A 56785-nucleotide genomic window follows, 5' to 3' on the forward strand; every position below is an offset into this window, starting at 1 on the left:
CCGAAACCCGCCAGGTCCTCATCCGCTCCCTGGACATGCTCCGCAACAAGCACGCCGACCTGCCCGCCCGCAAACACGGCAACCCACCCCAGTAAGGAGCCCGTTGTGCCCGTTCCCGACCCCGGCGCGTCCCTCTTCCGCATCGTCCGCGGTACGGCCGACGCCACCGAACTCGCCGCACTGACCGCGGTACTGATGGCCCGCGCCGCCCACCGCGACTCCCCGCAACCAGCCACCGCCGAACCGGCCCCCGTCTGGCGCCGCCCCGCCTACCACCCACCCGGCAGTTGGCGACGCGCCGCCTGACCCCCGGGCCCACGGCTCACCCTACGCGGTGGCGGCGCCGGATATCGCCGCAACGCCCACACCGCACCTAATGCGCACGCACAAAACCTCAGCTCAGGAACCCTTAGCAGCCTTCTCAAGAATCATCACGCACTCCACATGATGCGTAACCGGAAACAGATCGAGCGCCCGCATCCTTCGCGGCGCGTAGCCCGCCTCTGCGAAGTACTTCAGGTCGCGGGCCAGGGCTGCCGGGTCGCAGGCTACGTAGGCGATGCGGCGGGCGTTCAGGGAGGCGAGGTGGGCGACGGTTTCGCGGCCGGCGCCTGCGCGCGGGGGGTCCAGGACGATCAGGTCGACGTCCGAGATGCCGGTGCGGGGGAGGATTTGTTCGACCTTGCCGTGTTCGATGCGGACGCGGTCGAGGTCCTGGAGGTTGTGGCGGGCGTCTTCCGCGGCGCGCTTGCTGCTTTCGATGCCGAGGACGGCGCCCTTTTCGCCGACGCGGTCGGCCAGTGCGCCGGCGAAGAGGCCGACGCCGCAGTAGAGGTCGAGGGCCATGTCGCCCTTCTTCGGCATCAGGCCCTGCATGACGGCCTCGACCAGGAGGTCGGCCGCCTTGGGGTGGACCTGCCAGAAGCCGCCGTTGCCGACGCGCCAGGTGCGGTCGGCGGCGCGTTCGCGGACGAAGGGGCGGCCGTGGACGCGGTGGACGCCGCCGTCCTTCTCGTGCACGCGGAGGACCGAGACGGGCTTGTCGAGTTCGACGATGGGCAGGCGGCCGCCGGGGCGGGGGGTCAGGACGACCTGGCGGTCGTTCGAGCCGGTGGCGGCGATGGCCTCGACGGTGGCGATCTGGGGCCAGTCGCGCTTTTCGATGCCGAGTTCGGAGACGCCGGGGGCGGCGATCAGGCAGTGGTCGACGGGCTGGACGTCGTGGGAGCGGTGCTTGCGGAGGCCCACCCGGCCTTCGGCGTCGATGGCGTACTGGACGCGGGTGCGCCAGGCCGGGACCTCGCCCTTGGGGACCTTGTCGCCGGGGGCCGGTTCGACCGTGCCGTCCCAGCGGGCCTCCTCGGGGGTCAGGCCGGCCAGGCGGGACAGCTGCTCGGTGATCACGTCGGCCTTGAGGCGGCGCTGCGCGCCGGGGGCGGCGTGCTGCCAGTCGCAGCCGCCGCACTTGCCGGGTCCCGAGAAGGGGCAGGGGGCCTCGACGCGGTCCTTGGAGGGGGTGAGGATCTCGATGGCGTCGGTGCGGAGGAAGCGGGCGCCTTCTTCGCCGTCGGTGACGCGGGCGATGACGCGTTCGCCGGGGAGGGCGTGCCGTACGAAGAGGACCTGGCCCTCGTCCGTTCGGGCGACGCAGTGGCCGCCGTGTGCGACGGGGCCGACCTCGACCTCGTACTCCTCGCCTACCAGCGACTTCTTCGGTTCGGTCTGCATGGTGGGAGGACTCCTGGGGTGGGACGGGAGAAGAGGGCTGAGCGGCGGATGCCGACCTGCAAGTCTACGGGGCGGGCGGACGGAGTCCGAACCGGGAGCGGGGGCGGAGGGGCGGGGCGGCAGCACACGGGCCCGGGCCTCCCTGGGGGAGGTCCGGGCCCGTGCAGCAGGCAGACGTTACTTGCGCGCCGCCGCCTTCTCCTTCTTCGGCTGGGCGACCGGGCCCCGGCGCACCGCGCCCGGCGCGTTCCACTCGGCGCGCTTGCGGGCGCGCTTCTTGGCGGCCTCGGAGGAGTCGAGCTGCCAGGGGACGGAGGTGACCATGACGCCGGGGGTGAACAGGAGGCGGCCCTTGAGGCGCAGGGCGCTCTGGTTGTGGAGGAGGTGTTCGTACCAGTGGCCGACGACGTACTCCGGGATGTAGACGGAGACGGCGTCGCGCGGGCTCTCGCGGCGCAGGGATTTGACGTAGTCGATGATGGGGCGGGTGATCTCGCGGTAGGGGGAGGCGAGGACCTTCAGGGGGACGTCGATGTTGCGGCGTTCCCACTCCGTCTTGAGGGCCTTGGTCTCGGCCGGGTCGACGTCGACGCTGACCGCTTCGAGGGTGCCGGAGCGCATCAGCTTGGCGTAGCTGAGGGCGCGCAGGGTGGGCTTGTGGACCTTGGAGACCAGGACGATCGAGTGGACGCGGGAGGGGCGTACCGCCTCGTCGCCGGGGACGTCCTCGGCGGCGATCTCCTCGGCGACCCGGTCGTAGTGGCGGCGGATCGCGGTCATGGTGGCGTAGAAGATGACCATGCCGAGGACCGCGACCCAGGCGCCGTGGCTGAACTTGGTCAGCAGGACGACGACGAGCACCAGGCCGGTGAGGGTGGCGCCGAAGGCGTTGATCGCCCGCGAGCGGTGCATCCGGCGGCGCTTGGCCGGCTCCTTCTCGGTCAGCAGGTGGCGGTTCCAGTGGCGGACCATGCCGATCTGGCTGAGCGTGAAGGAGACGAAGACGCCGACGATGTAGAGCTGGATCAGGCGGGTGGAGTCCGCGCCGTAGATGTAGACGAGGACGATGGCCGCGCCGGCGAGCAGCACGATGCCGTTGGAGAAGGCCAGCCGGTCGCCGCGGGTGTGCAGCTGGCGCGGCAGGTAGCGGTCCTGGGCGAGGATCGAGCCGAGCAGCGGGAAGCCGTTGTACGCGGTGTTCGCGGCGAGGAAGAGGACCAGGGCGGTGGCGGCGGCGAGCACGACGAAGAAGAACGTGCCGTCGCCGAAGACCGCGGCGGCGACCTGCGAGATGACGGGGTTCTGGGTGTAGCCGGAGCCGACCGGGACGCCGTTGTGCAGCAGGTCCGTGGCGGGCGTCTCCGCCATCTTCACGTCGGTGGCCATGGCCAGGCCGATGATGCCGCAGAACATGGTGACGGCCAGGCCGCCCATCAGGGCCAGGGTGGTGGCGGCGTTCTTGGACTTGGGCTTGCGGAAGGCGGGGACGCCGTTGGAGATCGCCTCGACGCCGGTGAGCGCGGCGCAGCCGGAGGAGAAGGCGCGCAGCAGGAGGAAGACGAGAGCGAAGCCGGCGAGGCCGCCCTGTTCGGCGTGGATGGTGAAGTCGGCGGTGGGCGCCTTCATGGTGTCACCCATGATCGCGCCGCGCACCACGCCCCAGATGATCATGATGAAGACGCCGGCGACGAAGATGTACGTCGGGATCGCGAAGAGCTTGCCGGACTCCTTGACGCCGCGCAGGTTCATCAGCGTCAGCAGCACGATCATGACGATGGCGCAGAGCGTCTTGTGCTCGGTGACGAACGGGATCGCCGAGCCCAGGTTCTCCACGCCGGAGGAGATGGAGACGGCGACGGTCAGGACGTAGTCGACCAGCAGGGCGCTGGCGACGGTCAGCCCGGCCTTGGGCCCGAGGTTGGTGTTGGCGACCTCGTAGTCGCCGCCGCCGCTCGGGTAGGCGTGCACATTCTGCCGGTAGGACGCCACGACCGTGAACATCAGCACCACGACCGCGAGCGCGATCCAGGGGCTGAAGTGGTACGCCGACACACCCGCGACGGACAGGACGAGCAGTACCTCGCCCGGGGCGTAGGCCACGGAGGACAGCGGGTCGGAGGCGAACACGGGGAGTGCGATGCGCTTGGGGAGAAGGGTCTCGCCGAGCTTGTCGCTGCGCAGTGCGCGCCCGATAAGGATCCGTTTGGGCACGTCGGTCAGTTTGGACACGCAGAGGATGCTAAGCCTTCGTCAAGGCACGCGCCCACCCGCCACCCGTGCGGGCGTGGGCGTTGTGCCCGTATGCCGAGGCCGCATTTCCCGGCCACAGCGGCCACCAGCGGATTCATCGTCCCTGCACAGACCGGACCTGCGGCCCGGCGGCGCCTCTTCTTCTCTACGACTTCTTAACGCCCCGGCATTTCTACGCCTTCTTAACGCCCGCCGGCGAGGCGCGCCCCGGCGGAGCGCCGACATCCTCACCCCCGTCGAGGATGTCGGCGGCCTGCCGCCGGCCGGCGCCGGCGGCGGCGTTCCCGCCGGTTCCTCGATGGTGGCAGGGCGGCGGGGCCCCGCACATTGCCGGATCCCGGCAATCTTTATGCATCCCTGATGGCCTGTTAACGGGCCACGGCCTTGCGGTGCGGCGCGACCGGGCAGGGGAACCGAAGGCCGGATTCCGCCCCTGGGGCAGCCGTCAGAGCGGCTTGTCCGGCCAGCCCAGCAGGCGGGCGCCCATCGCCGCCGTCTCCAGCGTGAACCGCTGGAGGCCGTCGGCCGGGTCGTAGCCCGTCAGGAACCTGATGCGCTCCAGGCGGTACGACAGGGTGCGCACGCTGATCTTCAGGCGGCGGGCCGCCTCGGCGTTCACATAGCCGGCCGCCGCGCACGCACCGATCGTCTCCAGGAGCGGTCCCGCGCCGCCGCGTGACTGCGTCAGCGGCCCCAGCACGGTCCGTACGAGGTCGGCCATGGCCGCGCGGTCCCGCAGCAGCACGGGGAAGACCAGCAGGTCGGCGGCGCGCAGCACGGGCCCGTCGAGGTCCAGCTGCTCGGCCAGCTCCAGCGCGCCGAGGGCTTCCTCGTACGAGCGCACCACGCCGCCCGCGCCGGAGTGCGCCCGGCCGATGGCCACCCGCCGCGCGCCCTGCCTGCCCACGTCGGGGCAGCGCGCGTAGGTGGCGAAGGCGTCCAGGACCGCGCGCTCGCTGCTCGCGCCGACGCAGACCAGCCGGCCTTCCTTGGTGGTGATCAGGACGTCGCGGTCGCCGAACCGGCCGAGGAGTTCGCGTTCGACCCGGCGGGCGACCGGGTGGATGTCGTCGAAGGGCTCGTCGCCCTCGGCGACGGCGACCGCGTGCTCGTAGGCGAGCCGCAGTCCGAACCGTTCGGCGCGCTCGGCCAGCCGCCCCAGGTCGCTGCGCCCGTACAGCAGGTCGTCGACGAACTCTCGGCGCTCGGCCTCCATCTGCCGTACGGCGAGCCGCTGCGCCCGTTCGTGTCCCTCGCCGAACGCGGCGATGGCGGCGTCCACGGCGCCGAGCAGGGCGTCGCCGGTACGGGCCCGCTCGGTCGCGCCCGCGGCCCGTGCGACGCCCGGCAGCGTGCCCCACACCCGCCGCGTCTCGCCCAGGAAGAGGCCGACCAGTTCGCGCAGCCCGTGGCCCGACTCGGCGGCCCGCTCCCCCAGCTCGCGCAGCGCGTCCAGTTCCGCGCGCCGCGGCAGCCGCCCGGTCTCGGACACCTCGCCGAGGAGCGTGGCGTACCCCTCCAGATACTCCGGGGACATCCCGCCTCGCTTCACCGTCCGCGCTCCCTGCCGCCGCACCGTTCACCGCTCCGGCTTTCGGAGCACCGTCCATCCTGCCGGACGGCGCGTGGTGCGCCGGAGCAGGCCCGTCCGGGCCCTCGGCGGTGCCCGGACGGCCCTCGCCTGCTACGGGGCGGGGCGTCCTGAGCGGGCGTGCCGGGAGATCAGTTCGCCGAGGCCCTGGCGGGTGGCGACCAGGAGGACGTGGTCCTGCGGCCGCAGTTCGTAGCCGTCGCCGAGTTCCCCTGCGAGGCGGGCGCGCGGGCGCTCCTGTGGTTCCTCGTACGCGGGCTCCGGCGGGCCGTCGTCGGGGGCCGAGGTGTCCACGGCCAGGACGCGGAGCAGGCCGGGCCGGAAGACGTCGGCGATCTTGCGGCCCTCCAGGGCGGCGTGGCCCCGTACCCCGACCCGGGCGACGAGCAGCACCCGCCGCTCGACGGGGATGGCGCCGAGGATCTGACGTCCCATCATCGCGCCGGCGAAGGCGGGGGCGGCCAGGAAGCTGACGCTGCGGCTGCGGGTGCGCGCCTGGGGGTGGGCGGCGCGCAGTGTGCGGTAGACGGCGGTGGCGAAGCGGTCGTCGAACAGGCGCAGCGTCACGCGCAGCTGCGGCTTTACCGAGCGGGCGTAGAGCGCTGCCTCCAAATTGGTGGTGTCGTCGCTGGTGAGGGCGAGCAGGGCATGCGCGCGTTGGATCTTCGCGGCTTCCAGTACGCCTTCGTGCGTGACGTCTCCCACCACCGTCGGCACGCGCAGCCGGCGCGCCAGCGCGATGCCGCGCGCGTCGGGGTCCGCCTCCACACACACCACGGGGGTGCCCAGCTCGTGCAGCCGGGCCAGCACTCGCGTGCCGACCTTTCCGAGGCCGAGCAGCACCACGTGCCCGGACAGGCCGCGCGGCGGGCGGCGCAGCGCGGAGGCGTTGCGGAAGGTGCCCAGTCCTTCCAGCGCGGCGGCGACCAGGACCGGCAGCAGCAGCAAGCCGGTGAGGCCGGACAACAGTTGCAGCACCTTGCGGGAGACCGGTTCGCCGATGGCCGGTTCGTTGATGGCGAAGAGGTCGAGGAGAGAGAGGTACGCGGCGTGCAGCGGGGAATCGCCGGTCGCCAAGGAGGAGGCGACGGCCAGCGCGAGTACGGCCCCGACGACGCCGGCCAGCGACCAGCGCAGCCGGCGGGAGAAGAAGGAGCGCAGCGGCGCGCCCCTGCCACGGAGGCCGCCCAGGCGGCGCAGTGCGGCCGGTCCGCCCCGCCGCGCCTGGCTGAGCGATTCCCCCCGTCCGCCAGGTCGCGACTGCCTGCCCTGGTAGGAGACGGTTTCCAGGACGACGGTGCCGCGCCCGTCGGCGGCCGCTGCGGTGGCTTCGTCCGGAAGGAGTTCCGGGCCCTCGTCGGCGGGCCCTTCCGTCCCGGCCGCCCGGCCGGCGTCGCCCCCTGCCGTATCGGCGACGTCGGCCGCCGCGGTCAGGACGGCGAGCGGGCACAGTCCGGAGGTGGCGGCCGGGCCCGGCCCTGCGGGGCCGCGCTCCACGGCGCGCAGCAGCAGGCCGTCGGCCTCGATGACCTTGCTGGTGCCGGCCACGGCGGTGGCGGCCAGCGCGGGGGCCACGGTGTCGGCGTCGGACAGGACCGTGGTCGACGCGTCGGCGCCCTCGCCGTCGAGGGCGCCGACGGCCGCGGCCTGGTCGAGCAACTGCTCCAGGTACTGACCGAGTTTGCGGTTGTAGAGCCGGATCACCAGCCGCAGGCGCGGGTTGAGCCGCCGGGCGCGCAGCGCGGCGTGGATGTTGGTCTCGTCGTCGTCGTAGACGAGCGCGAGGGCGCCCGCCGTGCCGATGCCGGCCTCGGCGAGGGTGTCGTCGTCGGCCTCCGCCGCCTCCAGGACCCGTATGGGCTCGTCGGGCTCCCCCGCGTCCCCCGCCTCGTCGCCCGGCGCTCCGGGCGGGCCAGCCGGCGTACGGACCATGGCCGCCGACACCCGCCCCAGCAGTGCCTGGGCCCGCCCCAGCGCCCCGGCGGGCGGCGGGATGCGGGGCCGGTGCGGCTCTCTCGCGGAGGGGACGACGAGGGTCACCCGCTCGCGGTAGACGTCCTTGAGTTCGGCGGCGAGGCGGCGCGCGAGGGCGTCGTCGCCGCAGACGACCATATGCGGGGTGGCTGGCACCTGTCGGGACTGCTGGGGCTCGGTGGACACGAGGCTCAGCGTGCCCTACGGAGCGGCCGGGGCGCACGCGGTCACGGCCTGCCGCGGGGCTCGCGCTCGGGCGGACGGGCCCGGTCCCGGACCGGCCGGGCGCCGGCGGGCGCGCCCCGGGGCGTACGCTCCCGCTTCCTTGATCGACGACCAGAATTCCGGCCGGACCGCAAGGAAACTTACTCTTCACTTATGTTCTCTTGGCACTTTCTTAACACTTTGGACGGCCAGGTGAGCGAACTGCGTGGCTGCAGCGGCCTCCATGGGAGGTAGCGTGGTCGCCGAACACGCCAGGTCGAAGCAGCCGGCGTCACAGCACAGTGAAAGGTGCGAGGTAGGGGCCGATGCACATCGTCATCATGGGGTGCGGGCGGGTGGGTTCCGCGCTCGCACAGACCTTGGAGAGCCAGGGTCATACGATCGCGGTGGTCGACCAGGACCCCACCGCCTTCCGCCGCCTGGGCGCCGGATTCGGCGGCCGCCGGGTGACCGGAGTCGGCTTCGACCAGGACACGCTGCGCGAGGCCGGGATCGAGGAGGCGGGCGCCTTCGCCGCCGTCAGCAGCGGCGACAACTCCAACATCATCGCGGCCCGGGTGGCCCGCGAGATGTTCGGCGTGGAGAACGTCGCGGCCCGTATCTACGACCCGCGCCGCGCCGAGGTCTACCAGCGGCTGGGCATCCCGACCGTCGCCACCGTGCGCTGGACGGCGGACCAGATGCTGCGCCGGCTGCTGCCCTCCGGGGCCGAGCCGCTGTGGCGCGACCCGAGCGGCGGCGTCCAGCTCGCCGAGGTGCACACCTCGCCGTCCTGGGTGGGCCACAAGATCAGCCAGCTGCAGGAGGAGACCGGCGTACGCGTCGCCTTCCTCACCCGGCTGGGCGAGGCGATGCTGCCGACCTCGCAGACCGTGTTGCAAGAAGGCGACCTGGTGCACGTGATGATGCGCACCGACGAGGTCGAGAAGGTGGAAGCGGTGTTCGCCGAAGGGCCCGAGGAGGCGCACGCATGAGGGTCGCTATCGCGGGCGCGGGCGCGGTGGGCCGGTCCATCGCGGGCGAGCTGCTGGAGAACGGGCACGAGATCCTGCTCATCGACAAGGCGCCGACGGCGATCTCGGTCGAGCGGGTGCCGCTGGCGGAGTGGCTGCTGGCCGACGCCTGCGAGATCACCTCGCTGGACGAGGCCGCGCTGCAGCGCTGCAACGTCGTCATCGCGGCGACCGGCGACGACAAGGTCAACCTCGTCGTCTCGCTGCTCGCCAAGACCGAGTACGGCGTGCCGCGGGTGGTGGCCCGCGTGAACAACCCCAAGAACGAGTGGCTGTTCAACGAGGCGTGGGGCGTGGACGTCGCGGTCTCCACCCCGCGGCTGATGTCGGCGCTGGTCGAGGAGGCGGTGAGCGTCGGCGATCTCGTACGGCTGCTGCGCTTCAGCCACGGCGACGCCAACCTTGTCGAGCTGACGCTGCCCCCGGAGGCGGCGCTGGCCGGCACCCGGGTCGGCGACGTCCAGTGGCCGGAGGACACCTCGCTGGTCACGATCATCCGCGGCAACCGGGTGCTCACTCCGAACAAGGAGGACGCGCTGGAGGCCGGCGACGAGCTGCTGTTCGTCGCGGCCCAGTCGCGCGAGGAGCAGTTGGAGGACCTGCTGTCGGTCCGCCGCGAGGTGTGACCGCGGCCGGAACGTAGTACGTGACGGCGAAGGGCCGGGAACCTCGGAGGTTCCCGGCCCTTCGGCGTTCGTACCGCCCGGCGTCAGCCCCGGTGCTGCGGGGTGCGGGGCTGCTCGGCGGCCATCGCCTGCGGCGTGACGTCCTTGGCGAGGTCGGTGGCCACCGCGTCCAGGACACCGTTCTCCAGCGTCGCGCGCTCGCGCCGCGCCTTCGCCTCCTCCTCGGCCTTCTCCTTGGCCTCCGTCTCCGCGAAGACGTCGATGGGCGCCGGCGCCTTGGCCAGGAACAGCCAGGTCAGCCAGACCGCCAGCAGGAACGGCGGGATTTTCAGCGCGATCAGCACCCAGCCCAGGTGCGCGGTGTCCGCCCACCAGTACAGCGGGAAGAGGACCGCGCACTTGGCGAGCAGGATCGCGCCCCAGGCGTAGCTGGCCTTGGCGTACGCCTTCTTGCGGCCCGGGTTGCGGGTGCGCCAGGAGAGGTTCTCCTTGAACACCGGCCCGAGGATCAGGCCGATCAGCGGGGCGCCGGCCAGCGTGGTGACGATGTAGGCGACGCCCAGGCCCAGCGTGTAGAGCATGCCGGGCAGGTAGAAGTCCTTGGCGTTGCCGGTCATCATCGCGAAGACCACGCCGAAGGCCACCCCGAAGACGCCGCTGAACGCGTGCTTGACGGTGTCCTTGCGGACCAGGCGCGCGACGCCCAGCACCAGCGAGACCACCAGGGCGGCGATCGCGGAGACGTGCAGGTCCTTGTTGACCGTGTAGATCGTGACGAACAGCAGGCCGGGCAGCACGGTCTCCACCATGCCGCGCACGCCGCCGAAGGCCTCGAACAGGGCGGCTTCGGTGACGGCTCTGCCGTCGGGCGCTGCGTCCTGCTCCTGGGCCGGCTCGCCGGCCGGTCCGGTGGTTCGGGTCGGTCGGTCGTCAGACGTCACCGGCTACTCCTGTCCGAGTGGTCGGAGTTCGTATTTCGGATTGAACAGCACCCGGCGTCCGTGACTCAGCGAGATCCGGCCCGAGGCGATGAGCTTGCGTCCCGGCTCTATGCCGACGATGGAACGGCGGCCGAGCCACACCACGTCCAGCGCGGCGGAGCCGTCGAACAGCTCCGCCTCCAGCGCGGGCACACCGGCGCGCGGCCGCAGCGTCACGTGGCGCAGGGTACCGGTGACCTTGACTATCTGCCGGTCGTCGCAGTCGCATATACGGGTGCAGCCCGTGTCGTGCGCGTCCTGCTGCAGCTCGGCGGACTCCAGCTCCTCCTCGGAGGAGGACAGCCTGTCGAGCATCCGGCGGAAACGGCCTGCCGGCTTCTCGGATCGGGTCCCAGCACTCATGAACCCAGCGTACCGGTGCCCGGCACCCCGGATCACTGCGCCGGACGGCGCCGGACGGCCCGGGTGCCCGGCCCGCGCCCTACTGCTCGAAGCGGTAGCCCATGCCCGGCTCGGTGACGAAGTGCCGGGGGTGCGAGGGGTCGCTCTCCAGCTTCCGGCGCAGCTGCGCCATGTAGACCCGCAGGTAGTTGGTCTCGGTGCCGTACGAGGGCCCCCAGACCTCCTGGAGGAGCTGCTTCTGACTGACGAGACGTCCCGTATTGCGGACCAGGACTTCCAGCAGATGCCACTCGGTCGGCGTAAGGCGTACGTCCCGGCCCTCGCGGTTGACCTTCTTCGCGGCCAGGTCGACGGTGAACCCGTCGGTCTCCACGATCACCGCGTCCTCGGCGGGCCCGGTCGGCTCGGCCCTGCGCACCGCGGCGCGCAGCCGTGCCAGCAGCTCGTCCATCCCGAAGGGCTTGGTGACGTAGTCGTCAGCGCCCGCGTCCAGCGCCTCGACCTTCTCGTCCGAGGTCTGCCGGGCGGAGAGCACCAGGATCGGCACCCGGGTCCAGCCGCGCAGCCCCTTGATCACCTCCACGCCGTCCATGTCGGGCAGGCCGAGGTCCAGGACGATGACGTCGGGGTGGCGGGCGGCGGCCAGCTTCAGGGCGGTGGCCCCGTCGGGGGCGGCGTCCACCTCGTACTTGCGCGCCTTCAGGTTGATCACGAGGGCACGTACGATCTGCGGCTCGTCGTCGACCACAAGCACCCGGTTCACTGTCGTTCTCCTCGTGGTGGGGAAACCCGCCGGGCCCTGCCCGCGCGGTGTCGGCTGGATGGCGGCCCGGGGAACCCCCGGCGGCCCGCGGTCACGTCGTCGCCTGGGCCGGCAGGTCGGGCCGCACCGGCGGCCGCCCTGCCGCGGCCCGCAGGGTGAGGACCATGGTCATGCCGCCGCCGGGGGTGTCCTCGGCGGCGAGGGTGCCGCCCATCGACTCGGCGAAGCCGCGGGCGACGGCGAGGCCCAGGCCCACGCCCGCGCCGCGCGGGGCGTCCCCGTACCGCTGGAACGGCTCGAAGATGCGGTCCTTGGAGCTGTCGGGCACGCCGGGGCCCCGGTCGGCGATGCGCAGTTCGACGCGGTCGCCGAGGGCGCTGGCGGAGACCAGCACGCGCTCGCCCTCCGGGCTGTACTTGACGGCGTTCTCGACCAGGTTGGCCACGGAGCGCTCCAGCAGGCCGGGGTCGACGGCGACGATCGGCAGTTCCTCGGGGATGTCGAGGGTGACGCTGCCCTCGGGGACGCCGCCGAGCGCCATCGGCACCACCTCGTCCAGGTCGATCTCGCGGATCAGCGGGGTGACCGTACCCGTCTGGAGGCGGGACATGTCCAGCAGGTTGCCCACCAGGTGGTCCAGCCGGTCGGCGCCCGCCTCGATGCCCTCCAGCAGCTCCGCCTCGTCCTCCTCGGACCAGGCGACGTCGTCGGAGCGCAGCGAGGTCACCGACGCCTTGATGCTCGCGAGCGGCGTGCGCAGGTCGTGGCTGACGGCGGCCAGCAGCGCCGTACGGATGCGGTTGCCCTCGGCCAGCTCGCGGGCCCGCTCCGCCTCGCCGACCAGCCGCTGCCGGTCCAGTACGACGGCGGCCTGCGCGGCGAAGGCGGCCAGCACGCGGCGGTCCTCGGCGGGCAGCACCCGGCCGGTCAGCGCCAGCGCCATGTGGTCGCCGACCGGCATGTCCACGTCCGCGTCCTCGGGCCGCAGCAGGGGCTCGGCCTCCGGCCCTTCGCCGGCACTGCCGACCCGGCCCGCGCAGGTCCACGGCTCGACGTCGCCGGCGCGCTCCAGCAGCGCCACCGAGTCCATGCCGAACGTCTCCCGTACCCGTTCCAGCAGCGCGTCCAGCGTCGTCTCGCCGCGCAGCACGCTGCCCGCCAGGAAGGAGAGGATCTCCGACTCGGCGCGCAGCCGCGCCGCCTGGTGGGTGCGGCGGGCGGCCAGGTCGACGACGGAGGCGACCGAGACGGCGACCGCGAAGAAGATCAGGATCGCGACGATGTTCTTCGGGTCGTAGATGGTGATCGAGTGGGTGGGCGGCGTGAAGTAGAAGTTCAGGAGCACCGAGCCGACGGCGGCCGCGGCGAGCGCCGGCAGCAGCCCGCCGACCAGCGCGGCGGCGACGGTCAGGAACAGGAAGAGCAGGACGTCGTTGGCCAGCCCCGGGCCGTTGTCGATGGCGGTGAGCAGCACCGACAGCAGGACGGGGGCCACCACGCCGAGCAGCCAGCCGGCGACGATCCTGGCCCGGCCGAGGCGGGCGCCGCGCGCCACGGGCAGGCCGCGGCCCTTGGCGACCTCGTCGTGCGTGACGATGTGGACGTCCAGGTCGGGTCCCGAGTCGCGGGCGACGGTGGCGCCGACGCCCGGCCCGAAGACGTACTGCCACGTCTTGCGGCGGCTGGAGCCCAGCACGATCTGCGTGGCGTTGACGCCGCGCGCGAACTCCAGCAGCGCGCTCGGTATGTCGTCGCCTATGACGTGGTGGAACGTCCCGCCGAGGTCCTCCACGAGCGTGCGCTGTACGGCGAGTTCCTTGGGCGAGGCCGAGGTCAGCCCGTCGCTGCGCGCGATGTAGACGGCGAGCACCTCGCTGCCCGAGCCCTTGGCCGCCATCCGGGACGCGCGGCGGATGAGCGTACGCCCCTCGGGGCCGCCGGTCAGGCCGACGACGATACGCTCGCGTCCCGCCCAGATCGTCGAGACGCTGTGCTCGGTGCGGTACTGCTGGAGGTACTCGTCGACGCGGTCGGCGACCCACAGCAGGGCCAGCTCGCGCAGCGCGGTCAGGTTGCCCGGCCGGAAGTAGTTGGACAGGGCGGCGTCCACCTTGTCGGGCTTGTAGATGTTGCCGTGCGCCATGCGCCGCCGGATGGCCTGTGGCGACATGTCGACCAGCTCGATCTGGTCGGCACGGCGGACGATCTCGTCGGGCACGGTCTCGCGCTGCCGTACGCCCGTTATCGACTCGACGACGTCACCCAGCGATTCGAGGTGCTGGATGTTGACCGTCGAGATCACGTCGATACCGGCCTCCAGCAGCTCCTCCACGTCCTGCCAGCGCTTGGTGTTGCGGGAGCCGGGCACGTTCGTGTGCGCGAGCTCGTCGACGAGCGCGACGGCGGGGCGGCGTTCCAGCACCGCGTCCACGTCCATCTCGGTGAACGTCGACCCGCGGTACTCCAGCTCCGCGCGCTGGATCTGCTCCAGGCCGTGCAGCATGACCTCGGTACGGGGCCGGTCGTGGTGCTCGACGAACGCCACCACGGCGTCCGTGCCGCGCTCCACCCGCCGGTGCGCCTCGGACAGCATCGAGTACGTCTTGCCGACGCCCGGTGCAGCGCCGAGGTAGATCCGTAGCTTGCCGCGTGCCATGGCCCCATTGTCTTACGTGAAGGCCGCCCCCACCGGGCTGAACCTGATGCGACCCTACCGACCGCACACCGCCACAAAAGCCGCAGGTAGCGGCTTCGGCCCAGGTCTTGACGCGACTCTGATACAGGGCGCAGGCCCACCGCGCCCCGGGTTTCCCGGCCCGCACCGCCGCGGCGGAAACCGTTCGCCCTCCCGCCCCGGCGCGACGACGATGGCAGCCATGACCGACGTACACACCCGTATCGCGCACACCGCCGACCTGGATGCCGCCACCCGCGCCATGGCACGGACGCTCCTGTACGACGTCTTCGAGGACGACATGACCGAGGAGGACTGGGACCACGCCCTCGGCGGCGTGCACGCACTGGTCTGGGAGGGCGACGAACTGATCGGTCACGCCTCGGTCGTACAGCGGCAGCTGCTGCACGCCGGCCGGGCCCTGCGGTGCGGCTACGTGGAAGGCGTCGGCGTCCGCGCCGACCGGCGCGGCAGGGGCCACGGCGCGGCCGCGATGACGGCCCTGGAACGGGTGATCCGCGACGCCTACGACCTGGGCGCCCTGTGCGCGTCCGACGGCGCCGCGGCCTTCTACGTCGCCCGCGGCTGGCGCCTGTGGCAGGGCCCGTCCGCCGTCCTCGCCCCTTCCGGTATCCGCCCCACCAAGGAGGAGGACGGCACCATCCACGTCCTCCCGGGAGCCGCGCCCTTGGACCTCACGGGACAACTGGCGTGCGACTGGAGGAGCGGGGACGTGTGGTGACGGCGGCGCGCCCGCGGAGGCGCGGGAACGGCGCCAGGCCCGCCCGTGGTGTACGGGCGGGCCTGGCGCCGGGGACGCGGGCCGGTGGTTCGCACCGGCACCTGTCTACTTGAGCAGCTCCTTGAGTCCCATGTTCAGCTTCAGGACGTTGACCCGGGGCTCGCCCATGAAGCCGAGGATTCGGCCCTCGGTGGTGGCCTCCACCAGGTGCTCGACCTTGGCGGGGTCCAGGCGGTTTTCCTTGGCCACTCGGTTGACCTGGAGTTTTGCGTACTCCGGGGAGATGTCCGGGTCGAGGCCCGAGCCGGAGGAGGTGACGGCGTCGGCCGGGACCTGCGACTGGGGGACGCCGTACGTCTTGGAGACCCACTCCTTGCGTTCCTTGACCGCGGCGATCAGGTCGGTGTTGGTGGCGCCCTGGTTGGTGGCGCCGGAGACCTGGAGGTCGTACTGGGTGTTGACGTCGTTGGTCTTGTTGCTGCCCAGGCCGGCGGACGGGCGGGGCTGGAAGTAGCGGAGGTCGGGAATCGGGTTGCCCTTGGCGTCGGTGCCCTTGTCGTAGCGCTGGCCGAGGAGTTCGGAGCCGACGACCTTGCCGTCCTGTGTCACCTCCGAGCCGTTGGCCTTGCCGTGGAAGGCGGCCTGGGCGACGCCGGTGACGACGAGGGGGTAGAGCACGCCGCAGACCACGGTTAGGACGAGCAGGGCGCGCAGGCCGGCGCCGAGGAGCCGGCCGCTGGAGCGTACCGCGTTGTTCATGTCAGTCACCCGATCCCGGGGATCGCAGAGATGAGCAGGTCGATGAGTTTGATGCCGACGAACGGAGCGATCAGGCCGCCGAGTCCGTAGATGCCGAGGTTGCGGCGGAGCATCCGGTCCGCGCTGACCGGGCGGTAGCGCACGCCCTTGAGGGCGAGCGGTACGAGCGCGACGATGATGAGCGCGTTGAAGACGATCGCGGACAGGATCGCGGACTGCGAGCTGTGCAGCCGCATGATGTTGAGCGTGTCCAGGCCCGGGTAGGCCACCGCGAACATCGCCGGGATGATCGCGAAGTACTTCGCGACGTCGTTGGCGATCGAGAAGGTGGTCAGGGCGCCCCGGGTGATCAGGAGCTGTTTGCCGATCTCGACGATCTCGATGAGCTTGGTGGGGTTGGAGTCCAGGTCCACCATGTTCCCGGCCTCCTTGGCGGCCGAGGTGCCGGTGTTCATGGCGACGCCCACGTCCGCCTGGGCGAGGGCCGGCGCGTCGTTGGTGCCGTCGCCGGTCATGGCGACCAGCTTGCCGCCGGCCTGCTCGCGCTTGATGAGCGCCATCTTGTCCTCGGGCGTGGCCTCCGCGAGGAAGTCGTCCACGCCCGCCTCGTCGGCGATGGCCTTGGCCGTCAGCGGGTTGTCGCCCGTGATCATGACGGTCTTGATGCCCATCTTGCGCAGTTCGACGAAGCGTTCGCGCATGCCGTCCTTGACGACGTCCTTGAGGTGGATGACGCCGAGGACGCGGGCGCCCCGCCCGTCCTCCAGGGCGACCAGCAGCGGCGTGCCGCCGGCCTCGGAGATGCCGTTGGCCAGCAGATCGGCGTCGTCGGGGACGGTGCCGCCCTGCTCCTTGACCCAGGCGATCACCGAACCGGACGCGCCCTTGCGCACCTTGCGTACGGTGCCGTCCTCGGTCACGTCCACGCCCGACATGCGGGTCTGGGCGGTGAAGGGCACCCACTCGGCGTCGGCCAGTTCGCCCTGGTGGCGCTCGCGCAGGCCGTACTTCTCCTTGGCCAGGACGACGATCGAGCGGCCCTCGGGCGTCTCGTCGGCGAGCGAGGACAGCTGGGCGGCGTCGGCGACCTCGGCCTCGGTCACGCCCTTGACCGGGACGAACTCGGCGGCCTGCCGGTTGCCGAGGGTGATGGTGCCGGTCTTGTCGAGCAGCAGGGTGGAGACGTCGCCGGCGGCTTCGACCGCGCGCCCCGACATGGCCAGCACGTTGCGCTGGACCAGGCGGTCCATGCCCGCGATGCCGATGGCCGACAGCAGCGCGCCGATCGTCGTCGGGATCAGGCAGACCAGCAGCGCCAGCAGGACGATCATGGGCTGCTCGGCGCCCGCGTAGATCGCGAACGGCTGGAGGGTCACCACGGCCAGCAGGAAGACGACGGTCAGCGAGGCGAGCAGGATGTTCAGCGCGATCTCGTTCGGCGTCTTCTGCCGGGCGGCACCCTCGACGAGGTTGATCATCCGGTCGATGAAGGTCTCGCCGGGCTTCGTCGTGATCTTGATGACGATCCGGTCGGACAGCACCTTCGTACCGCCGGTCACCGCCGACCGGTCACCGCCGGACTCCCGGATGACCGGCGCCGACTCGCCCGTGATGGCGGACTCGTCGACCGACGCGACACCCTCGACGACGTCGCCGTCACCGGGGATGATGTCGCCCGCCTCGCAGACGACGAGGTCGCCGATGCGCAGCTCCGTGCCGGGCACCTGCTCCTCCGCCGAGCCGTTCAGCCGCCGCGCCACCGTGTCGGTCTTGGCCTTGCGCAGCGTGTCCGCCTGCGCCTTGCCGCGCCCCTCGGCCACCGCCTCCGCCAGGTTGGCGAAGATCACGGTGAGCCAGAGCCAGACGGCGATGGCCCAGCCGAACCAGTCCGAGGGGGACGCCACGGCGAAGCACGTGGTCAGTACGGAACCGACCTCGACCACGAACATCACGGGGGACTTGACCATCACCCGCGGGTCCAGCTTGCGCACCGCGTCCGGCAGCGACCTGACCAGCTGCGCCGGGTCGAAGAGCCCCCCGCCGACACGGCCGTCGCCGTCCGGCTTGTGCCCGCTGGGTACGTCCTGGTGCGGCGCGCGGGTCGGTGTTGCGGTGGACATGGAGCGGCGCTCCTCTTGCTGTACGTCGTTTACGTCGGTCGTCATGACAGCCCTTCCGCGATCGGGCCGAGGGCCAGCGCCGGGAAGTAGGTCAGACCGGTGATGATCAGGATCGTGCCGACCAGCAGTCCCGCGAAGAGCGGCTTCTCGGTACGGAGCGTGCCCGCCGTCTCCGGGACCGGCTGCTGCTCGGCGAGCGAGCCCGCCAGGGCCAGGACGAACACCATCGGCAGGAAGCGGCCGAGCAGCATCGCCAGCCCGATCGCGGTGTTGTACCAGGGCGTGTTGGCGTTCAGGCCGCCGAAGGCCGAGCCGTTGTTGTTGGCGCCGGAGGTGAACGCGTACAGCACCTCGGAGAAGCCGTGCGAACCGGCGCCCAGCGACTTGGTGTTGAGCATCGAGCCCAGCGCGTCCGGCATCACCATCGACGCGGCGGTGAAGCCGAGCACGAGGGTCGGGGTGATGAGGATGTAGCAGGCCGCGAGCTTGATCTCGCGGGTGCCGATCTTCTTGCCCAGGTACTCGGGCGTACGGCCCACCATCAGGCCCGCGATGAACACCGCGATCACGGCCATCACGAGCATGCCGTACAGGCCGGAGCCGACACCGCCGGGGGCGATCTCGCCCAGCATCATGCCCAGCAGCTGGATGCCGCCGCCGAAGGCCGTGAAGGAGTCGTGGAAACCGTCCACGGCGCCGGTCGAGGTGAGGGTGGTGGCGACGGAGAAGATCGACGAGCCGCCGACGCCGAAGCGGTTCTCCTTGCCCTCCATCGCCGCGCCGGCCGCCTGGAGCGCCGGGCCGCCGTGCGCGAACTCGGTCCACATCATCAGCGCGGTGAAGCCGAGCCAGATGACGCCCATCGTGGCCAGGATCGCGTAGCCCTGCCGTACGTTGCCGACGAGGCGGCCGAAGGTACGGGTCAGCGCGAACGGGATGACCAGGATGAGGAAGACCTGGAAGAGGTTGGTGAAACCGTTCGGGTTCTCGAAGGGGTGGGCCGAGTTGGCGTTGAAGTAGCCGCCGCCGTTGGTGCCCAGCAGCTTGACGACCTCCTGCGACGCGACCGCGCCGCCGTTGGTCTGCCGGGTGCCGCCCATGAACTGCCCGACCTCGTGGATGCCGGAGAAGTTCTGGATCGCGCCGCACGCGACCAGCACGAGCGCCCCGATGACGGCGATCGGCACCAGCACGCGCACGGTGCCGCGCACCAGGTCCGCCCAGAAGTTGCCCAGGTCGCCGGTACGGGTCCGGGAGAAGCCGCGTACCAGGGCGATCGCGACGGCCATGCCGGTCGCCGCTGAGACGAAGTTCTGCACCGCCAGGCCCGCCGTCTGCACGACGTGGCCCATGGCCTGCTCACCGCTGTAGGACTGCCAGTTGGTGTTCGCGACGAAGGACGCGGCGGTGTTGAACGCCTGGTCCGGGCTGATCGACGCGAAGCCGAGCGACAGCGGCAGGCTGCCCTGCAGGCGCTGTAGCAGGTAGAGGAAGAGCACGCCGGCCACGGAGAAGGCGAGGACGCCGCGCAGATACGCGGGCCAGCGCATCTGCGTGTCCGGGTTGGCGCCGATGCAGCGGTAGATCACCTTCTCTACGCGCAGGTGTTTGCGCGAGCTGTACATGGCGGCCATGTAGTCGCCGAGGGGGCGGTACGCCAGGGCGAGCGCCGCGACGAGCGCGGTGAGCTGGAGCACGCCGGCCAGGATGGGGCTCATCGGGACGCTCAGAACCTCTCCGGGAAGACGAGGGCGAGGACCAAGTAGCCGAGCAGGGCGACGGCGACGATCAGGCCGACGACGTTCTCGATGGTCACAGCTTCGTCACCCCCTTGGCGACGAGAGCCACCAGCGCGAAGACCGCGAGCGTGGTGACGACGAAGGCCACGTCGGCCATCGTGTGCTCCTAATGGGATCGGTTGAACGGACCCCTAGAGCAAACCCCCAACCTGACCGTTTCCGACCGCCGTTGACGTCTCCCTTACGGCCATTAGCGCCCCATTGACGATTCCCATACGCTCCGCGCCCTGACCTGCAAAAACACCCATGGGCCGCACCCCTCGAAAGAGAGTGCGACCCATGGGCAGCGCATAAAACCGGCCGCGGGAGCGCCGAAAACGGCGCCCGGCGTCAGCGGATTTCCGTGATCTCCGGGCCCCGCTCCAGGCGTTCCACGCCGCCGCCGAAGCGGGAGGTCTCGGCGGCCTCCTGTTGGACGCCGTCGGGGACCATCTGGGCGTCCTCGGGGAGCTTGAGGACGATGGGGTCGCGGGGGGCCATGGGGGCCTCGCCGCGGACGACCACGGTGTCCTTGAAGATGTGCTCCAGGATGCCGGCGGCCTGCGGCTGGACCGCGCCCTGGCCGGAGATGACACCGCGCAGGAACCAGCGCGGGCCGTCGACGCCGACGAAGCGCACGACCTGGACGCCGTTGGTGCCGTCCGGGAGCTGTACGGGGACCTGCGCGCGCAGCTCCCAGCCCAGCGGGCCCTCGACCTCGTCGATGACGCCGCCCTGCTGGGTGATGCCGACGCCGATCTCCTCGCGGACCTCGCCCCAGATGCCCTCCTTCTTCGGAGCGGCGAACGCCTGGAGCTGCACGGCGCTGTCCTGGAGCACCACGGTCGCCGCGACGATCGCGTCGCCCGCGACCTCCACGCGCAGTTCCATGCCCTCGACGCCGGGCACGAACATGCCGCCCAGGTCGACGCGCCCCTCGGCGGCGTCGGTGACCTCGGAGAGGTCCCAGGGGCCGTCGGGCCGGGGGGCCGGGGGCAGGTTCACCCGCCGCTCCTCCCCGCCGGGCTCGGCAGCCCCGTCCGCGGAAGTCTCGTCCGAGACCGGCCCGTCGGCGGCTTCCGCTGCCCGGGCCGACTCTTCGGGAGCCTCGTTCTTCTTGCGACGTCCGAACACGTCACTGTCCTTCCCGGTCGGCACCGACCGATGCGTATCCATTCCCACCCGTGGAGCCGTCCACCGCCGCATGACCGCCGGTGGAACCGAATCCCCCCTCGGCCCGCGCCGAGCCGGGAAGTTCCGCCACCTCGTGGAAGCGCACCTTCTCGACCTGCTGGACGACCAGTTGGGCAATCCGGTCGAACCTCTCGAACCGCACGCTCTCGCGCGGGTCCAGATTGACCACGATCACCTTGATTTCCCCACGGTACCCGGCATCCACCGTCCCGGGGGCATTCACGAGCGCCACTCCGCAGCGGGCGGCCAGGCCCGAGCGGGGGTGCACGAACGCCGCGTACCCGTCGGGCAGCGCGATGGACACTCCGGTCGGCAGCACCGCCCGCTCCCCCGGAGCGAGTTCCGCCGCCTCGGTGGTCACCAGGTCGGCGCCCGCGTCACCGGGGTGCCCGTAGGCGGGCAGCGGAACCTCGGGGTCCAGACGCCTGATGAGCACGTCCACCGGATTGCGTACCTGACTCACGGGTTCACCTCAAAAGCACGAGCTCGTCTGACCTGGTCCGGGTCGGCCATCGCGGCCCGGATCTCGGCCGGCCTTCCGTTGTCGACGAAGTGGTCGACCTTCACCTCGATGAAGACGGCGTCGGCGCGCACCGCGACCGGGCCCTGCGGCCCGCCGATGCGCCCCACCGCCGTCGAGTAGATCTTGCGGCCGTGGACGGCGGTTATCTCCGCGTCCAGGTGCAGCACCGTGCCGAGCGGTACGGGCCGCAGGAAGTCGGTCTCCAGCCTGCCGGTCACCGCGATCACCCGCAGCAGCCAGTTGAGCGAGCCCAGCGTCTCGTCCAGCGCGGTGGCCAGCACCCCGCCGTGCGCGAGCCCCGGCGCGCCCTGGTGGGCCTCCTTGACGGTGAACTCGGCGGTGACCCGCACGCCGTCCCCGGCGCGGGCCTGCAGCTGGAGCCCGTGGGACTGCGCCGCGCCGCACCCGAAGCACTGGTCGTAGTGCGCGCCGAGAAGTTCCCCCGGCGCGGGGGCGTCCGGATGCCGCACCGGGGCGACGGCGTCGGCCGGCGGGGTCAGCCGCGTCGGGGCCTTGTCGGTTCCACTCACGAGTGCAGACCCTACCCGCGCGCGTAACCGGCCTGCGCCGCCGTGCCAAGCTGGAGCCATGCAGTCGTACGAAGAACGCCTCACCGCGCCCCGCTCCTGGTGGGTGATCGCCGGGCTGATCGGCATCGCCTGTGCCCTGATGCTGCTCCCGCTGGGGACGCTGCCGATGCTCGGCGGGCTGATCGGCGGCGCGGCGCTGGCCGCGGTGGCGGTCAGCTCGTACGGCTCGGTGCGCATCCGCGTGGTGGGCGACTCGCTGATCGCCGGTGACGCCCGGATCCCGGTGGCGGCGCTGGGCGAGGCGCGGGTGCTGGACGCCGAGGAGGCGCTGGCGTGGCGTACGCACAAGGCCGACACCCGGGCGTTCATGCTGCTGCGCAGCTATGTCCGCACGGCCGTACGGGTGGAGATCACGGACCCGGCGGACCCGACGCCGTACGCGTACCTCTCGACGCGCGAGCCGGAGCGCCTGGTGGCCGCGCTGGCGGCCGTACGGCCCTGAGCCGTCTCCGTGGGGCCCGGCGGGGCGGCGGGGGCGCCGACGGGCGGCACAGCGGCCTTCCCGGGGGTACGGAGCGGGATTCCGGCAGGCCGGTGAGCCGCGGCCGGGAGGCCGGGAAGCCCTCGGCCGGTGCGAGGGGCGGTCCGAAAGAGGCCGTCAGCCGGCCTCGGGTGCCGGGAGGGCCGTCGTGTCGGCCTCCGGCAGGGCGTCCCACGGCACCTGGTTGGCGCGCAGGTCCTTGCGGATCTTGTCCGCGAGCTTCTTGGTGTCCCGCCGGTTCATGAACGCGCCGACCGCGGCGCCGACCATGAACGGCGTCAGGTTCGGCAGGTTGCGCAGCGTGCGCTTCATGATCTGCTGGCGCAGCTCGCGCTTCATCTGCCCGCCGAGCGCCGCGTTGAGCGTCGTCGGCTTGGTGACGTCGATGCCGCGTTCCTCGGTCCAGGACGTCAGATAGGCCATGGAGCGCGGCTTGAGGCCGCCCGGGGGACGCAGTCCGTAGACCTCGTGGAGCTCGGCGATGAGCTTGATCTCCACGGATGCCACCCCGACGACCTCGGCGGCCAGCTCGGCCGGCATGGCGGGCGGTACGGGCAGCATCGCCGCCGCGCCGACCCCCGCTCCCACGGTGGCGGTGCCGTTCATGGCACCCGAGACGAGCTTGTCGGCCAGTTCCTCGGGGGTCAGGCCGGGAAACTGCCTGCGCAACGCCGCCAGGTCGCGGACCGGGATCCGCGGGGCGTTGTCGATGATGCGGTCGGCGACGGCCGCCAGGGCCTTGCGGGCGCCCGCCCGGCCTCTTCTGCCGCCGCGGCCCACAGCCGCTGCGAGCGAGGCCGCGCGGCCTCGCTCCCTTGGTGCACCGGTCGTCCGCTTTGCGGGCAGGGCGGTCGGGTCGGCGGGCACGGGCGCGGTTTCGTCGCGTGATCGTGCGCCTGCCGCCGGGCCTTTCTCGCCCTTGTGGCCCTTGCGGAACGGGTTCACGCCCGCCACGGCGTAGACCTGTCTCAGGCCGCGCAGTCGCGGCAGATCGGCTGGCCGTTCTTGTCCTCCGCGGCCAGCTGGCTGCGGTGGTGGACCAGGAAGCAGCTCATGCACGTGAACTCGTCCTGCTGCTTGGGCAGCACCCGGACGGCGAGTTCTTCGTTGGACAGGTCGGCGCCGGGCAGCTCCAGGCCCTCGGCCTGCTCGAACTCGTCGACGTCGACGGCCGAGGCGGACTTGTCGTTCCGCCGCGACTTCAGTTCCTCGATGCTGTCCTCGTTGAGGTCGTCATCTGTCTTGCGTGGGGTGTCGTAATCCGTAGCCATGTCGCTCTCCCCCTCTGGGTGTCTGCGGTGTCTCCAGCGCACGTAACGCGTGAGAGGCCGGACTTGTGCCCGACCTGAGGCGGAGATTTTGCCTCACATCAAAGTCTGTTACTCAATCGACACCCAACCGCACCCCTGAAGAGGTGATCGGTTTGGATGGCGATCAGGACCGTACACGGTCCGAATGTCGCACCTCGCGCACGCCATCACGTGTACTTCCCGTGATCAAGGCCCTTGGAAACCCGCATTTTCCCGGCCTTCCGCCAACCTTTTCGATCACGGAGAGTAGATGGCGCGAATCTCACGCCTGTGAGCGATCACACACGTACGGGTCGTCGGGCGGACCGTAGGAATTCAGCGCAAAGCGAACTCGGCGAAGGATCCATGGCCGCCCGGCATCCCGTCAAGCCCGGGGGGCCGACGTGCGGAGGGCGACCAAGAGTGCCAAGAAGTGGGGTCTCGGGTCAAAAAGGACAGCCGGCGGGGCGCCAGGAACCCTGGCGCCCCGGTCTCACAGCGGCAGGACGACGCGCATGACCAGGCCGCCGCCCTCGCGGGGCGTGGCGGTGATGCTGCCGTCGTGGGCGCGCACCACGGAGCGCACGATGGACAGGCCCAGGCCCACGCCCTTGTCGCTGCCGGTGCGCTCGGTACGCAGCCGCCGGAAGGGCTCGAAGAGGTTCTCCACCTCGTAGGCGGGAACGGCCGGACCGGTGTTGGAGACCACCAGCACCGCACACCCCTGCTGTGGCTCAGTGGTCACCTCCACCCAGCCCTCTTGCGCAATGTTGTAGCGCACCGCGTTCTGCACCAGGTTCAGCGCGATGCGCTCCAGCAGGACGCCGTTGCCCTGTACGAACGCCTGCTGCCGTACGCCCCGGATCTCCACGCCCTTGGCCTGCGCCTCCGCGCGCGCCTGGTCGAGGGCCTGCGAGGCCACCTCCGCCAGGTCCACCGGCTTCTTGTCCACGATCTTGTTCTCGCTGCGGGCCAGCAGCAGCAAGCCCTCCACCAGCTGCTCACTGCGCTCGTTGGTCGCCAGCAGCGTCTTGCCCAGCTGCGCCAGCTCCGGCGACGCGTCCGGATCGGCGAGCTGCACCTCCAGCAGCGTCCGGTTGATCGCCAACGGCGTGCGCAGCTCGTGCGAGGCGTTGGCCACGAAGCGGCGCTGCGACTCGAAGGCCCGGTCCAGCCGGTCCAGCATCTCGTCGAAGGTGTCCGCCAGCTCCTTGAGCTCGTCGTCCGGGCCGCCCAGCTCGATCCGCCGGTGCAGGTCCGAACCGGCGACCCGCTGGGCGGTACGGGTGATGCGGCCCAGCGGCGACAGCACCCGCCCGGCCATCGCGTACCCGAAGGCGAACGCCACCACCGTCAGCCCCAGCAACGCCAGGAGAGAGCGGTTGAGCAGGGTGTTCAGGGCCTGGGCGCGCTGGTGCTGGAGGCAGGTCTGGATCGCCTGGGTGAAGATCTCCCCGGAGGTGTCGGTGGGCAGGTTGCAGACGTTGCTGGTGGCCGTGAAGTTGCCCCGGAGGATCTTGACGGGCAGCTCGCTGCCTTCCTGCAGGGCGTTGGCGGCCAGCATGTAGATGATCGTGAGCAGCACGATGCCGGCCATCAGGAACATGCCGCCGTAGAGCAGCGTGAGCCGTATCCGGATGGTCGGGCGGAGCCAGGGGAAGGGCCGTACGTTGGCCGGTTTGGGGTCCCAGGTGGGCATGGGCGGAGTGGCGGGCGGCGGGGTGGACGCCTTGGACGAAGCCGGCATCGACGATCAGATCCGGTAGCCCGAGCCCGGCACCGTGACGATCACCGCGGGTTCGCCGAGTTTCCGGCGCAGGGTCATGACGGTGACCCGGACGACGTTCGTGAACGGGTCGGTGTTCTCGTCCCAGGCCTTCTCCAGCAGCTGCTCGGCCGAGACGACCGTGCCCTCGCTGCGCATCAGGACCTCCAGCACCGCGAACTCCTTCGGCGCGAGCTGGACCTCCTTGCCGTCGCGGAAGACCTCGCGGCGGTTCGGGTCCAGCTTGATGCCGGCCCGCTCCAGCACGGGCGGCAGGGCGACCGTCGTACGGCGTCCCAGCGCCCTTACCCGGGCGGTCAGCTCGGAGAAGGCGAAGGGCTTGGGGAGGTAGTCGTCCGCGCCGATCTCCAGGCCCTCCACGCGGTCGCTGACGTCGCCGGACGCGGTGAGCATCAGCACGCGGGTGGGCATGCCCAGCTCGACGATCTTGCGGCAGACGTCGTCGCCGTGCACGAGCGGGAGGTCCCGGTCCAGGACCACCACGTCGTAGTCGTTGATCTCGATGCGTTCCAGGGCGGCGGCGCCGTCGTACACCACGTCGACGGCCATGGCCTCCCGGCGCAGCCCGGTGGCCACCGCATCGGCGAGCAGCTGCTCGTCCTCGACGACGAGTACACGCACGTCGCTAGTCCTTCCTCACGGCCCTGGTCGTACCGGGGCACCACAAACTCGGAGCCCCTCCATCCTGCCCCGAACAGCTGTAAACCGGCAGTAAGGGGGGCCCACGGAGGCGCGGGGGCGGCCGGCGGGCCGGTTTCGGCCGGTCACGGGGCCGGAAACGGGGCCGCCGGGGGCCGGCCGGCCCTGTCCCCGCGCTCTTTGCGCCCCCGGAAGGGCCTCCCCCGGCCGATTCGCAGGATTACCGGGCCGCTTGAGGTTTCCCTGAGGTGACCGTTGGGGAGGACGACTGCACACCCGCGATCACGCCCTGTACGGCGCCATGCCGCGCCCTGATCCACCGACAGGGACCACGCCGTGATCGTCCCGCCCGTCGGCACACCCCCGTGCCACCGACCCACGACGAGGGGGCGCACCATGGACGCGTTCACCGCAGGCATTCTGCAGCGCATACGAAGCACCGAAGCCGACCTGGACCGGGCCCGCGAGTCGGGCGACGACTTCCTCGTCGAGGTGGAACAGGCCGAGCTGGAGGACCTCCAGCGCCTTGCTTCCGAGCACGGCGTCCAGGTCACCGCAGCCAGCGCCTGACCATCTCCCGGCCGCAACCGACGGCAGCGCCCCGGTCCCCGAAGGGACCGGGGCGCTGTCGCGCTCCGTACCGGCCCCGGGCCGGGGCCCGGGCGCTCAGTCGTGCCAGGCGCCCAGGTCCTCCAGCATCGGCTGGAGCACGGCGAACACCTCGGGGGACGCGGCCACGGTCAGCTCGTTCGACGCCGGTTCGCCGGGGCGGCCGCCGGTGAGCGCGCCGGACTCGCGGGCGATCAGGGCACCGGCCGCCACGTCCCACGGGTTCAGCCCGCGCTCGTAGTAGCCGTCCAGCCGGCCGCAGGCCACGTCGCACAGGTCGATGGCGGCCGAGCCGCCCCGCCGGATGTCGCGGACCTGCGGCACCAGGCTGCGCAGCACCTCGGCCTGGGCGGCGCGGCGCTCGCTGAGGTAGGCGAAGCCGGTGCCGATCAGGGCCTGGGACAGCGGCGGCGCGGGGCGGCAGCGCACCGGCTCCCCGTTGCAGTACGCGCCGCCGCCCAGGACCGCGTGGCACGTCTCGCCGCGCATCGGCGCCGCCACGACGCCGGCCACCGCCTCGCCGTCCTTCTCGGCGGCGATGGACACGGCCCAGGAGGGCAGCCCGTAGAGGTAGTTGACCGTGCCGTCCACCGGGTCGATGACCCAGCGCACCCCGCTGCTGCCCGTGACGCTGACGCCCTCCTCCCCCAGGAAGCCGTCGGCGGGACGCTGCTCGGCGAGGAAGCCGGTGATCAGCTTCTCGCTGGCGATGTCCATCTCGGTGACGACGTCGATCGGGCTGGTCTTCGTCGCGGCGACGCCCAGGTCGGCGGGGCGGCCGTCGCGCAGCAGGTCACCCGCGCGGCGGGCGGCTTCCAGTGCCAGTTCGAGTAGTTCGTCCTGCAGCGGGTCGGACACGGTGCTCCTTGCTCGTACGGGCCGGTCGTGGCGGCCGGGCGGGGCGGCGTGGCGCCGCCGTCGGTGATCTCGGTGCGCGTCGGCTGTGGCTACCCCTGGACTTCCGCCACCGGGCCCGTCCAGTCCGCGCCTGCGGCGGCCGGGCGCGGAGCGCGGGCCGGGCAGCAGCCGACCGGGCACAGGTCGTGGCTCGGGCCCAGCCCACCGAGGGCGCAGCGCTCCGGTGCGCGGCCCCGCTCGGCGGCGGCGCGCTCCAGGACGAGGTCGCGGACGGCCGCGGCGAAGCGCGGGTCGGCGCCGACGGTGGCGGAGCGGGCGACGGGCAGGCCCAGCTCGGCGGCCTTGGCGGCGGCTTCGGTGTCGAGGTCGTACTTGACCTCCATGTGGTCGGAGACGAAGCCGATGGGGGCCATGACGACCGCGGGGACGCCCGCGCGGTGCACCTCTTCGAGGTGGTCGCAGATGTCCGGCTCCAGCCACGGGATGTGCGGGGCGCCGCTGCGGGACTGGTAGACCAGCCGCCACGGGTGGTCGACGCCGGTCTCCTCGCGGACCGCGGCCGCGATCACCCGGGCCACGTCCAGGTGCTGGGCCACGTACGCGCCGCCCTCGCCGTTCCCGGTGTGGTCCTCCGGGGTGCCGGAGGTGTCGGCCGCGGCGGTCGGGATGGAGTGGGTGGTGAAGGCGATGTGCGCGCCGGCGCGCACGTCCTCGGGCAGCTCGGCGAGCGAGGCGAGCACGCCGTCGACCATGGGGCGGACGAAGCCGGGGTGGTTGAAGTAGTGGCGGAGCTTGTCCACCCGCGGCACCGGCAGGCCGTCGGCCTGGAGGGTGGCCAGCGCGTCGGCCAGGTTCTCCCGGTACTGGCGGCAGCCGGAGTACGAGGCGTAGGCGCTGGTGGCCAGGACGGCGATGCGGCGGTGGCCGTCGCGGACCATCTCGCGCAGCGTGTCGACCAGGTAGGGCGCCCAGTTGCGGTTGCCCCAGTAGACGGGCAGGTCGAGGCCGTTGGCGGCGAAGTCCTCGCGCAGGGCGGCCAGCAGCTCCCGGTTCTGCGCGTTGATCGGGCTGACGCCGTCGAACAGGAAGTAGTGCTGCCCGACCTCCTTCAGCCGCTCTCGGGGGATGCCCCGGCCGCGTGTGACGTTCTCCAGGAAGGGAACGACGTCGTCCGGGCCTTCGGGGCCTCCGAAGGACAGCAGCAGCAGGGCGTCGTAGGGACCGGGGGTCCCCCCGGCGGACGGAAGGGGCGGATCGCACTGTTCGGGCATGGCTTCGATCCTGCCACCAGCGACTGACAGCCGGAAAACCGGAGGCGGCCACGCGGTACGCGCGCGTAAGCTGTGTCGGCCACCGACATGCCTTACCCGATCTCCGGAACCACCGGCCATCGGCCTTTCACCGGCGGAGTTCCTTTTGCCAAGCCCCTACCGCGCGCTCTTCGACACCCCCGGAACCAAGTCGTTCACCGCCGCCGGCTTCCTCGGCCGTATGACGCTGTCGATGACCAGCATCGGCATCGTCACGATGGTCTCCCTGATCACCGGCCGCTACGGCCTCGCGGGGGCGCTGGCGGCGACCGTCGCGATGGCCTCCGCGGTGCTCAGCCCGCAGGTCTCCCGGCTGGTGGACCGGCACGGCCAGCGCCGCGTGCTGCGCCCGGTCACCCTCGTCTCGGCGGCGGCCATGGCGGGCCTGCTGGTCAGCGCCCAGCAGGACTGGCCGGACTGGACGCTGTTCTTCTTCACCGCCTGCTCGGGCTGCGTGCCGAGCGTCGGCGCGATGGTCAGGGCGCGCTGGGCCGCCGTCCACAGCTCACCGCGCCTGCTGCACGCCGCGTACTCCTGGGAGTCGATAGTCGACGAGGCGTGTTTCATCGTCGGGCCGATCCTCTCCATCGGCCTGTCGACCTCCTGGTTCCCCGAGGCGGGCCCGCTGCTCGCGACGGCGTTCCTGGTCGTCGGCGTCTTCTGGCTGACGGCGCAGCGCGCGACCGAGCCGGAGCCGCATCCGCGCGAACACCACGCCAAGGGCTCGGCGATGCGCTCGCCCGGCCTCCAGGTGCTGGTGCTGACGTTCGTGGCCACCGGAGCGATCTTCGGCGCGATCGACGTGGTGACGCTGGCGTTCGCCGAGGAGGAGGGCCACCAGGGTGCCGCCAGCCTGGTGTTGGCGACCTACGCGCTCGGCTCGTGCCTGGCCGGCGTGGTCTTCGGCATGCTGCACTTCAAGGGGCCGGCCGCCCGCCGCTGGGTGGTGGGCGTGTGTGCGATGGCCGTGAGTATGATCCCGCTCCAACTGGTCGGGAACCTTCCGTTCTTGGCCGTGGCGCTCTTCTTCGCGGGCCTGGCCATCGCGCCGACGATGGTGACCACGATGGCCCTCGTCGAGCAGCACGTACCGCGCGCGAACCTGACCGAGGGCATGACCTGGACCAGCACCGGGCTCGCGGTCGGAGTGGCGCTCGGCTCGTCGGCCGCCGGCTGGGTGGTGGACGCGGCCGGGGCCGGCCGCGGCTACCTGGTGCCGGCCGTCGCGGGGGCGCTCGCGGCGGCGGTGGCGTTCCTCGGATACCGCCGGCTGCGGCCGGCGGCGCAGCGGGAGGGGACGGGCGCGGATGACCGAGGCACACAGGACGGCCGGCAGGACCAGGACGACCGCGGGAGCGGTGGCCAGGACGGTACGGGCGGTGCGGGGGACCAGTCCCCGGCCCGCCTGGCGTAACTGGGCGGGCAACGTCGCCGTACGCCCGGCGCGGAGCGTCGCGCCGGCCTCCGCCGAGGAGCTGGCCGCCGCGGTCCGCGCGGCGGCGGACGACGGGCTGCCGGTCAAGGCGGTCGGAACCGGCCATTCCTTCACCGCGGCCGCCGCCACCGACGGCCTCCTCATACGCCCCGACCGCCTGACCGGCATACGGGAGGTGGACCGGGCCGCCGGCACGGTGACCGCGGCCGCCGGCACCACGCTCAGGCACCTCAACCAGGTCCTCGCCTCGCACGGCCTGTCGCTGGCCAACATGGGCGACGTCATGGAGCAGACCGTCTCCGGCGCGGTGAGCACCGGTACGCACGGCACCGGCCGCGACTCGGCGTCCGTCGCCGCCCAGGTCACCGGATTCGAACTGGTCACCGCGGACGGCTCGGTGCGTACCTGCTCGGCGTCGGAGAACCCGGAGATCTTCGCGGCGGGGCGGGTGGGGCTGGGCGCGCTGGGGGTGATGACGTCGGTGACCTTCGCCGTGGAGCCGCAGTTCTGGCTGTCGGCCCGCGAGGAGCCGATGTCGTTCGCGCAGGTGACGGCCGAATTCGAGCAGCTCGTCGCGGAGAACGAGCACTTCGAGTTCTACTGGTTCCCGCACACCGGTAACTGCAGCACCAAGCGCAACAACCGCAGCCAGGGCCCCGCCGCCCCGCCCGGCCGGATCAGCGGCTGGGTCGAGGACGAACTGCTCTCCAACGGGCTCTTCCAGGTCGCCTGCTCCGTGGGCCGGGCGGTGCCCGCCGCCGTACCGGGCATCGCCAGGTTCTCCAGCCGCGCGCTGTCGGCCCGTACGTACACCGACATCCCCTACAAGGTCTTCACCAGCCCGCGCCGGGTGCGCTTCGTGGAGATGGAGTACGCGCTGCCGCGGGCCGCCGTCGTGGAGGCGCTGCGCGAGCTGCGGGCGCTGGTGGAGCGCTCGGACTTCCGGGTGGCCTTCCCGGTGGAGGTGCGGACCGCGCCGGCGGACGACATACCGCTGTCCACCGCCTCCGGGCGGGACACCGCCTACATCGCCGTGCACATGTACCGGGGGACGCCGTACCGGGCGTACTTCTCCGCGGCCGAGCGGATCATGACGGCGCACGGCGGACGGCCGCACTGGGGGAAGCTGCACGGCCGGGACGCCGCGTACCTGGCGGGCGTGTACCCCCGGTTCGGGGAGTTCACCGCGCTGCGCGACCGGCTGGACCCGCAGCGCCTGTTCGCCAACGCCTATCTCCGGCGTGTGCTGGGCGAATGACCGGTACCCGGTCCCGCGGGAACCGCCCGGAGGGCTGAGGTACCCAGCCGGCCTAACGTCCCGGACGGATGAACGGGGCCGGGCGGTCCACGGGCCCGCGGCGCGCCGGTCCGGCCGGGCCCGGGCCCGTTCGGTCACCGCCCGTGTGCGGGTGCGGTGACCGTTCTTCCGCGCAAAGGGAATCGGTTCGTCGCGCCGGACGGGAATTGCGTCCCCGTACGGAACGCGATTGCCGCGCGCGAGGGGATTCCGCCTCCCGCGCCGGGCGGGATTACGCCCCGCGCGGGACGGTATTCGGTCCCGCGCGGGGCGGGCATTTCCGCCCTGCGGCTCAAGAGGATTTCGGGTCCGGCACCTGCTGACCGCCGGGCTGCTGCTCGTTCTGCCCGCCGGAGCCGCCCTTGGAGTCGTCACCGCCCTTGCCGCTGCCGCCCCCGTCGCCGCCACCGGACTTCGACGGGTTCGGCTTCGGGCTCGGCGGCGGCGTGGGCTTGCCGCTCTTGCTCGCGTCCGGGCTCGGATTCGGCGTCGGCCGGCCGTCCGTACCGCCGCTGGTGCGGTCGCCGCCGGTGCCGGTGGAGCCGCTCGGGCCCGGCGTCGGGGTGCCGCCGGAGGAGCCGTTGCCGTGCGAGGTCCCGGGGGACGGCGTGTCGGTGGCGGGCGGCGTCCGGTCCTCGGACTTGTGCCCGCCGCTCCGGAAGACGTTGGTCACCGAGGTGCCCTCGTTGCCCGACGCGTCGTGCCCGTTCACCAGCTCGACGCAGGTCACCGCGCCCAGCGACAGGACGAAGATCGCCAGGGCGCCGAGCGCGGGCCGCTTCCAGCCGCGCAGCCGGGTGCCGTACGTGGCCGTGCTGACCTCCTCGGCCCCGGCCGGCACGGCGGTCGCGCCGGCCGCCGGGTGGCCCGGCCGGGCCTGCCCGAACGCCATGGTCCGGTCGTCCAGCCGCGGCACCAGCTGCGTCTTGTCGGCCGGGCCGCCGCCCGCGCCGGCCCGGCCGAGCACCTGCGTCTCGTCCGCCTGCGGCAGCAGCTGCGTGCGGTCCGTGCCGTCCGGCGCCTCGCCCTTGGCCGCCACGGAGGTGATCTCGTCCTCCGCGCCCTGCCGGTCGAAGGTGGGCAGCACCATGCCGGTGCCGCCCCGCTGCGGTCCGCGGGAGGCCCGGGAGCGGCGCGGCTTCGGCCGGGTGCCGACCGTGGCCGCCTCCTTGAGCTGCTCGCCGGTACGCCGGAAGAGGTGCTGGAAGATCGAGCCACCGGTCGTGGCCACGACGCTCACCACACCCGCGCCGATGATGGTCCCGTACACGCCGAGCTGTCCGGCGAGAAACGCGGCGACGGCTGCCGCCAGGGCACTGCCCGCCACCTGAGGAACGCTCAGGTCGAGCCGTTTCTCCTTCTTTTCGGTGTCGGTATCGCTTTTGTTGTCCATCTCCAGCCTTTGATCGCCCCTTCGATCCATCTTGCACGGACAAGTGACCTATGGGCGAAGCCGGTAGTTCCGAATCTGCGGATTCTGTGAACCTCGCCACCCGTCACGCGGTGTAGAGAGATCGACAAGGCGACCCAACTCCCTTGGCCCGCGAGAACTTGAGCGGCGCGGCGGTCCACCTCAGTGGCCCGAATGGAGTACTGTGGCGAGCCCTGGCCCCGGAATCCCGTCCGGCTGCCCGGATACACGGGAAGGGGCCGGCAGGTGGCACTCACCCCCGGGTGCCGCCACCGGGCACGGGTGACTGGGAGCAGGAACAGGACATGGTCACTGAGCGTTGCGAACAGGTAACCGTGTCATAACGGCGTTTGCGGGCCAAGCCGCGACACGCCGGGTAACTCGGCAATGTTGTGGCAGGCTGCACCCGGGCAGGCCACACTCGACTAGCGGAAGCAGCGACGCACGTGACGTCGGCAGGCACCACCCGGGAGGTCCCCATGCCCGAACTGCGTGTCGTGGCCGTCTCCAACGACGGCACACGGCTGGTGCTCAAAGCTGCGGACAGCACCGAGTACACGCTTCCGATCGACGAACGGCTGCGCGCCGCGGTCCGCAATGACCGCGCGCGGCTCGGCCAGATCGAGATCGAGGTCGAGAGCCACCTGCGGCCGCGGGACATCCAGGCGCGTATAAGAGCAGGTGCCTCCGCCGAAGAGGTCGCCCAGCTCGCCGGCATCCCGGTCGACCGGGTGCGCCGCTTCGAGGGCCCGGTGCTCGCCGAGCGCGCCTTCATGGCCGAGCGGGCCCGTAAGACGCCCGTGCGCCGCCCCGGGGAGAACACCGGCCCCCAGCTCGGCGAGGCCGTCGCGGAGCGGCTGCTGCTGCGCGGCGCCGACAAGGACTCCGTGCAGTGGGACTCCTGGCGGCGCGACGACGGCACCTGGGAAGTCCTGCTGGTCTACCGCGTCGCGGCCGAGCCGCACTCGGCGAGCTGGACCTACGACCCGCCGCGGCGGCTCGTCCAGGCCGTCGACGACGAGGCGCGGGCGCTGATCGGCGAGACCGACGACACCCCGGAGCCGAGCTTCCCGTTCGTGCCGCGCATCGCGCGGCTGCCGCGCGACAGGCCGCTGGACCGCGCCCTGGACCGCCAGACCGCCCCGGACCGCTCGGGCCAGGGCGGCGAGGAGGACGAGCAGGCGCGGGCCGAGGAGTCCTCGGGGGAGCGCGAGCGCGACTCGCTGACCAGCCTTCTGGAGGCGGTGCCCAGCTTCCGGGGCGACATGATCGTTCCCGATACGGCGAAGGCGCCCGCGCAGGAGGAGTCCGCCGAGGACGAGGAGCTGGAGGAGCCGGCCGCCCCGGCGGCGAGCGCGGGCGCCGGCTCGGCCTACGCCGACGTGCTCATGCCACGCGCGGTGGCGGGCCACCGGGACCGGCTCACCGGGACCACCGACCGGCAGGCCGAGGCCGACGGCGTACGGCCGGGACGGCGGGCCGCCGTGCCGAGCTGGGACGAGATCGTCTTCGGGACGCGGCGCAAGAAACCGGAGTAGCCGGAAACCGGAGGGTGCGGCGCCGCTGCCCGGCGGGCCCGCCCGTGGCGGACGGCCCGCCGGACACGGCTACGGGCCGCCTCAGCCCGCCTGGGGCCCGGTGGCCACCGGACGCTCCGGATCGGCCGACCACTCGCTCCAGGAACCGACGTACAGCGCCGCAGGAACGCCTGCCACGGCGAGTGCCAGCACCTCTTGGGCGGCCGAGACACCCGAACCGCAGTAGACGCCCACCTCGGCGTCCGGGGTGGCTCCCAGGGCGGCGAAACGTTCGGCCAGCTCCGCGGGCTCCCGGTACGTCCCGTCCGCCGCCAGGTTCTCCGTCGTCGGCGCGGACAGCGCGCCCGGAATGTGCCCCGCCACGCGGTCGATGGGCTCCACCTCGCCGCGGTAGCGCTCACCGGCCCGCGCGTCCAGGAGGACGCCGCGCCGGGCCAGCGCCGCCGCCTCGTCCGCCCCCAGGAGGGGCAGCGCACCGGGCTCGGCCGTGAAGTCGCCGGGCTCGGGCGCCGGCACGTCGGTGCTCAGCGCGCCGCCGGACGCGGTCCAGGCGGCCAGGCCGCCGTCGAGGACGCGTACCGAGGAGTGGCCCGTGTACCGCAGCAGCCACCAGGCGCGCGCCGCCGACCACCCTTGGCCGCCGTCGTACACGACCACCGCGCGGTCCGCCGACACCCCGGCCCGGCGCATGGTCGCGGCGAAGGCGTCGAAGTCGGGAAGCGGATGGCGGCCGGCTGGACCGGCGGGGGCGGCCAGTTCGGCGTCCATGTCCACGTAGACCGCGCCGGGTACGTGCCCGGCCTCGTACTCGGGCCGCCCCGGCGGGCCGCCGACCCGGTAGCGGACGTCGAGGACGACCGGCGGTGTGGCGGCGGCCAGTTCGCCCGCCAAGGCGGATGCGGTGATGAGGTGATTCATGGGGGCCATCCTTGCGCAGGACCGGCCGCGCGTTGAAGGCGGCGCAAAGGCAACACCGCCGAAACGGATGCGAAACATCAAATCGGGCATCCTCCCACAGGAACGCGCCGAAGACGGCGCGGCCGGGGCGCGCAGCGGATGAGGGGGTGCGAGCATCTGCACGGGACGGCGCACTCGCGCCGGGTCCCCGCACGGCCACCACCCCGATGGTCCGAGGAGAGAGTGACGATGACGACCGAGGCAACGACTCGGCGGACGCCCGGCGCGCCTTGCTGGGTGAGTCTCATGGTGCACGACCTGGCCGCGACAGAGCAGTTCTACAGCGCGCTGTTCGGCTGGGAGTTCAAACCGGGACCGCAGCACTTCGGTCCGTACGTACGGGCGTATCTCCAGGGGCGGGAGGTGGCCGGGATCGGGGAACTGGCGCCCGACCATCACCTGCGCGTCGCCTGGACCACGTACCTCGCCAGTGACGACGCGGACGCGGCCGCCGAGCAGATCCGCTGCTGCGGGGGCACCGTCGCGGTGGGCCCGCTGGACGCGGACGAGGCGGGGCGGATGGCGATCGCCTCCGACCCGCAGGGCGCGGTCTTCGGACTGTGGCAGGGCAAGGAGATGGTGGGCTCGGCGCTGGTCGGGGTGCCCGGCACGCCCGTGTGGAACGAGCTGGTGACCCGGGAGACGCTCGGCATCGGGACGTTCTACGAGGCGGTGTTCGGCTACGAGACCGAGTCGGAGGTCTCGGCCGGCTTCGACTACCTGACGCTGCATCTGAAGGGGCGGCCGGTGGCGGGCGTCCGCGGTGTGGGGGACGCGCTGCCGCGTGAGCTGGGGCCGCACTGGATGACGTACTTCGCCGTCGCGGACACCGACGCCGTGGTGCGGCAGGTGGCGAAGCTGGGCGGGCAGGAGGTACAGGCGGCCCGGGACTCCGCGTACGGGCGGGTGGCGACCGTGGCCGACCCCGAAGGAGCCGTGTTCGCCGTGATCCAGCAGCAGGGCTGAGAAACCGGCCGGCGGGGAGGGCGTTCCGCTGCCGCGTGCCGCGGCGCGCCCTTCCGGCCGCTTCCTCGCGCTACCTGGCGGCGTCCACCGGCAGTACGTCCGGGGAGAGCGCCGCCGCGTGGGCGGAGGCGGAGGTCTGGCGGCGTCGGTGGTGGCGTCGGCAGAGCACCTCGTAGCCGACCTCGGCCGGAGCGCTGTGCACGTCTCCGATGACGACCTGCGCGCCCTCGACGACCATCTGGCCGTCCAGCGTGCGGGCGTTGTGCGTGGCGCGCGCGCCGCACCAGCACAGGGCCTCGACCTGGAGGACCTCTATGCGGTCGGCCAGTTCGACCAGGCGCTGCGAGCCGGGGAAGAGCTTGCTGCGGAAGTCGGTGCTGATGCCGAAGGCGAAGACGTCCAGCTCCAGGTCGTCGACGACGCGCGCGAGCTGGTCGATCTGGCCGGGGGCGAGGAACTGCGCCTCGTCGGCGATGACGTAGTCGACCCGGCCGCCGGAGCTGAGTTCGCCGACGATGTGGGCGTAGAAGTCGGTCTCGTCGGTGACCTCGACGGACTCGGTGACCAGGCCGAGGCGGGAGGAGAGCTTGCCGCGGCCCGCCCGGTCGTCCCGCGTGTAGATCATTCCCTGTAGGCCGCGGGCCGAGCGGTTGTGCTCGATCTGCAGAGCGAGGGTGCTCTTTCCGCAGTCCATCGTTCCGGAGAAGAACACCAGCTCGGGCATGGCAGAAGGCGGGCCTTTCGGGCTCGTACGGCAGTGGGGGTACGGGTGGGAGCGCGCGCGGTGGGGTGCGCTCACCGGACGGGCGGGGCGGGTCGGGGTCAGGTGCGGACTTCGAGGAGCGGGACGAGCTGTTCGGCCGGGGTCATCGAACCGTGCATGCCGACCATCGCGGACTCGCGCGGCTCGGTCTCGCTCGCCACGATCACCATGTCGGCGTGTGCGGCGGCGACGACGTCACCGATACGGGCCCGTACCCGGTCGTCGACCCGGGGGCCGAACCACCCGGCGGCGATGGCCTCGTCGCGGCCCGCCACCCACATGTGTTCCCCGACCACCTCGCGCCATACCGCCAGCACGTCACCGGCCGCGCCGGGGTGGGCGTACACGTGCCGCGCCCGTCCCTCGCCGCCCAGCAGGCGTACGCCGGCGCGCAGTTCCCAGTCCTCGTCGAAGTCGATGCGGGACTCCGGGCCGAAGGGGATGTCGATCATGCCGTGGTCGGCGGTGACGTACAGGGCGGAGCGCGGCGGCAGTTGCTCGGCGAGCCGCTGGGCGAGGCGGTCGACGTACATCAGCTGGCCGCGCCAGGCGTCGGAGTCGGTGCCGTAGCGGTGCCCGGCGCCGTCCACCTCGGCGTAGTACGTGTAGACCAGCGAGCGGTCGGCGGCGCCGAGCTGCTCGGCGGCCAGGTCCATGCGCTCCTCGCCGGAGAGCCGGCCGTGGAAGGTGCCGCCGCTCAGCGCGATCTCGGTGAGCGGGGTGCGCTCGAAGTTCGGCGAGGAGACCTGGCAGGTGTGGATGCCGGCGGCGTGCGCCTGCCGGAAGACGGTCGGGTACGGCTGCCAGGCGTACGGGTCGGTCCACGGGTACCAGCGCAGCTGGTTCATCAGCTCGCCGGTGTCCGGGTTCAGGCAGGTGTAGCCGGCCAGGCCGTGGGCGCCCGGCGGCTGACCTGTACCGACCGAGGCCAGCGAGGCGGCGGTGGTGGCCGGGAAGCCGGCGGTGATCGGGCGGCCGGTGCGGTTGAACGAGCTGTCCAGAAGGGACGTCAGGAACGGGGCCTCGTCCGGGTGCTCGCGCAGCAGCTGCCAGCCGAGCCCGTCGATGAGGAAGACGCAGACGCGGTCGGCGGGCTCCAGATCCATGCCGGGGCCCCCGGCACCGGGCAGGGTCAGCCCCTGGCCGGCGGTGACGGCGGGCAGCAGGTCGGCGAGCGAGCCGGTGCCGTACGCGGGCACCGGCGCGCCGGCCAGGTCGAGGGGTTCCGGTTCCGGCCAGGCGGGGACGGCGTGCGCCATCAGCGGGTGGTGGCCGCGGTGGCTTCGGACAGGGCCTGGGCGAAGGCGAGGGTCTGCCGCACGGTGTCCGGGCCGTCACCGGCCTCGCTGACGCGCAGCGACAGGTCGTCGGCGGTCGAGGAGCCGGTGTAGCCGTGGTCCGCCTCGCAGTTGGGGTCGCCGCAGGTGGCGGGCTCCAGGTCCAGGCGGGCGACGGCGCCCCAGCCGATGGTCAGCACGACCTCGCGGGGCAGCCGGCCCGGGGTGTACGACTCGGGGTTGGCCACCACCCGGCTGAGCACGACGGACGAGATCCGGCCGAGCTTCACGGACTCGGTGGAGGTCGTCGCGTACGGCGAGGGGGACGTGTCGTCGGCGGACTGCTCGTCGGTGTGGCTGACGATGAAGCGGGTGCCCGTCAGGACCAGGACCGTGACGTGGCGGCGGACCTCGTTGGCGTCGAAGGTCGTCTCCTGGTGGACCAAGTACGACACCACCGGCTCGCCGCCGACCGCGGCCTGCACCGCCTCGGCCACCAGGGCCGGGTAATAGCCGCTGCGCTCGATCGCCGCGCGCAGCCCTTGGGTCGTCGTACCGGTCTTAGCCATGCGGCCCATCTTACGGGGCGCACCGGCCGGGGAGTCTCAGTAGGCGGGCAGTCGGCGGGGGCCGAGGTCGGTGGTGGCCGGCGGGCGGGCCAGGCGGACCGTGGCGTCCAGGACGGCGAGGCCGTGCGGGGCGACGACGACCGGCTCCAGGTCCACGCCGACGACCTCGGGGTGGTCGTCGACCAGCCGGGACACCCGCAGCAGCAGGTCCTCCAGGGCGGCGGTGTCCACCGGCTGGCTGCCGCGCCAGCCGAACAGCAGCGGGGCGGTGCGGATGGACCGTACCTGCTCGGCGACGTCGCGGTCGGTGGCGGGGATGAGGCGGTGCGCGGTGTCGCCGAGGAGCTGCGAGGGGGCGCCGGCCAGGCCGAAGGACAGCACGGCGCCGGCGGCCGGGTCGATGGCGGCGCGGATGACCGTGTCGACGCCGCGCGGCACCATCGGCTGGACGACCGGGCGCAGCTCCTCCGGCTTGCCGAGGAAGTCGGTCAGCTCGGCGTAGGCGCGGCGCAGCTCCGGCTCGCCGGGCAGGTCGAGGCGGACTCCGCCGAGGTCGGGGCGGTGCCGCAGGTGCGGCGCCGTGGTCTTCAGGGCGACCGGGTAGCCCAGGCGGGCCGCGGCGCGTACGGCGGTGTCCGGGTCGGGTGCGGCGAGGGCGGGGCGGACGGGGATGCCGTAGCGGGCCAGGAGGGCGTGGGCGTCGTCGGGGTGCAGGGGGACGGAGCGGGTGACGTCGGCGTGCCGGGCCAGCTCGTCGAGCAGCCGGTCGATGTCGGCGCCGGCGGCGGCCTCCTGGATGTCCTCGTACTCGGGCACCCGGCCGGGGTCGGCGGCGTCCCGGCGCCATTTGGCGTACCAGGCGGCCTGGGCGAGGGACCGGACGGCGCGCTCGGCGGCGGGGTAGACCGGTATCAGGGGGACGGGCGGGGCGCCGGGGGCCGTGGTGGCGCCGGGCGTGTCGGAGGGGGCCGTCGCGGGGCCCAGCGGAGCTTCGGCGGCGCCGCCGGGAGCCGGGCGGTCCTCCGGAGCGCGGGCGGCCGGCGGCGGGGCCGCCAGCGCGTCGGCGAGGGCGTCCATGGCCAGGTGCACGACGGTGACCGGCTTCGCGGGGGCCGCGGCCGAGGCGGCCTCGCGCAGCGCAGCGGCGAGGTCGGCGCCCTCGCCGGGCGAGGCCACGCCCTCCTCCCCCACCCACGGGATGGCGGTGACGACGACGGCGTCGCAGAGCCCGTTGGCCAAAGCTGCGGACAGGGCCGTACGGAAGTCCTCCGGGGTGGCCGCGGCGGCCAGGACGTGCGGCCGCAGCGGCCGCAGCCCTTCGGTGAGGCAGGCGTCGTACGTCAGCAGGGCGAGCGCCTCGGAATTGCCGAGGATGGCGACGCGCGGCCCGTGGGGCAGCGGCTGGGAGGCGAGCAGCAGCCCGGCGTCGGCCAGCTCCGTGACCGTGTCGACGCGGATCACGCCGGCCTGGCGCATCAGCGCCGAGACCGTGCTGTCGGGGATGCGGACGGTGGGCACGGTGTGGCCGAGGGGCGCGGTGCCGGTGTGGCGGGCGCCCTTGGCGACGACCACGGGCTTGACGGCGGCCGTACGGCGGGCGAGGCGCATGAACTTGCGCGGGTCGCCGATCGACTCCAGGTAGAGGATCGCGACGTCGGTGGCCGGGTCGTCGTACCAGTACTGGAGCAGGTCGTTGCCGGAGAGGTCGGCGCGGTTGCCGGCCGACAGGAAGGTGGAGATGCCGGCGATCGAGCCGTCGCCGGGGCCGCGCCGGTGCAGGCCGCTGAGCAGCGCGATGCCGATCGCCCCCGACTGCGTGAACAGGCCGATGCGCCCGGCGCCGGGCAGCTGCGGGGCGAGCGAGGCGTTCAGGCGGACGGCCGGCGCGGTGTTGATCAGACCGAACGCGTTCGGCCCGATGAGGCGCATGCCGTACGAGCGGGCCTGCCGCAGCAGGGCGCGCTGCCGCTCGCGGCCCTCGGTGCCGGACTCGGCGTACCCGGAGGAGAGGACCACCAGGCCGCGGACGCCGTGCTCGCCGCAGTCGCGGACCACGCCGGGCACCTGGGCTGCGGGCACGGCGACCACGGCGAGGTCGACGGGCTCGGGGATCTCGGACACCGAGCGGTGGCCGGGCACGCCCTCGGGGGCGAGGGGGGCGCCGCCCTCGGGGAAGGCGTGGTTGACCGCGTAGACGCGGCCCGCGTAGCCGGAGCCGATGAGGTTGCGCAGGACGGAGCGGCCGACGCCGCCGGGGGCGCGGCCGGTGCCGACGACGGCCACCGAGCCGGGCGCGAGCAGGCGCTGCACGGAGCGGGCCTCGGCGCGCTGCTCACGGCCGCGCATCACGGCCATGGACTGCTCGGTGGGCTCCAGGTCGAACTCCAGGCGCACCACGCCGTCTTCGAAGGTGCGCTGCTGGGTGTACCCGGCGTCCGTGAAGACCTTGATCATCTTGGTGTTGGCGGGCAGCACCTCGGCGGCGAACCGGCGGATGCCGCGCTCGCGGGCGACCGCGGCGATGTGCTCCAGCAGCGCGGAGGCCACGCCGCGGCCCTGGTGGGCGTCCTGGACCAGGAAGGCGACCTCGGCCTGGTCGGCGCCGGACTCCTTGGCGGGGCGGCCGCGCTCGTCGATGCGGTCGTAGCGGACGGTGGCGATGAACTCGCCGCCCACGGTGGCCGCCAGGCCGACCCGGTCGACGTAGTCGTGGTGGGTGAAGCGGTGCACGTCGCGGTCGGACAGGCGCGGGTAGGGCGCGAAGAAGCGGTAGTACTTCGACTCGTCCGACACCTGTTCGTAGAACGAGATCAGGCGCTGCGCGTCGTCGGGGGCGATGGGGCGGATGCGCGCGGTGCCGCCGTCGCGCAGCACGACATCGGCTTCCCAGTGGGCCGGGTAGACGCTGTCCGACGGGCTTTGCATGGGGGACAGCGTACGACCCGCCACCGACAACCGGCTCGGCATGCGTGGCCGTACGGGCCGGGGCAGGCTGGGACGGACCGGCGGGGCCCGGATGGCGGCCCCGGGTGACGGATCCCGGATGGCGGACGGTCCGGCCGCGCGTCCGTGACCTGCCGGTAGCGTGCCGACGGCCCGCGGCGTGCGCCGCCGCGGCCTGCCGGAGCACTCCCGGCACCATGAGACACTGGTCTAGACAACTTCGACGACTTGAAGGGCAACACCATGGCTGAGCGCCGCGTCAATGTCGGTTGGGCCGAGGGTCTGCACGCCCGCCCCGCCTCGATCTTCGTCCGTGCGGCCACCGCCGCCGGGGTTCCCGTGACGATCGCCAAGGCCGACGGCAACCCGGTCAACGCGGCCTCCATGCTGGCCGTGCTGGGCCTGGGCGCCCAGGGCGGCGAGGAGATCGTGCTGGCCTCCGACGCCGAGGGCGCCGACGCCGCGCTCGACCGCCTCGCCAAGCTGGTCGCCGAGGGCCTTGAGGAGCTCCCGGAGACCGTCTGAACCCTTTCACGGGTCACAGCGCGCGCGACCCCGCCGCGGTAGCCGGATTTCCGGTGCCGGGCGGGGTCGTTTTTCTTGCGCGCACGACTGACCGGCGCCCGTTTACGGTACGGCGAATACGCAATTGCAGCACCGGCCGAAGAACCCGTAACGCGACCGCCCCGTATTCCGGTCGGCACACGTCCGATCCGCACGAGTCCGGCTCTGCGCAATTCCCGGCAATACCCTGTACCGCTTGTATACGGCGGCCTTGTTAATTCCCGGCGCGCATCGTGTTTACGGAATGTTTCGGTTCCCTCACGGCCGGCGCGGCGGCCGGCCGGCGCAGCCGGTACGCCGGGCGCGAGCGCTCGATGTGCGCCGCCATCAGGGTGCGCGCCCGCTCGCCGTCCCCGCGGGCCACCGCGTCCAGCACCGCCCCGTGCTCTTCCCACGACCGGTCCTCGCGCGCCGGGACCTCGACCGCGTACATCCAGTCGATCTTGCGCCGCAGCTGGGTGAGCAGCGCCGCCATGCTGGCGCTGCCCGACGCCTGGGCGAGCGTCTCGTGGAACCAGCCGTCCAGTTGGCGCAGCTCGGCGCGCTGCCCCTGCCGGGCGCGCTCGCGGCCCAGCCGTACCACCCCGCGCAGCACCTTGAGGTGCGCGGCGGTGCGGCGGGCGGCGGCGCGGGCGGCGCCCAGTGGCTCCAGCAGGCCGCGGATGTCCAGCAGGTCGGCCGCCTCCCGTTCGGTGGGCGCGGCCACGCAGGCGCCCGCGTGGTGCCTGATGGTGACGAAGCCCTCGGACTCCAGCGTCCGCAGCGCCTCGCGCACGGGGACGCGGGAGACCCCGTAACGGCCGGCGAGCAGTTCCTCGATCAGCCGGCTGCCCGGCGGCAGCACGCCGGTCACGATGTCTTCGCGGATCGCCGTGCACACCGCATGCGCGGAAATGTGGCCTCGCATCGTCCGTGCCTCCGCCGTAATCCCCTGGAAACGTCCGCACCGCCGTCGGCCGGCGGCATTCCCGCGACTCTATTCGACGGGCCGGCTTTATCCTGTGGCCCCGGCGAATTCATGGTTATTTTTTGGCCAGGAACGCGGTGGGCGGGGAGATCGCGGCGGGCCCGAAAACGCCGGTGCCCCGGCCGCAGCGGCCGGGGCACCGAACGAAGAGCGGGCGCGTCAGACGTTGACGCCGTGCGAGCGCAAGTAGGCGACCGGGTCGATGTCCGAGCCGTACTCCGCCGAGGTGCGGGCCTCGAAGTGCAGGTGCGCGCCGGTGGTGTTGCCGGTGTTGCCCGACAGGGCGATCTGCTGGCCCGGGGTGACGGTCTGGCCGACCGAGACGTTGATCGACGACAGGTGGCCGTACTGGGTGTAGGTGCCGTCGTTCATCTTGATGACGACGTTGTTCCCGTACGCGCCGCCCCAGCCGGCCTCGACGACGGTGCCCGAGCCCACGGCGTGGACGGAGGTGCCGGAGGAGGCGTGGAAGTCGATGCCGGTGTGGCTGCCGGAGGACCACAGGCCGCTGGACGCCTTGTAGCTGGTGGAGACGTAGGAGCTGTCGAGGGGCGCGACGTACGTCAGCAGGCGCTTGCGCTCCGCCTCGCGGGCGGCGCGCTCCTGGGCCTCGCGCTCCTTCTTCGCCTCGGCGTCGGCCTTGCGCTTGGCCTCCGCGGCCTGCTGCCGGGCTTCGGCCTCGGCCTTGGCCTGCGCGGCGGCGGCGTCGGCGGCCTCCTGCTGCGCGTCGGCCTGCGCCTCGATCTGCTCGGCCAGTTCGTCACCGAGGACGACGGCCTGGTGGAAGCCGGTGTCGTGGGTGTTCGCTTCGTCGGGGTTGCCGGCCGCGAGGGCCGGGGAGGCGACGGAGGCGATGACGCCGGACGCGGCGAGCGTGGCTATGCCGGCGAGGTTACGGGTCGTCCGCGCGCTGCGGCTCGGACCACGGTGCTTCCCGGTGGCACGGGTGAACGCCATGTGCTGGCTGTGTCCTTTCCTTCCTTCTCGCCTACCGGGTTAGCTGACGGGTTCGGAGCAGGAAGGTCTCCTACGGGCACCTCCGGGAAGGCGCCCGATTCACCCCAAGGGACATGGGTCCCCGGTTCCCCTTGGCTCGCGCCGTGCGGGGATTCGGCGATGACTGTCCGTGCCGCGGTTGCGGCGTCGGTCTGGCGGACAGCCGCATCGACGCTAATCGGGGCAACTTTCAATCGGCAAACAGAACTGATGTTTTGTGCTGTACGTCACACGGCCATCAGGCAACCACTCCCAGCAATTGGGACAAAAAGAAGATCCAGTGGCACTCGCACCACTGGATCTCCTCGTGACAGGCCCGTCAGCCCGCCGGGGTCACGGCCCGTCAGCCGACGACCGTCACCTCGCCGATGCCGAGCGCCTTGACCGGCTCCGCGATCTCGGAGGCGTCACCCACCAGAACCGTCACCAGCCGGTCCGCCGGGAAGGCGCTGACGACCGCCGCGGTCGCCTCGACCGTGCCGGTCTGCGCCAGCCGCGCGTACAGCTGCGCCTGGAAGTCGTCCGGGAGCTGCTGCTCCACCTGGTCGGCGAGGGTGCCCGCCACGGCGGCGGCGGTCTCGTACTTCAACGGCGCCACGCCGACGAGGTTCTGCACGGCGACGTCGCGCTCGGCGTCCGTCAGGCCCTCGGCGGCGAGGGTGCGCAGCACCTTCCACAGGTCGTCCAGCGCCGGTCCGGTGGAGGCGGTGTCCACCGAGCCGCTGATGGCGAGCATCGCGGCGCCGTCGCCCGCCGCGGAGGAGCGCAGTACCTGGCCGAAGGAGCGCACCCCGTAGGTGTAGCCCTTCTCCTCGCGCAGCACCCGGTCCAGGCGGGAGGTGAGGGTGCCGCCCAGGCAGTACGTGCCGACCACCTGGGCGGGCCAGGCGCGGTCGTGCCGGTCCGGGCCGATGCGGCCGATCAGCAGCTGGGTCTGCACGGCGCCGGGGCGGTCGACGATCACGACGCGGCCGGTGTCGTCGGCGGTGATCGGGCTGGCCTTGACCGGTTCCGCCGGCGACCCCGTCCAGGAGCCGAGGGTGTCGGCGAGGGCCGCGTCCAGGTCCACGCCGGTGAGGTCGCCGACGACGACGGCCGTGGCCGTCGCGGGGCGCACATGGGCCTCGTAGAAGGCGCGGACGGCCGCCGCGTCGATACGGGAGACGGTCTCCTCGGTGCCCTGGCGCGGCCGGGACATCCGGGAGTCGGCCGGGAACAGCTCCTTGGACAGGGCCATCGCCGCGCGCCGGGCCGGGTTGGCCAGCTCGTGCGGGATCTCGTCGAGGCGGTTGCCCACCAGGCGCTCGACCTCGCCGTCGGGGAAGGCCGGGGCCCGCAGGGCGTCGGCGAGCAGGCCGAGCGCCTTCTCCAGGCGGGAGGCCGGCACCTCCAGGGAGACGCGGACGCCGGGGTGGTCGGCGTGCGCGTCGAGCGTGGCGCCGCAGCGCTCCAGCTCGGCCGCGAACTCCTCGGCGTCGTGCTTGTCGGTGCCCTCGGACAGGGCACGCGCCATGATCGTGGCGACGCCGTCCAGGCCGGCCGGCTCGGCCTCCAGGGGCGCGACGATGTCGATCTCGACCGCGACGACCTGCTGGCCGGGGCGGTGGCTGCGCAGCACCGTCAGCCCGTTGGGCAGCTCCCCGCGCTCGGGGGCCGGGAAGGCCCACGGCTTGGGGTCGCCGCCGGACGGCTGCGGGTGGAAGGTCATCGTGCTGTTGACGGCGTCGCTCACTGGGCCGCCTCCTCGTCGTTGTCCTCGGCGGCGGTGGGCTCGGTCGGCTCGTACACGAGCACCGCGCGGTTGTCGGGGCGCAGCCGGGCCTTGGCGACCTCCTGCACCTCCTGCGGGGTGATCTCCAGGACGCGCTGCACGGCGGTCAGGGCGAGCTGCGGGTCACCGAAGAGGACGGCGAAGCGGCACAGTTCGTCGGCGCGCCCGGCGGCCGTCGCGAGCCGGTCCAGCCACTCGCGCTCCAACTGGGCCTGCGCGCGCTCCATCTCCTCGGGGCTGGGCCCCTCGGCCGCGAAGCGGGCCAGCTCCTCGTCCACGGCGCTCTCGATCGCCGGCACCTCGACGCCACCGGAGGTCTTCACGTCCAGCCAGCCGAGCGACGGGGCGCCGGCCAGCCGCAGCAGGCCGAACCCCGCGGCCACGGCCGTACGGTCGCGGCGCACCAGCCGGTTGTACAGCCGCGAGGACTCGCCGCCGCCCAGGACCGTCAGCGCCAGGTCGGCCGCGTCGGCCTCACGGGTGCCGTCCTGCGGGAGGCGGTAGGCGGCCATCAGGGCGCGGGAGGGGACGTCCTCCTCGACGACCTCGCGCAGCTCCTCGCCGATGACGTCCGGAAGGGAGCCGTCGCGCGGCGGGCGCTTGCCCTCGTGGCCGGGGATGGAGCCGAAGTACTTCTCCACCCAGGCGAGGGTCTGCTCGGGGTCGATGTCGCCGACGACCGACAGGACCGCGTTGTTGGGCGCGTAGTACGTACGGAAGAACGCCCGCGCGTCCTCCAGGGAGGCGGCGTCCAGGTCGGCCATCGAGCCGATGGGCGTGTGGTGGTAGGGGTGCCCCTCCGGATAGGCCATCGCCGTCAGCTTCTCGAAGGCCGTGCCGTAGGGGACATTGTCGTAGCGCTGGCGGCGCTCGTTCTTGACGACGTCGCGCTGGTTCTCCAGCGACTCCTCGTCCAGTGCCGTCAGCAGGGAGCCCATCCGGTCCGCCTCCAGCCAGAGCGCGAGCTCCAGCTCGTGGGCGGGCATGGTCTCGAAATAGTTCGTGCGCTCGAAACTCGTGGTGCCGTTCAGCGAGCCGCCGGCGCCCTGCACCAGCTCGAAGTGTCCGTTGCCCTTGACCTGGGCGGAGCCCTGGAACATGAGGTGCTCGAAGAGGTGCGCCAGGCCGGTGCGGCCCTTGACCTCGTGGCGCGAGCCCACGTCGTACCAGAGGCAGACCGCGGCGACCGGGGTCAGGTGGTCTTCGGAGAGCACCACACGCAGGCCGTTGGCCAGCCGGTGCTCGGTCGCTGTCAGGCCGCCGGAGCCGGCTTGTTCTGTGGCCGTGTGACCCATGGGCATGTACGTCCCTTCGATCCGCTTGCGAGGAAGTTCTGTCACTGTATGCAAGCGCGCCGAGCTATGGCGAAGTTCCCGTCCGGGCTGCCTCGTACGAGCGGTCCTCGCAGCCACCCCGTCCGACGGGCCGGGGAGGGTCGCGGTCGGCGTTGTCAGTGGGGCGGGCCACAATGGTCCGCGTCAGACCCGAACGTTGATCCCGCATCGGCAAGCAGCAGGACGCAAGCGAAGGAGCCGCAGCCGCGATGGCCCGCCGTAGCACGAAGACCCCGCCGCCGGACGACTTCGAGGAGAGGATCCTCGACATCGACGTCGTCGACGAGATGCAGGGCTCCTTCCTTGAGTACGCGTACTCGGTCATCTACTCCCGCGCCCTCCCGGACGCCCGCGACGGCCTCAAGCCCGTGCACCGCCGCATCCTCTACCAGATGAACGAGATGGGGCTGCGCCCCGAGCGCGGCTACGTCAAGTGCGCCCGGGTCGTCGGCGAGGTGATGGGTAAACTCCACCCGCACGGCGACGCCTCCATCTACGACGCCCTGGTCCGGATGGCGCAGTCCTTCTCGATGCGGGTGCCCCTGGTGGACGGGCACGGCAACTTCGGCTCGCTCGGCAACGACGACCCGCCCGCCGCCATGCGGTACACCGAATGCAAGATGGCCTCGGCGACGTCCCTGATGACGGAGTCGATCGACGAGGACACGGTCGACTTCGCGCCGAACTACGACGGCCAGGAGCAGGAGCCGGTCGCCCTCCCCGCCGCGTACCCGAACCTGCTCGTCAACGGCGCCTCCGGCATCGCGGTCGGCATGGCGACGAACATGCCCCCGCACAACCTCGGCGAGGTCATCGCCGCCGCCCGCCACCTGATCAAGCACCCGAACGCGGACCTCGACACGCTGATGAGGTTCGTGCCGGGCCCCGACCTGCCGACCGGCGGCCGGATCGTGGGCCTGAGCGGCATCCGGGACGCGTACGAGTCCGGCCGCGGCACGTTCAAGATCCGCGCCACGGTCGCGATCGAGAATGTGACGCCCCGTCGCAAGGGCCTGGTCGTCACCGAACTGCCGTTCGCCGTCGGCCCCGAGAAGGTCATCTCCAAGATCAAGGACCTGGTCGGCGCGAAGAAGCTCCAGGGCATCGCGGACGTGAAGGACCTCACCGACCGCCAGCACGGCCTGCGCCTGGTCATCGAGATCAAGAACGGGTTCAACCCGGAAGCCGTCCTGGAGCAGCTCTACAAGCTCACGGCCATGGAGGAGTCCTTCGGCATCAACAACGTCGCGCTGGTGGACGGCCAGCCGCTGACGCTGGGCCTCAAGGAGCTGCTGGAGGTCTACGTCGACCACCGCTTCGACGTGGTGCGCCGGCGCAGCGAGTTCCGCCGCACCAAGAAGCGGGACCGCCTCCACCTGGTCGAGGGCCTGCTCACGGCCCTGGTGGACATCGACGAGGTCATCCGCCTCATCCGCTCCAGCGAGAACAGCGCGCAGGCCAAGGAGCGGCTGATGGACCGCTTCGGGCTGAGCGACGTCCAGACGCAGTACATCCTCGACACCCCGCTGCGCCGGCTGACCAAGTTCGACCGCATCGAGCTGGAGTCGGAGCGCGACAAGCTCACGGCCGAGATCGAGGAGCTCACCAAGATCCTCGAATCGGACAGCGAGCTGCGCAAGCTGGTCTCCGGCGAGCTGGCCGCCGTCGCCAAGAAGTACGGCACGGACCGGCGTACGGTCCTGCTGGAGTCGGCGGGCGCGCCGGTGGCCGCGGTGCCGCTGGAGGTCGCGGACGACCCGTGCCGGGTGCTGCTCTCCTCGACGGGGCTGCTGGCCCGTACCGCCAACGGCGAGGTCAGCTTCGACGCCGACGCACGGCGCGCCAAGCACGACGTGATCGTCTCGGCCGTGCCGGCCACCACGCGCGGCGAGGTGGGCGCGGTCACTTCGGCGGGCCGGCTGCTGCGGCTCCAGGTGGTCGACCTGCCGCAGCTGCCCGACACTGCCGCCGGGCCGAACCTCTCCGGCGGCGCACCGGTCTCGGAGTTCCTCAGCTTCCAGGACGGCGAGCGGCTGATCTGCCTGATGACGCTGGACGAGTCCTCGCCGGGCCTGGCACTCGGCACCGAACAGGGCATCGTCAAGCGCGTCGTGCCGGACTACCCGTCGCACAAGGAAGAGCTGGAGGTCATCACCCTCAAGGAGGGCGACCGCATCGTGGGCGCCGCGGAGCTGCGCACGGGCGAGGAGGACCTGGTCTTCATCACCGACGAGGCGCAGCTGCTGCGCTACCCGGCGGCGCAGGTGCGGCCGCAGGGCCGGCCCGCGGGTGGCATGGCGGGCGTCAAGCTGGGTTCCGGCGCGAAGGTCATCTTCTTCTCGGCGGTCGACCCGGCCGCCGACGCCATGGTCTTCACGGTCTCCGGCTCGCACGGCACGCTCGACGACTCGGCCTCGACGGCCAAGCTCACCCCCTTCGACCAGTACCCGCGCAAGGGCCGGGCCACCGGCGGCGTGCGCTGCCAGCGGTTCCTCAAGGGCGAGGACTGCCTCACGCTCGCCTGGGCCGGCGCCGTGCCGGTACGGGCGGCGGACGCCAAGGGCGCACCGGTCGACCTGCCGGAGCCGGACCCGCGGCGGGACGGCTCCGGCGTACCGCTGACGAAGCCGGTCGCGGCGCTGGCGGGGCCGGTGTAAGGGCGCGATGAGGTTAGGGCGGGTCCCGGACGGCTGCGGCCGGCCCGGGCCCCGCTCTCGCGTGGGGATCGCTCTACCGTCCGGCTTGCGGCTCGCCGAAGTCCTCGGGCTCTCCCGGTGCGAAGCCCGCCGGCTCGCCGGGCTCCCCCGGTGAGGCATCCGTCGGCTCGTCGGGCTCCCCCGCCGTGAAGTCCGCGGGCTCGCCGGGCTCCCCCGCGCCGAAGCCCCCGGGCTCGCCCCCCGACGGTACGTACCGCAGCACCCCCCACATACTGTCCGGCTCGGCGCGCTCCGGCCCCGTCTCCCGGCAGCCCGCCAGTTCCTTGCGCAGCGCCGCCGCGTCGACCCCGCTGCCGATCAGGACGAGCTGGGTGCGGCGCTCCTCGCCCGGCTGCCACGGCGAGGGGTAGAAACGCAGGAAGTCGCCGACCGCGTGCACGGCGAACTTCTGGCGGTTCTCCGGCACGTCGAAGTGGACGAACCCCTTGATCCGATAGAGACCGGCGGGCCTGCTGTCGAGGAAGGCCATGAGCCGGCGCGGGTTCACGGGCTCGTCCGAGACGAACTCGACGCTCTCGTAGCCGGCGTGGAGGTGCCGGCCGGCCCCGTGCCCCTGGCACCCCGGCCCGTGCTCGCCGCAAGCATGCTCCCCGGACACCTCCCCGCCCGCTGCGGCCTCCCCTTCCGCCTCCTCGCGGAACAGGTCCTCGAAGGACAGCTGACGGACCGCCGCGTCGTCCGCGTCGCGCGGCTTGCGGTCGAAGAACAGCTCCGGGTCGATCCGCCCGTACGCGGCGGGCACGACCGGCGTCCCCGGGCTCAGCTCGGCGAGGGTGCCGAGGAGCGCGCGCTGCTCCTCCTCGTCGATCCGGTCGGCCTTGTTCAGGACCACCAGATCGGCGATGGCCACATGCCGGTCGATCTCCGGGTGCCGGGCCCGGGTCGCCCGGAACTCCGCCGCGTCGACGACCTCGGCCAGCCCGCCGTAGACGATGCGGTCGTTCTCGCTGGCCAGGATCATGCGGATGAGCTCCTGGGGCTCGGCCAGCCCGCTGGCCTCGATGACGATGACGTCGATGCGCGCGGACGGCCGGGCCAGGCGCTCCAGGTACTCGTCCAGTTCGCTGGTATCGACGGCGCAGCAGAGGCAGCCGTTGCCCAGGGAGACCATCGAGTCGACCTGGCCGGCCACCGTCATGGCGTCGATCTCGATGCTGCCGAAGTCGTTGACGACCGCGCCGACGCGGCTGCCGCCGCTGCGGCCCAGCAGGTGGTTGAGCAGGGTCGTCTTACCGGATCCGAGAAATCCGGCGAGCACGATGACCGGGATCTGTGGCGGGGCCTGCGGGGCCAAGGGGGCGCCTCCATCGTCGTTCGTCGGTACGACGGGGCGCCGTCGGTCCGGCGCACCGTCAGTTCAGCGCGGCGGGCACCGGCTGCGGCGGGGGCGGACCCACATAGCGGGCCGCCGGTCGGATGATCTTCGAGTCGTCCGCCTGCTCCAGGATATTGGCGCTCCACCCGATCACCCGGGCCGCACAGAACGTAGGCGTGAACATCTCACGCGGCAGACCGCACAGCTCCATGACCACGCCCGCGTAGAACTCGACGTTGGTGTGCAGTTCCCGTCCGGGCTTGAGCTCGGCGAGGAGCGCCTCGACCCGCTCCTCCACCCGCACCGCGAAGTCCACGAGCGGCCCGCCGAACCCCCGGGCGATGTCGCGCAGCATGCGCGAACGCGGGTCCTCGGTGCGGTACACCGGGTGCCCGAAGCCCATGATCCGCTCCCCGGTCCGCACCCGTTCGCGGATCCACTCGTCGATACGGTCCGGGCTGCCGATGGCGTCGAGGGCGTCCAGGGCCCGGCTGGGTGCCCCGCCGTGCAGCGGCCCGGAAAGCGCGCCGACCGCTCCGGCCAGGCATGCCGCGAGATCGGCGCCGGTGGAGGCGATCACCCGGGCGGTGAAGGTCGAGGCGTTGAACCCGTGGTCGATGGTGGAGATCAGGTACCGCTCGACAGCGCCGGCACGTGCGGGCTCCGGCTCCTCGCCGGTGAGCATGTAGAGGTAGTTGGCGGCGTACGGGAGGTCGTCCCTCGGCTCGACGGGCTCCAGGCCCCGGCCGAGGCGGTACAGGGCGGTGAGCACGGTGGGCACCGCGGCGCTCGCGACGAGCGCGTCCGTACCGCGCTGCCCGTGGTCGATGTCGTACAGGGGCTGGAAGCCCGCGGCGGCGCCGAGCAGCGAGAGCGCGGTACGCAGACCGGCGAGCGGGCCGCTGCGGGCACCGGCGCGGGCGATGCCCGGCAGCGCGTCCTGCACGGATGCGGGCAGGTGGCGGAGCCGCGCGGTCTCCGCGGCGAAGGCGGCGCGCTGCTCCGCGTCCGGCAGGAAGCCGCGGAACATCAGGTGCCAGACGTCTTCGAAGGTACGGCTCTGCGCGAGCTCGACGGCGGAGTACTGGCGGTAGTGGTAGAAGCCCTCCCCGCCCCGTACGTCCCCCAGTTCGGTCTCGGTGACGATCACCCCCGCGAGCCCGCGGGGCACGTCGACGGTCGTGTCGGCCTCGGCCATCGGCATGACGGTCCTCCTTCGCTCCGAGTCCGCGCTGCTGCGGCCTCCCGGATATTGATTCGACTGTCTATCCTTGACTCAACAGGTGTCAATATTGATTGAATCAATGTCGATGCGGTCGGGAGTCGATACGGTGAGCCCCATGGCGGATCACGAAACGGACAGCGGCAGCGACGGCGGCACCCGGCGGCTGAGCACCCGCGAGGCGGCCGAACGGCTCGGCGTAAAGCCGGAAACGGTCTACGCGTACGTCAGCCGCGGCCAGCTGACCAGCCGACGGGCCCCCGGCGGGCGCGGCAGCACCTTCGACGCCAAGGAGGTGGACGCACTCGCCCGGCGCGCCGCCCGCCGCGAACCACCCGCCTCCGGCGGCGACCTGGCGATCCGCACCGGCATCACCCTCATCGACAAGGACCACTGCTACTACCGTGGCGTGGACACCACCGAACTGGCCGACCACTACGGCTACGAAGAGGTCGCCGACTGGCTCTGGACCGGCGTCCTGCGCCCCGGCATCCGCTTCACCGCCCCCGAAGAAGCCCTCGACGCCGCCCGCCAGGCCGTCGCGGCACTCCCCGCCCACAGCGGCCCGATGGACCGGCTGCGGGTGGCAGTCGTGGCCGCGGCCGCCGCCGACCCACTCCGCTTCGACCTGACCGAAGACGCCGTCCTGGACACGGCACGCACCCTGATCCCGGTACTCGTCGACGCGTTGCCTCGGTTGAACGACGGGGAGGACCGGGGCGGCGGGGGCTGTGGGGAAGGCGGGGAGGCCAGGCAAGGCAGAGAGAGGCGAGGGAACCAAGGGGTACGAGGGAACCAAGAGGTTCGGGAGAGCCAGGGGGCTCGGGGGAGCCAGGAGGCTCGGGGGAGCCAGGAGGCTCGACGGAGCCACAGGGCCTGGGAGAGCCAGGGGGCCCGGGAGAGCCAAGAGGGCCGGGAAAGTGGCCGGGAGAGCCGCGAGGGGCACGCAACGGATCCGCTCGCCCGCCGCCTCTGGTCGCGCCTCACCCCGGAAGCGCCCGACGAAGCGTCACTCCGCGTACTGAACGCGGCCCTCGTCCTCCTCATCGACCACGACCTCGCCGCCTCGACCCTGGCCGCCCGGGTGGCCGCCTCCGCGAGGGCCCACCCGTACGCCGTGGTGTCGGCAGGCTTCGGCGCCCTCGACGGCCCTCTGCACGGCGCCGCCAGCGGCCTCGCGCACCGCATGCTGCTGGAAGTACTGGAACGAGGCAGCGCGGCAGCTGTCGTCGCGGACCACCTGCGCGCCGGACGCCGCGTACCCGGGCTGGGCCACCGCCTCTACCCAGGCGAAGACCCGCGCGCCCGAGCCCTGTTCCGCCTCCTGGAAGACGTACCGCAAGCCGCTCCGGCACTACGCGCGGCACGCGAGGTGGCCGCGACAACCGCCCGGCACACCCCCCTACACGCCAACGTGGATCTCGCCCTCTCCGTACTGACCGTATCGACGGGCATGGCCACCGAGGCCGGCGAAACGGTCTTCGCGGTGGCCCGCACCGCAGGCTGGATCGCCCACGCGCTGGAGGAGTACGAGGAGCACCCCATGCGCATCCGCCCCAGCGGCCACTACCAGGGACCACGCCCACCGCGACCACTGCCTTAAGGGGTGCGGGGGGGGCACGGGCGGCACCTCAAGTCGGAAGCCAAGCGAACGCCTCCCGGTTCTCTCTCCCCCAGCCCCCGCCCCCTCCTCCAAGCCCCCCGACAGGCGCAGCCACCAACGATCAGCGCACGTCGCAGGACAGGCACCAGTTCGGTGCTGGTCTTGCGGCGAGTTGCCCGCCGGGCGGAGCGGTCGGAGACCAGCGAGGCGATCGCGAGGTGGGTTTCGGCATAGTTCGGCATAGGTCTCGCGGCGGCCGGTGAACCGCTGCAGGGGTTGCCACTGCTTGCACGCCGCGTTGGTGTGCTCCACGCGGATCCGCCGGGAGGACTGGCAACGGCACAGCTCGCGCCAGGCGTACTGTCCGCCCAGCAGCACATCGGCCTTCGGCTACCTGGGCGGGGCACTGACTCGCGCGGAAAACTCGTTGGCCAGGCCCGGTACCCCTCGTCCACCTCGGCCTCCACCCGCGGGTGTTGACGAAACTGCTCGGCGATGCCCTCGGTGCGCACGGCGGCCTGATCGCGTATCCGGCCCGGGCGGACGACGCCGCTGAACAGGGTGCGGCCCTGGGCGTCGCTGAAGGTGGTCGCCCTGATGGTGTTCTGCTTCTTCTTGCCCAAGACGAACGCCTTGCGTCCGGACCGCCCCGTGCGCGAGCGGCGGACCTGCTCCTCGGTCCCATCGATACACAGGCCCACGCGCGCGGCGTCGGCGTCGGCGTCGGCGTCGGCGTCGGCGTCGGCGTCGGCGTCGGCGTCGGCGTCGGCGAACAGATCTTCCAGCGTGCGCAGTCGAAGCCTGGGCCGGTCGGGGATCGCGAAGCCGCGGGCCGCCAGCAGCGGACGAACTTCGCAGATCGCCACGAATACGATGGAACAGTCCACTCCGCACAATTCGGTCAGCGCCGCGTGCGACACGCCCGTGCCCAGCTGCACGAGCGCGACCAAGAGTCGGTCCACGAACACCAGGCGTCGCCTGGGCCCGGCACCCGCAGACCGGCGTCGCTGTCCGGCCCCGACGCTCGCGCAACGCTGATTCGCGAGCGGCCTGCCACGCGGGGGCGAGCTCTTCAATTAGCTCGCCAAGGCGTGCGCGGGAGATCCCCGACAGGGCAGGGCGGGAACAGGCCGCACGAGCCAAGCGTGTCTCACAACTCGCCCAACCTGTACGGCCTCCTTACGTCACTGGTCGAGAACCTCCGTGTTCTGGCAGGCGACCAGGAGCCATTGCCCGTCTTCCTTGGCCATCACGTAGAGCGGGGTGCCCGGATTCCCGATCGGCTCCCCCTCCAGCGTCCAGTACTGCGCATGCACCTTGACCGCGACGACGTCGGGTCGGATGAACAGCACGTTCACCACCTCGTACGTGGCCGTCGAGTCCTGCATGGCTCCCGGCAGCACCTGGTGAGTGAAGGACGAGATCTCATCACGACCGGTGAGCCGCTTACCACCGCCCGTCGTCCAGATCGCATCGGCCCGGAACAGGCCGACGAACTCCTCGGGCAACTCGTTCTGCTGGGAATGCTCAAGCGTGGCGATCACCTGCTTGATCGCCGCGATCTCGGCTTCCTGCGTTTGCTGGTCCGTCACGGTTGTCTCCATGCCGGTCATCATCAAACCTCAACCGCACTTGAGATCAAGCCCCGCCGCAAGGTCAATCGATCCCCAGCCCGTAAGCGCCGGGCACCAGGAACCGACTGCCGGATACCGGACGCCAGGTGCCGGATGCCCGACACCGCCATCGCGCCCACCACCACGCCCGCCACCACGCCCGACCAACACCGCGCTCGGCCACCCCGTGAGCGCGAGGCGGAAGTGCTCAACGCGCTCCGGCGGTTGGCCTCATAAGCCGCCAAGTCGGCTGCTTCTCCGCAGTGTTGGTCACGACCACTCCCAGAGCCGGGCAGGTCCCTCGCCGCTCCTTGTCCCTTGCTCCTCATACATCGCGTCCGACGCACCCTGGCCGTCACACCCCCTTGCCGAGCCCGGTGGTCTAGGTAGCCACCGTCGCGCCTCAACCTCCTCCCAGCGGGGCCGGAACGAGTGGTTACGCCCTCGCTCATCCCCGCCCCGACGAGCGCCACACCGAACCACAACGGCGCCGATTCAGACCTCCAGCCGTTCCGTTAGTTCCATGAGTTCCGTTCCGGGGCCACGGGGGCGCCAAGTGAGGTTAGGCTTACCTATGTGAGCACCTGCGCAACCGCTTCCCGTGATGGCGCCGAGCCCGTCGCGGGTACTTCGGCCACGGCCCGGACCTGGCTGCTTGTCGA

General features: G+C 72.2%; 49 protein-coding genes and 1 riboswitch (1 of these 50 cut by a window edge). Of the genes, 14 read left to right on the plus strand and 35 right to left on the minus strand.

Annotated elements, in window-relative coordinates; genetic code table 11:
• Positions 1-105: 105 nt before the first annotated feature.
• Positions 106-306, plus strand: a complete 201-nt coding sequence (locus ACH4OW_RS31010; RefSeq protein ID WP_398031111.1) for an acyl-CoA carboxylase subunit epsilon — start codon at positions 106-108, stop codon at positions 304-306.
• Between the two features lie 93 nt (positions 307-399).
• Here the strand turns inward: ACH4OW_RS31010 and ACH4OW_RS31015 are convergent, their stop codons facing one another.
• From ACH4OW_RS31015 to ACH4OW_RS31030, 4 genes are all read right to left on the minus strand, one after another.
• Positions 400-1728: a class I SAM-dependent RNA methyltransferase gene (locus ACH4OW_RS31015; protein WP_398031112.1), complete on the minus strand. Its 1329-nt coding sequence runs from the start codon at positions 1726-1728 to the stop codon at positions 400-402.
• Between the two features lie 177 nt (positions 1729-1905).
• Positions 1906-3957 carry an APC family permease gene (locus ACH4OW_RS31020; protein WP_360133583.1) on the minus strand — a complete coding sequence of 684 codons (2052 nt, stop codon included), beginning with the start codon at positions 3955-3957 and terminating at the stop codon, positions 1906-1908.
• A gap of 466 nt (positions 3958-4423) precedes the next feature.
• Entirely contained in the window at positions 4424-5515 is a 1092-nt protein-coding gene (locus ACH4OW_RS31025; RefSeq protein ID WP_398031227.1) for a PucR family transcriptional regulator, read from the minus strand.
• A gap of 147 nt (positions 5516-5662) precedes the next feature.
• Positions 5663-7681, minus strand: coding sequence for an NAD-binding protein (locus ACH4OW_RS31030; RefSeq protein WP_398031228.1), 2019 nt, complete (start codon positions 7679-7681; stop codon positions 5663-5665).
• 392 nt (positions 7682-8073) lie between these two features.
• Between ACH4OW_RS31030 and ACH4OW_RS31035 the strand changes: the two genes are divergently transcribed.
• Both ACH4OW_RS31035 and ACH4OW_RS31040 read left to right on the plus strand, forming a co-directional pair.
• Positions 8074-8742, plus strand: coding sequence for a TrkA family potassium uptake protein (locus tag ACH4OW_RS31035; protein ID WP_360133577.1), 669 nt, complete (start codon positions 8074-8076; stop codon positions 8740-8742).
• Positions 8739-9407, plus strand: a complete 669-nt coding sequence (locus tag ACH4OW_RS31040; protein WP_360133575.1) for a TrkA family potassium uptake protein — start codon at positions 8739-8741, stop codon at positions 9405-9407. The genes ACH4OW_RS31035 and ACH4OW_RS31040 overlap by 4 nt, the downstream gene beginning before the upstream one ends.
• Positions 9408-9490: 83 nt before the next feature.
• On the opposite strand, the gene ACH4OW_RS31045 is transcribed toward ACH4OW_RS31040, so the two are convergent.
• From ACH4OW_RS31045 to ACH4OW_RS31060, 4 genes are all read right to left on the minus strand, one after another.
• Positions 9491-10348 carry a DUF3159 domain-containing protein gene (locus ACH4OW_RS31045; protein WP_360133572.1) on the minus strand — a complete coding sequence of 286 codons (858 nt, stop codon included), beginning with the start codon at positions 10346-10348 and terminating at the stop codon, positions 9491-9493.
• Between the two features lie 3 nt (positions 10349-10351).
• Positions 10352-10750, minus strand: a complete 399-nt coding sequence (locus tag ACH4OW_RS31050) for an OB-fold nucleic acid binding domain-containing protein (RefSeq protein WP_360133570.1) — start codon at positions 10748-10750, stop codon at positions 10352-10354.
• Positions 10751-10829: 79 nt separating this feature from the next.
• Complete coding sequence (locus ACH4OW_RS31055; protein WP_360133567.1) at positions 10830-11513, minus strand: response regulator; 684 nt, start codon at positions 11511-11513, stop codon at positions 10830-10832.
• Between the two features lie 91 nt (positions 11514-11604).
• A complete protein-coding gene (locus ACH4OW_RS31060) occupies positions 11605-14169 on the minus strand; it encodes a sensor histidine kinase KdpD (protein WP_360133564.1) in 2565 nt (854 codons plus the stop codon).
• A 220-nt stretch (positions 14170-14389) separates the two neighbouring features.
• Between ACH4OW_RS31060 and ACH4OW_RS31065 the strand changes: the two genes are divergently transcribed.
• Positions 14390-14929, plus strand: a complete 540-nt coding sequence (locus ACH4OW_RS31065; protein ID WP_398031115.1) for a GNAT family N-acetyltransferase — start codon at positions 14390-14392, stop codon at positions 14927-14929.
• A gap of 105 nt (positions 14930-15034) precedes the next feature.
• Here the strand turns inward: ACH4OW_RS31065 and kdpC are convergent, their stop codons facing one another.
• The 7 genes from kdpC to ACH4OW_RS31100 all read right to left on the minus strand — a co-directional run bounded on the left by kdpC (position 15035) and on the right by ACH4OW_RS31100 (position 21833).
• A complete protein-coding gene (gene kdpC / locus ACH4OW_RS31070) occupies positions 15035-15688 on the minus strand; it encodes a potassium-transporting ATPase subunit KdpC (protein WP_398031116.1) in 654 nt (217 codons plus the stop codon).
• Between the two features lie 5 nt (positions 15689-15693).
• Positions 15694-17808 (minus strand): potassium-transporting ATPase subunit KdpB, encoded by a 2115-nt coding sequence (kdpB, locus tag ACH4OW_RS31075; RefSeq protein ID WP_398031229.1) that lies wholly within the window; start codon positions 17806-17808, stop codon positions 15694-15696.
• Positions 17809-17849: 41 nt separating this feature from the next.
• Positions 17850-19526 (minus strand): potassium-transporting ATPase subunit KdpA, encoded by a 1677-nt coding sequence (kdpA, locus tag ACH4OW_RS31080; RefSeq protein ID WP_398031118.1) that lies wholly within the window; start codon positions 19524-19526, stop codon positions 17850-17852.
• A gap of 8 nt (positions 19527-19534) precedes the next feature.
• Positions 19535-19624 (minus strand): K(+)-transporting ATPase subunit F, encoded by a 90-nt coding sequence (gene kdpF / locus ACH4OW_RS31085; protein WP_003982525.1) that lies wholly within the window; start codon positions 19622-19624, stop codon positions 19535-19537.
• Positions 19625-19937: 313 nt separating this feature from the next.
• Positions 19938-20720 (minus strand): DUF3710 domain-containing protein, encoded by a 783-nt coding sequence (locus tag ACH4OW_RS31090; protein ID WP_360133548.1) that lies wholly within the window; start codon positions 20718-20720, stop codon positions 19938-19940.
• A gap of 1 nt (position 20721) precedes the next feature.
• Complete coding sequence (gene dut, locus ACH4OW_RS31095; RefSeq protein ID WP_360133545.1) at positions 20722-21243, minus strand: dUTP diphosphatase; 522 nt, start codon at positions 21241-21243, stop codon at positions 20722-20724.
• Positions 21240-21833, minus strand: coding sequence for a PaaI family thioesterase (locus tag ACH4OW_RS31100; RefSeq protein WP_398031120.1), 594 nt, complete (start codon positions 21831-21833; stop codon positions 21240-21242). Before ACH4OW_RS31100 ends, dut begins: the two co-directional genes overlap by 4 nt.
• A 58-nt stretch (positions 21834-21891) precedes the next feature.
• Between ACH4OW_RS31100 and ACH4OW_RS31105 the strand changes: the two genes are divergently transcribed.
• Positions 21892-22335, plus strand: a complete 444-nt coding sequence (locus ACH4OW_RS31105; RefSeq protein ID WP_360133539.1) for a DUF3093 domain-containing protein — start codon at positions 21892-21894, stop codon at positions 22333-22335.
• Between the two features lie 156 nt (positions 22336-22491).
• Here the strand turns inward: ACH4OW_RS31105 and ACH4OW_RS31110 are convergent, their stop codons facing one another.
• The 4 genes from ACH4OW_RS31110 to ACH4OW_RS31125 form a co-directional block, all read right to left on the minus strand.
• On the minus strand, positions 22492-23328 hold the full coding sequence (locus tag ACH4OW_RS31110) for a hypothetical protein (protein WP_360133536.1): 837 nt from the start codon (positions 23326-23328) through the stop codon (positions 22492-22494).
• Between the two features lie 14 nt (positions 23329-23342).
• Positions 23343-23645, minus strand: coding sequence for a DUF4193 domain-containing protein (locus ACH4OW_RS31115; RefSeq protein ID WP_003982531.1), 303 nt, complete (start codon positions 23643-23645; stop codon positions 23343-23345).
• A 511-nt stretch (positions 23646-24156) separates the two neighbouring features.
• Positions 24157-25410 carry a HAMP domain-containing sensor histidine kinase gene (locus ACH4OW_RS31120; protein WP_360133533.1) on the minus strand — a complete coding sequence of 418 codons (1254 nt, stop codon included), beginning with the start codon at positions 25408-25410 and terminating at the stop codon, positions 24157-24159.
• Between the two features lie 6 nt (positions 25411-25416).
• Positions 25417-26070 carry a response regulator transcription factor gene (locus tag ACH4OW_RS31125; RefSeq protein WP_360133530.1) on the minus strand — a complete coding sequence of 218 codons (654 nt, stop codon included), beginning with the start codon at positions 26068-26070 and terminating at the stop codon, positions 25417-25419.
• Between the two features lie 414 nt (positions 26071-26484).
• On the opposite strand from ACH4OW_RS31125, the gene ACH4OW_RS31130 reads away from it, so the two are divergent.
• A complete protein-coding gene (locus ACH4OW_RS31130; protein ID WP_360133527.1) occupies positions 26485-26658 on the plus strand; it encodes a hypothetical protein in 174 nt (57 codons plus the stop codon).
• A gap of 96 nt (positions 26659-26754) precedes the next feature.
• Here the strand turns inward: ACH4OW_RS31130 and ACH4OW_RS31135 are convergent, their stop codons facing one another.
• Together ACH4OW_RS31135 and ACH4OW_RS31140 are read right to left on the minus strand one after the other, a co-directional pair.
• Complete coding sequence (locus ACH4OW_RS31135; RefSeq protein WP_398031124.1) at positions 26755-27555, minus strand: inositol monophosphatase family protein; 801 nt, start codon at positions 27553-27555, stop codon at positions 26755-26757.
• A gap of 89 nt (positions 27556-27644) precedes the next feature.
• Positions 27645-28826 carry a ferrochelatase gene (locus ACH4OW_RS31140; protein WP_398031126.1) on the minus strand — a complete coding sequence of 394 codons (1182 nt, stop codon included), beginning with the start codon at positions 28824-28826 and terminating at the stop codon, positions 27645-27647.
• 145 nt (positions 28827-28971) lie between these two features.
• Here ACH4OW_RS31140 and ACH4OW_RS31145 point away from each other — a divergent pair, with 145 nt between their 5' ends.
• Together ACH4OW_RS31145 and ACH4OW_RS31150 are read left to right on the plus strand one after the other, a co-directional pair.
• Entirely contained in the window at positions 28972-30279 is a 1308-nt protein-coding gene (locus tag ACH4OW_RS31145) for an MFS transporter (protein WP_360133519.1), read from the plus strand.
• Positions 30173-31558, plus strand: a complete 1386-nt coding sequence (locus tag ACH4OW_RS31150) for a D-arabinono-1,4-lactone oxidase (protein ID WP_398031128.1) — start codon at positions 30173-30175, stop codon at positions 31556-31558. Before ACH4OW_RS31145 ends, ACH4OW_RS31150 begins: the two co-directional genes overlap by 107 nt.
• Before the next feature lie 331 nt (positions 31559-31889).
• Here the strand turns inward: ACH4OW_RS31150 and ACH4OW_RS31155 are convergent, their stop codons facing one another.
• Positions 31890-32990, minus strand: coding sequence for a hypothetical protein (locus ACH4OW_RS31155; RefSeq protein WP_398031130.1), 1101 nt, complete (start codon positions 32988-32990; stop codon positions 31890-31892).
• Positions 32991-33487: 497 nt separating this feature from the next.
• Here ACH4OW_RS31155 and sepH point away from each other — a divergent pair, with 497 nt between their 5' ends.
• Positions 33488-34546, plus strand: coding sequence for a septation protein SepH (gene sepH / locus ACH4OW_RS31160; protein ID WP_360133510.1), 1059 nt, complete (start codon positions 33488-33490; stop codon positions 34544-34546).
• An 81-nt stretch (positions 34547-34627) separates the two neighbouring features.
• Here sepH and ACH4OW_RS31165 read toward each other — a convergent pair whose 3' ends face one another.
• On the minus strand, positions 34628-35464 hold the full coding sequence (locus ACH4OW_RS31165; RefSeq protein ID WP_360133507.1) for a sulfurtransferase: 837 nt from the start codon (positions 35462-35464) through the stop codon (positions 34628-34630).
• 228 nt (positions 35465-35692) lie between these two features.
• Here ACH4OW_RS31165 and ACH4OW_RS31170 point away from each other — a divergent pair, with 228 nt between their 5' ends.
• On the plus strand, positions 35693-36469 hold the full coding sequence (locus tag ACH4OW_RS31170) for a VOC family protein (protein WP_360133504.1): 777 nt from the start codon (positions 35693-35695) through the stop codon (positions 36467-36469).
• Between the two features lie 70 nt (positions 36470-36539).
• Here ACH4OW_RS31170 and ACH4OW_RS31175 read toward each other — a convergent pair whose 3' ends face one another.
• The 4 genes from ACH4OW_RS31175 to ACH4OW_RS31190 form a co-directional block, all read right to left on the minus strand.
• A complete protein-coding gene (locus tag ACH4OW_RS31175; protein WP_360133501.1) occupies positions 36540-37193 on the minus strand; it encodes a thymidine kinase in 654 nt (217 codons plus the stop codon).
• A gap of 98 nt (positions 37194-37291) precedes the next feature.
• Positions 37292-38491, minus strand: a complete 1200-nt coding sequence (locus ACH4OW_RS31180; protein ID WP_360133498.1) for a nucleotide pyrophosphatase/phosphodiesterase family protein — start codon at positions 38489-38491, stop codon at positions 37292-37294.
• The gene (locus tag ACH4OW_RS31185) at positions 38491-39078 is read right to left on the minus strand and encodes a DUF5998 family protein (protein WP_003981824.1); all 588 of its coding nucleotides are present in this window, start codon (positions 39076-39078) and stop codon (positions 38491-38493) included. The genes ACH4OW_RS31180 and ACH4OW_RS31185 overlap by 1 nt, the downstream gene beginning before the upstream one ends.
• Before the next feature lie 36 nt (positions 39079-39114).
• A complete protein-coding gene (locus ACH4OW_RS31190) occupies positions 39115-42003 on the minus strand; it encodes a GNAT family N-acetyltransferase (RefSeq protein ID WP_398031131.1) in 2889 nt (962 codons plus the stop codon).
• A gap of 261 nt (positions 42004-42264) precedes the next feature.
• Here ACH4OW_RS31190 and ACH4OW_RS31195 point away from each other — a divergent pair, with 261 nt between their 5' ends.
• A complete protein-coding gene (locus tag ACH4OW_RS31195) occupies positions 42265-42546 on the plus strand; it encodes an HPr family phosphocarrier protein (protein ID WP_030021209.1) in 282 nt (93 codons plus the stop codon).
• A gap of 253 nt (positions 42547-42799) precedes the next feature.
• Here the strand turns inward: ACH4OW_RS31195 and ACH4OW_RS31200 are convergent, their stop codons facing one another.
• From ACH4OW_RS31200 to ACH4OW_RS31215, 4 genes are all read right to left on the minus strand, one after another.
• Positions 42800-43492 (minus strand): GntR family transcriptional regulator, encoded by a 693-nt coding sequence (locus ACH4OW_RS31200; protein WP_398031133.1) that lies wholly within the window; start codon positions 43490-43492, stop codon positions 42800-42802.
• 219 nt (positions 43493-43711) lie between these two features.
• Complete coding sequence (locus tag ACH4OW_RS31205; protein ID WP_398031135.1) at positions 43712-44509, minus strand: M23 family metallopeptidase; 798 nt, start codon at positions 44507-44509, stop codon at positions 43712-43714.
• A gap of 13 nt (positions 44510-44522) precedes the next feature.
• Positions 44523-44678, minus strand: a riboswitch (cyclic di-AMP (ydaO/yuaA leader).
• Between the two features lie 213 nt (positions 44679-44891).
• Positions 44892-46256, minus strand: coding sequence for a M16 family metallopeptidase (locus tag ACH4OW_RS31210; RefSeq protein ID WP_398031230.1), 1365 nt, complete (start codon positions 46254-46256; stop codon positions 44892-44894).
• 20 nt (positions 46257-46276) lie between these two features.
• A complete protein-coding gene (locus tag ACH4OW_RS31215; RefSeq protein ID WP_360133598.1) occupies positions 46277-47614 on the minus strand; it encodes a pitrilysin family protein in 1338 nt (445 codons plus the stop codon).
• Positions 47615-47862: 248 nt separating this feature from the next.
• Between ACH4OW_RS31215 and ACH4OW_RS31220 the strand changes: the two genes are divergently transcribed.
• A complete protein-coding gene (locus ACH4OW_RS31220; protein ID WP_360133483.1) occupies positions 47863-50310 on the plus strand; it encodes a DNA topoisomerase IV subunit A in 2448 nt (815 codons plus the stop codon).
• 73 nt (positions 50311-50383) lie between these two features.
• Here the strand turns inward: ACH4OW_RS31220 and ACH4OW_RS31225 are convergent, their stop codons facing one another.
• Positions 50384-51664: a CobW family GTP-binding protein gene (locus tag ACH4OW_RS31225; protein WP_398031137.1), complete on the minus strand. Its 1281-nt coding sequence runs from the start codon at positions 51662-51664 to the stop codon at positions 50384-50386.
• A 58-nt stretch (positions 51665-51722) separates the two neighbouring features.
• Complete coding sequence (locus tag ACH4OW_RS31230) at positions 51723-52889, minus strand: citrate synthase (RefSeq protein ID WP_398031139.1); 1167 nt, start codon at positions 52887-52889, stop codon at positions 51723-51725.
• A gap of 136 nt (positions 52890-53025) precedes the next feature.
• On the opposite strand from ACH4OW_RS31230, the gene ACH4OW_RS31235 reads away from it, so the two are divergent.
• The gene (locus tag ACH4OW_RS31235) at positions 53026-54510 is read left to right on the plus strand and encodes a citrate/2-methylcitrate synthase (RefSeq protein ID WP_398031141.1); all 1485 of its coding nucleotides are present in this window, start codon (positions 53026-53028) and stop codon (positions 54508-54510) included.
• On the opposite strand, the gene ACH4OW_RS31240 is transcribed toward ACH4OW_RS31235, so the two are convergent.
• Positions 54507-55460 carry a transposase family protein gene (locus ACH4OW_RS31240; RefSeq protein ID WP_398031143.1) on the minus strand — a complete coding sequence of 318 codons (954 nt, stop codon included), beginning with the start codon at positions 55458-55460 and terminating at the stop codon, positions 54507-54509. The two genes, ACH4OW_RS31235 and ACH4OW_RS31240, sit on opposite strands and share 4 nt — an antisense overlap.
• Positions 55461-55694: 234 nt before the next feature.
• A complete protein-coding gene (locus tag ACH4OW_RS31245; RefSeq protein ID WP_398031144.1) occupies positions 55695-56102 on the minus strand; it encodes an SgcJ/EcaC family oxidoreductase in 408 nt (135 codons plus the stop codon).
• Between the two features lie 597 nt (positions 56103-56699).
• Here ACH4OW_RS31245 and ACH4OW_RS31250 point away from each other — a divergent pair.
• Positions 56700-56785 carry the 5' end (the start) of a sucrase ferredoxin gene (locus tag ACH4OW_RS31250; RefSeq protein ID WP_398031145.1) on the plus strand. Its footprint extends 967 nt past the window's final position, so only the first 86 of its 1053 coding nucleotides appear in the window; its start codon is at positions 56700-56702; its stop codon lies off the right edge, out of view.

The sequence above is a fragment of the Streptomyces sp. NPDC017056 genome (assembly GCF_044332485.1).
Classification (GTDB): Bacteria; Actinomycetota; Actinomycetes; order Streptomycetales; family Streptomycetaceae; genus Streptomyces.

Excerpts from the sequence above, each read along its gene's own strand:
- ACH4OW_RS31015 (WP_398031112.1), bottom strand. The coding sequence starts at position 1,728 with ATGCAGACCGAACCGAAGAAGTCGCTGGTAGGCGAGGAGTACGAGGTC.
- ACH4OW_RS31025 (WP_398031227.1), bottom strand. The coding sequence starts at position 5,515 with ATGTCCCCGGAGTATCTGGAGGGGTACGCCACGCTCCTCGGCGAGGTG.
- ACH4OW_RS31030 (WP_398031228.1), bottom strand. The coding sequence starts at position 7,681 with ATGGTCGTCTGCGGCGACGACGCCCTCGCGCGCCGCCTCGCCGCCGAA.
- ACH4OW_RS31035 (WP_360133577.1), top strand. The coding sequence starts at position 8,074 with ATGCACATCGTCATCATGGGGTGCGGGCGGGTGGGTTCCGCGCTCGCA.
- ACH4OW_RS31040 (WP_360133575.1), top strand. The coding sequence starts at position 8,739 with ATGAGGGTCGCTATCGCGGGCGCGGGCGCGGTGGGCCGGTCCATCGCG.
- ACH4OW_RS31050 (WP_360133570.1), bottom strand. The coding sequence starts at position 10,750 with ATGAGTGCTGGGACCCGATCCGAGAAGCCGGCAGGCCGTTTCCGCCGG.
- ACH4OW_RS31060 (WP_360133564.1), bottom strand. The coding sequence starts at position 14,169 with ATGGCACGCGGCAAGCTACGGATCTACCTCGGCGCTGCACCGGGCGTC.
- ACH4OW_RS31065 (WP_398031115.1), top strand. The coding sequence starts at position 14,390 with ATGACCGACGTACACACCCGTATCGCGCACACCGCCGACCTGGATGCC.
- kdpC (WP_398031116.1), bottom strand. The coding sequence starts at position 15,688 with ATGAACAACGCGGTACGCTCCAGCGGCCGGCTCCTCGGCGCCGGCCTG.
- kdpB (WP_398031229.1), bottom strand. The coding sequence starts at position 17,808 with ATGTCCACCGCAACACCGACCCGCGCGCCGCACCAGGACGTACCCAGC.
- kdpA (WP_398031118.1), bottom strand. The coding sequence starts at position 19,526 with ATGAGCCCCATCCTGGCCGGCGTGCTCCAGCTCACCGCGCTCGTCGCG.
- ACH4OW_RS31105 (WP_360133539.1), top strand. The coding sequence starts at position 21,892 with ATGCAGTCGTACGAAGAACGCCTCACCGCGCCCCGCTCCTGGTGGGTG.
- ACH4OW_RS31115 (WP_003982531.1), bottom strand. The coding sequence starts at position 23,645 with ATGGCTACGGATTACGACACCCCACGCAAGACAGATGACGACCTCAAC.
- ACH4OW_RS31120 (WP_360133533.1), bottom strand. The coding sequence starts at position 25,410 with ATGCCGGCTTCGTCCAAGGCGTCCACCCCGCCGCCCGCCACTCCGCCC.
- ACH4OW_RS31130 (WP_360133527.1), top strand. The coding sequence starts at position 26,485 with ATGGACGCGTTCACCGCAGGCATTCTGCAGCGCATACGAAGCACCGAA.
- ACH4OW_RS31140 (WP_398031126.1), bottom strand. The coding sequence starts at position 28,826 with ATGCCCGAACAGTGCGATCCGCCCCTTCCGTCCGCCGGGGGGACCCCC.
- ACH4OW_RS31150 (WP_398031128.1), top strand. The coding sequence starts at position 30,173 with ATGACCGAGGCACACAGGACGGCCGGCAGGACCAGGACGACCGCGGGA.
- ACH4OW_RS31155 (WP_398031130.1), bottom strand. The coding sequence starts at position 32,990 with ATGGACAACAAAAGCGATACCGACACCGAAAAGAAGGAGAAACGGCTC.
- sepH (WP_360133510.1), top strand. The coding sequence starts at position 33,488 with ATGCCCGAACTGCGTGTCGTGGCCGTCTCCAACGACGGCACACGGCTG.
- ACH4OW_RS31165 (WP_360133507.1), bottom strand. The coding sequence starts at position 35,464 with ATGAATCACCTCATCACCGCATCCGCCTTGGCGGGCGAACTGGCCGCC.
- ACH4OW_RS31170 (WP_360133504.1), top strand. The coding sequence starts at position 35,693 with ATGACGACCGAGGCAACGACTCGGCGGACGCCCGGCGCGCCTTGCTGG.
- ACH4OW_RS31175 (WP_360133501.1), bottom strand. The coding sequence starts at position 37,193 with ATGCCCGAGCTGGTGTTCTTCTCCGGAACGATGGACTGCGGAAAGAGC.
- ACH4OW_RS31180 (WP_360133498.1), bottom strand. The coding sequence starts at position 38,491 with ATGGCGCACGCCGTCCCCGCCTGGCCGGAACCGGAACCCCTCGACCTG.
- ACH4OW_RS31185 (WP_003981824.1), bottom strand. The coding sequence starts at position 39,078 with ATGGCTAAGACCGGTACGACGACCCAAGGGCTGCGCGCGGCGATCGAG.
- ACH4OW_RS31190 (WP_398031131.1), bottom strand. The coding sequence starts at position 42,003 with ATGCAAAGCCCGTCGGACAGCGTCTACCCGGCCCACTGGGAAGCCGAT.
- ACH4OW_RS31195 (WP_030021209.1), top strand. The coding sequence starts at position 42,265 with ATGGCTGAGCGCCGCGTCAATGTCGGTTGGGCCGAGGGTCTGCACGCC.
- ACH4OW_RS31200 (WP_398031133.1), bottom strand. The coding sequence starts at position 43,492 with ATGCGAGGCCACATTTCCGCGCATGCGGTGTGCACGGCGATCCGCGAA.
- ACH4OW_RS31205 (WP_398031135.1), bottom strand. The coding sequence starts at position 44,509 with ATGGCGTTCACCCGTGCCACCGGGAAGCACCGTGGTCCGAGCCGCAGC.
- ACH4OW_RS31210 (WP_398031230.1), bottom strand. The coding sequence starts at position 46,256 with ATGACCTTCCACCCGCAGCCGTCCGGCGGCGACCCCAAGCCGTGGGCC.
- ACH4OW_RS31215 (WP_360133598.1), bottom strand. The coding sequence starts at position 47,614 with ATGGGTCACACGGCCACAGAACAAGCCGGCTCCGGCGGCCTGACAGCG.
- ACH4OW_RS31220 (WP_360133483.1), top strand. The coding sequence starts at position 47,863 with ATGGCCCGCCGTAGCACGAAGACCCCGCCGCCGGACGACTTCGAGGAG.
- ACH4OW_RS31230 (WP_398031139.1), bottom strand. The coding sequence starts at position 52,889 with ATGCCGATGGCCGAGGCCGACACGACCGTCGACGTGCCCCGCGGGCTC.
- ACH4OW_RS31235 (WP_398031141.1), top strand. The coding sequence starts at position 53,026 with ATGGCGGATCACGAAACGGACAGCGGCAGCGACGGCGGCACCCGGCGG.